Source organism: Mycobacterium sp. SMC-21 (genome assembly GCF_045310825.1).
Taxonomy (GTDB): Bacteria; Actinomycetota; Actinomycetes; order Mycobacteriales; family Mycobacteriaceae; genus Mycobacterium.
Genome location: NZ_JBJIAO010000010.1, coordinates 111135 through 167697, shown reverse-complemented (window position 1 = coordinate 167697; position 56563 = coordinate 111135). Strand labels below are relative to the sequence as shown.

The window sequence follows — 56563 nt, the reverse complement described above, 5'->3', positions numbered from 1 at the left end:
GAGAAGCGCCTGGGCCAGCAGCCGCAGGTCCACCGGTAGGTCGCCCAGAGCGTCTGCCCCGAAATCGGTGTGCGTCACTTGGGCCACACCTCCGGGTCAGGGCGAAAACGGACGGTCAGTTCACAGCCGCGCAACGACGCGCCGATGACGATGCAGCGGCGCAGGACTGATGCCAACGGGACCCGGCGCCGTGTGCCACCCGAGCCGATGATCAGGTCGTCGTCGACGCGGCCCAGCGTCAGAGACCCCGGGTCGATTTGCGGCAATTCTATCCGCAGCCGGTAGACGGCATCCAATCCTGAGCCCGATTCGCGGTCGACGATGGGGCGCGGCGGCGCGGGCGGCGCGGCGCCGTGCCGCAGCCGTGACGCCTCGAGCAGTTCCCCCAGCGCCTTCGGCCCGATGGGTTCGCCGGCCAGGTGCGGCACCAGCACCAGGCGCACATCACCGACGGCGGCATCCAGGTCGCTGAGCATGCTGCGCTGCTCGGCGATGCGCTCGGCGTACCAGTCGAAGGCGGGGTGCGCGGGCAGGTTCACGTACTCGTACGAATCGTCTTGGATCAGAACCTGATTCACGATCAGCTCCGAGACGTGCACGCCCATCAGGGTGAGCGACGCCAGCGTCCGCACCGCTTCGGCCACCACCACCCGTTCCGGGGTGAGCACCAGGTGCGCGGTGACGTCCGGCTGGTCGAGCAACTCCCCCAGCGCCTCGGTGGCGGCGGCGAGTCGCTCGACGAGCGTGACCATGGCGACGGTCTTGGCGTCGGCCAGACCGACCGACAGGCGCCGGTGCCGCGGCCAGGCCTTCTCCAGGTACAGGGCGAACGCGGCGGGCAGCGTCAGCATCCGCATCGCGTCGGCCGTCGAGGCGCAGTCGACGATCACGTGGTCCCAGTTGCCCGACGCCGCCAGCTCGGCGACCTCGTGCAGACCCAGCACCTCCTGAATCCCGGGTAGCGCCGAAAGTTCCTCCGGTGCAACGTCTCCCACATCGGAGTCCGGGAACCGGGCGACCAGCACCGCGGCCACCTCACGCCACCTGGCCTCGAGCAGCGCCAGGGTGTCGAGCGCCAGGGCATCGAGCACGACGCCGGCGCCGTCGTCGACGGGCACCTGCGTGGGCGTCCGGAGTCCGGTCGGCGGGACGTCCGCGCCGAGCACGTCACCCGTGGAGTGGGCCTGGTCCGTCGACACGATGAGGACCCGCTGCCCGGCGCGGGCATCACGCACCGCGGTGGCCGTGGCCACCGTCGACTTGCCTACTCCACCCTTACCGACGAACAGACTGATCCTGGCACGCCCAGCAGGGTCCGCGTCACTCAGACTCGACTCGCTTCTTGAGGTCCTTGAGCGCCGTGTCGGTCAGGCGGCGCTCTGCCTTGCGTTTGAGCAATCCGATCATCGGAATCATCAGATCGACCGACAGTTCGTAGGTCACCTCGGTGCCAGAACCCTTGGGCGACAACCGGTATGTGCCTTCGAGCGCCTTGAGCAGGGTGCTGGACACCAGGGACCAGCTCACCGACTTGCGGTCGGCGGGCCACTGGTACGTGAACACCATGGTGTCCTTGAGGACCGTGGCGTCGAGGACCATCCGGGCGGTCTTCGGGTAGCCGTCGGCGTAGACGTCCAGGACCTCGGTCTCCGGGTACTCGGCGACCCAGTCGGGATATGAGCCGATGTCGGCGATGACGTCCATCACGGTCGCCGGGTCGGCGTCGATGTAGATGGTCTGCGCAGTCTTGTCAGCCACGTGTCCACTTCCCGAGTTGACGATGCCGGCGCGGGCGTCGTGCGCCCGTCTGCCGAGTTCTCAATGTACCGCCAGCGCCCGGCCCTGGCCGGGCGATGCCGGGGCTCAGGCCAACCGGGATACGCCCACCGGGCGCGACCGCTCGAGATCGGTCTTGATCTCGAAAGCCATGTTCTTGCCGGCCACCCGGCGACGATGGTTGAGGTCCGCCAGGTTCAGCTCGGCCAGCGCGGCACCGGACACGCCCGTCGGCTCGGCGTGCAGGAAGTAGTGCAGCACGACGCCGTCCATGACGGTCTCCAGCCACACCTCCATGGTCCCGGTCAGTGCACCGGTGACGGTCCACCGCTGCCCCGCCGGACCGCGGTCTTCGACGACCGTCAGCTTGAGGTCCGGCCACCAGCGCCGCCAGCTGCTCTGGTTCGCCACGGCGGCACCGACAGCGGCTGGGTCGGCGCACACGAAGGTCTCGTCGGCGATCTGGATGCTGTTCATCCCGACCAGCTTCACATACGCCTCCACAGTGTGATGAAGCACCCGACTACGCTGAGCACGGCATTGCTGTCACGGCACTGCTGCCAGTACTGCTTTGCTCTGACCCGAAAGGCCACATCCGTGCGTGAGTTCAGCGTTCCCGCATCGTTCACCATCGGCGAATACGACAACGTCGTCGCCCCGGTGTACTCCCTCGAGCGCGATGACCCCAAACACGTAGCCATCCAGCGCCTGGTCGGAGACACCTGGACCGACGTCACCAGTGCCGACGTCGCCGCCCAGGTCCGGGCCACCGCCCTCGGCCTGATCGCCAAGGGCGTCAAGCCCGGCGACCGCGTGGTGCTGCTGTCGGCGACCCGCTACGAGTGGCCGATCATCGACTTCGCGATCCTGTCGATCGGCGCGGTGACGGTGCCCATCTACGAGACCTCCGCCGCCGATCAGATCCGGCACGTGCTGGCCGACTCCGGCGCCGTGCTGGCGTTCGCCGAGGCCGACGCCCACGCCGCCAAGATCGAGTCCATCCGGTCGGAGGTGCCCGCGCTCGGTGAGGTGCTGGTCATCGACGGCGGCGCCCTCGACCAGCTGGCCACCGCCGGCGCCGGCGTCGACCGCGCCGAGCTGGACGCCCGCCTGGCCGGCATCAAGTCGAGCGATCCGGCCACCCTGATCTACACCTCCGGCACCACGGGCCGCCCCAAGGGCTGCCAGCTGACCCACGCCAACCTCCTGTCGGAGCTGCGCGGCGTCAAGGCCTGCTTCCCCGACCTGCTCGCCAAGGGTCAGAAGCTGCTGGTGTTCCTGCCGCTGGCGCACGTGCTGGCCCGCGCCGTCGCGGTGGCCGGCTTCAGCAACCAGGTGACCCTCGGCTTCACCAGCGACATCAAGAACCTGGTGCCGATCCTCGGGGTGTTCAAGCCGACGCTCGTGGTGTCGGTGCCGCGCGTGTTCGAGAAGGTCTACAACACCGCCGAGCAGAACGCCCGCAACGACGGCAAGGGCAAGATCTTCCAGATCGCCGCGGACACGGCCATCGAATGGAGCAAGGCGCAGGACACCCCCGGCGGCCCGGGCCTGCTGCTCAACCTGAAGCACACGGTGTTCGACAAGCTGGTCTACGGCAAGCTCAAGGCCGCGCTCGGCGGCAACTGCGTCGGCGCCATCTCCGGCGGCGCCCCGCTCGGCGCCCGGCTGGGCCACTTCTACCGCGGCGTCGGCGTCACCATCTACGAGGGCTACGGCCTGACCGAGTCCAGCGCCGCCATCACCGTCAACCGGGTCGGCGAGTTGAAGGTCGGCACGGTCGGCAAGCTGGTGCCCGGCAACAGCATGCGGATCGCCGAGGACGGCGAGCTGTTGCTGTCCGGCGGCGTGGTGTTCAGCGGCTACTGGAACAACCCGACCGCCACCGACGAGGCGTTCACTGACGAGTGGTTCCACACCGGTGACCTCGGCGCCATCGACGACGACGGCTACCTGTCGATCGTCGGGCGCAAGAAGGAGATCATCGTGACCGCGGGCGGCAAGAACGTCGCCCCGGCCCCGCTGGAAGACGTCATGCGGGCGCACCCGCTGATCAGCCAGGCCATGTGCGTGGGTGACCAGGAGCCGTTCATCGCCGCCCTCATCACCATCGATCCCGAGGCGTTCGAGGGCTGGAAGCAGCGCAACAACAAGGACGCCGGCGCATCGGTGGGCGATCTGGCCGAGGACGCGGCGCTGGTCGCCGAGATCCAGAAGGCCGTCGACGACGCCAACCAGACGGTGTCGAAGGCCGAGGCCATCCGGAAGTTCCGGATTCTGCCGGTCGACTTCACCGAGGACACCGGCGAGCTGACGCCGACGCTGAAGGTCAAACGCAAGGTCGTCGCCGAGAAGTTCGCGGCCGAGATCGCGGCGCTCTACAGCTGAGCAGCGCTACAAGAGCGCTACAACAGCTCGGATAGCCGCTCGCCCTTGAGCTTCCACTGCCAGTTGTCGACGACGAACTGACGGCCGGCGGCGCCCATCGCGGCGGCCAGGTCGGGGTTGGCCAGGACGTCGGTGATGGCCGCGGCGATGTCTTCGACGTCGCGGCCGTCGACCACATGGCCGGTCTTGCCTTCCACGACGGTTTCCGGTGCGCCGCCGGAGTCACCGGCGACCACCGGCACGCCGCACGCCGAGGCCTCGAGGAAGACGATGCCCAGGCCTTCGACATCGAGCCCGTTGCCCCGGGTCCGGCACGGCATGGCGAAGACGTCGGCCATCGCGTGGTGGGCCGGCAACTCGTCGCCGGGCACGCCGCCGGTGAACACCACGTGGTCGGTGACGTCGTAGCGGCGCGCGAGCTTCTGCAGATCGTCGCGGTACGGCCCGTTGCCGACGATGACCAGCGCGGCACCGTCGATCCGTTGCCGGATGACGGGCAGCGCCCGGATCAGCATGTCCTGTCCCTTGCGCGGCACCAGACGGGACAGGCAGACGATCACCGGCCGCTGCCCCAGCCCGTACCGGGCCCGCAGCTCGGCGCGGGCCACCTCATCGGGGACGAAGCGGTCGACGTCGACGCCGGGTGACAGGTATTCCAGCGCCGCGTCCGGCCCGAACGCCGCGGCGAACCGGTTCCGCGTGTAGTGGCTGACGAAGGTCACCACGTCGGTGTTGTTTCCGATGTGCCGCAACGCGTTTCGCGCGACGGGCAGCATCGACCACCCCACCTCGTGCCCGTGCGTGCTGGCCACCACCCGGGTCGCCCCGGCATCGCGGGCCAGCGGCGCCAGCAGCGCCAGCGGCGCGGCCGCACCGAACCACACGGTGTCGATGTCGTGCTCGGCGATGAGGCGGCGCATCCGCAGCGCGACGGTCGGCTCGGGCACCATCAACGTCGTCGGGTGGCGGACCACCTCGTACCCGGCGGCCGCGGCGGCCTTGTCGTATTCCGGCGCGCCCTTCCATTTCGGGGCGTACACCGTCAGCTCGTGCGACCCGCGGACGAGCAGCTCGCCGACCAGACTCTCCAGATACGACTGGATGCCACCGCGGCGGGGCGGAAAATCGTTGGTCAACAGCAGCACCCGAGACATCGCGGTCAGGCTATCGCGTCAGCCCCGGGCCGCGAGCCACCGCTGCCACGCAGCGGTCAACGCGTCGCGATCCGTGCCGAGGGTGGCGGTCAGCGCGGTGTCGAGGTCGGGATGCCCGGCGCCGCACGCCGCCAGATACAGCCGGCGCAGGACCGGATCGCCGAACTGCGCGCCGACGAACCGGGCGAACCACCAGGCGCGGTCGTAGGCCAGCGACAGCGCCGGTCCGGCCACCTGGAAGTCGGCGTTGGTGGGCAGCACCGCCATGCCGGCCGGCGCCGGTCGCGGGGTGCGCGGGCGGCTGACGTAGTCGGCGACGCCCTCGGTCAGGCACCAGGGCGCGTCGGCTGCCGTGACGGGCCGGGAGGCGTAGTGAAAAAGCTCGTGGCGCAACACGATTCGCAGCGCGCCGGGCCCCATCGCGGCGGCGCCGGGCGCGAACACGATGCGGTCGACGGTGGTGGCCGCGGCGAATTCTTCCTTCCCGCCGGCCAGTGCCCGGAACTCCTCGTCGGTGCCGGTGGTCACGATGGTGATCTGACGGCGCCAGTCGGCACCCCAGAATGCGGTGACCGCGGCGGCCGCGCCGTCGAGTTCGGCGGTGATGCGCCCCGGCAGCGTCGACCCGGGATCGAGGACCAGCAGTTCAGCGGTCCGGCCATCGGCCAGCCGGATGGTGGTCGGCGCCGTCGGCATCGGTGGCGCCGTCGGTGGCACGGACGGTGGTGCGGCGGCCGGCACGTCAGCCGCATGGCCGCGGCTCAGCACGAATGCGGCCGCAGCCGACTCTGCGGCGAGAAGGCCGAGAACTACGCGACGGGAGACGCTCAGTAGCGACGCACGTTGTAGATCGGCGCGTTGTCGACCGGCGCCACCCGCACGGGCACACCGAACGTCGAGGCGTGGACCATCATGCCGTCGCCGATGTAGATGCCCACGTGCGAGGCGTCGGAGTAGTAGCTCACGACGTCACCGGGCTGCATCTGGTCGCGCGACACCGGCTGTCCGCCGGCGGCCTGCGCGTAGCTCGAGTGCGGCAGCGAGATGCCGGCCTGCTGGAACGCCCACATCACGAGACCTGAGCAGTCGAACTGGCCGGGACCCGCGGCACCCCAGACATAGGGGTCGCCGATGCGGGTCAGCGCGGCCTGCACCGCGATGGCGCCGGCAGCAGTGCCGCTGCCATCCGACGGGGCGGGCAGACCCTCGACGGGCGGGTTGGGGCCGGCGGCGTTGATGGACGGATCCTGGCCCGGGGCCGGCGGCACCGCGTCCGGGTTCGGCGGGAGGCCGTCCGGGGCCGGGGCGGGCGGCGCAGCGGCCGGAGCCGGCGGAAGGGCGGCCAGCGCCTGCCGCTGGCTCGGCGTCAGCGCGGTGTAGCGGGACTTGACGATGGCGATCTGCACCTGCAGCTTGCTTTGCTTCGACTGCAGATCCGCACGCACGGCGGCAGCCTGCTCGGCCGCGGTCTTGGCTTCGGACGCCAGCTTGGCCGAGTCGGCCTCGGCCTTGGTGGCGGAGTCGGAGGCGCTGTGGAAGTTGGCCATCTGCACGGCCATCTCGCCGGCCATCACGCGCTGGACCGAGAGCTGGTCGATCAGCCCCTGCGGGGAATCGGCGGTGAGGATGGCGTCGATGCCGTCGGTGCGGCCACCCATGTACTGCGCTGCAGCAATCTTGTCGACCGAGTCCTGGTAGGTAGCCAGGTCGTTCTTGGCGACCTCCGCGGCGGCGGCCGCAGCCTCGTGCTTGCTGTCGGCGGCCTTGGCAGCAGCCAGCTTCTTGTCCAGATCGAGCTGCGCGGCGTGCATGGCCTCAGTGGTCTGCTCAGCCTGGCGCGAGAGCTCGTTGAGCTTTGCTACGGCGTCGTCCGCCGGATCGGCCTGGACGTTGCCCGCAAAGGCACTACCAAGTATGGTGAGCCCCGCGATCGCACCGGCTACTGGTCGTTTAAGACCGCAAATGGTGCGGTGCGTGCGGTGGAGACTCAAGATTTCGCGTCCTTCAACTGCGGGTTCGAGCCGCTTCGAACTCAGTGAGGTCTCGAATAGGTTACGAAACGGCATCGGCGTTGTCCAACGGGAATGGCCAATCTATCAGCCCGTCCCCCGATCCCGTTAACCAGCATCACAATGTGAGGGTCGTCACGCTACGCCCGTAGTGCTTGACTTTGTCTCGTTTTGAGTACCCACCCCTCCCTTGGGTCGGCCGATCGGAACCAACCGCAGCCGCGGCGCCATGCCGGCATCGGCGAGCACCTCGAGCGCGCGGCGCTCGTCGTCCAGCAGTGTCTCGGGCACGCCCAGCAAAACACTGACCACGCAGTCACCGCAGCCGGGACCGCGCACCGCGCAGTCGTCGCAGTCGATCTTGACCGGCCCGTTGTCGAACTTCATCTCTGACTCCTTCATCGGTTGAGGCGCACGCTAGCGACGTCCACCGACAAAAAAGTGCGGGTGATCAGCAACCGGATAACGGAATGACATCGATGGGATTTCTTGTCGGTGCCGGCCCCTACTGTCACGTCATGGGCTCCGGCAGCGCCACCGACCAGTTGGCTTTCGACCTCGACGAGGCGTTGCTGCGCGACACCACATTCGTGGTGGTCGACCTGGAGACCACCGGTGGCCGCGCCCGGGCGGACGACACCGGAGGCGGCTGGGACGCCATCACCGAGATCGGCGCGGTCAAGGTGCGCGGCGGCGAGATCATCGGCGAACTGGCCACCCTGATCGACCCGGGTCGCGCCATCCCGCCGCAGATCGTGCAGCTGACCGGCATCACCACGGCCATGGTCTGCGACGCCCCGCGCATCGAATCGGTGCTGCCCACATTCCTGGAGTTCTGCCGCGGCGCGGTCCTGGTCGCCCACAACGCGGGCTTCGACATCGGATTCCTGCGGGCCGCGGCCGAGCGGGCGCAGCTGCCCTGGCCCAACCCGCCGGTGTTGTGCACCGTCAAGCTGGCCCGCCGGGTCCTCACGCGCGACGAGGCGCCGAGTGTTCGGCTCTCGGAGCTGGCCCGGTTGTTCCGCGCCACCACCACACCCACACACCGCGCCCTCGACGACGCCCGCGCCACCGTCGACGTCCTGCACGGACTGCTCGAGCGCATCGGCAATCAGGGCGTGCACACCGTGGCCGAGCTGCGCGGCTATCTCCCGGACGTCACCAGGGCACAGCGCCGCAACCGCAAGCTCGCCGACGCACTGCCCAACTCCCCCGGCGTCTATCTGTTCCGCGGACCGTCCGAGGAGGTGCTGTACGTGGGCACCGCGGTCGATCTGCGCCGCCGGGTGCGGCAGTACTTCACCGGCGCCGACCCCCGCGCCCGTATGAAAGAGATGGCGTCCCTTGCCATTCGCGTCGACCACGTCGAGTGCGCGCACGAGCTGGAGGCCGGGGTGCGCGAACTGCGGCTGCTCGCCGCGCACGCGCCGCCCTACAACCGGCGTTCGAAGGCACCGCACAAGTGGTGGTGGGCGGTGCTCACCGACGAGGCCTTCCCCCGGTTCAGCGTGGTGCGCGCACCGCGACACGACCGGGCGGTCGGCCCGTTCCGGGCCCATGCCGACGCCGTCGACGCCGCGCTGCTGCTGGCGCGCTTCACGGGCGTGCGGACCTGTACGACGCGGCTGGCGCGCGCCGCCCAACACGGCCCGCAGTGTCCGGAGCGGGAACTGTCGCCATGTCCGGCGCCCCGCGGCATCACCGCCGGCGCCTACGCCGAATTCGCCGACCGGGCCGCGGAAAACATTGCCGGCGTTGACGATTCCGCGCTCTGCGCGGCAGTGAAACACATCGACGAGCTGGCGGCCGAGGGCCGTTTCGAGAGCGCGGCGCGGCTCCGGGACCACGCCGCAACCGTCATCGACGGACTGTGGCGCGGCCAGCGCCTGCGCGCCCTGACGGCGCTCCCCGAACTCGTGGCCGCCCGGCCCGACGGCGCCGGCGGCTGGCATCTCGTCGTGGTCCGGTACGGCCAGTTGGCAGCCGCAGGCAATGCGCCGCGGCGAGTCCCCCCGATGCCCGTCGTCGACGCGATATCCGCTGCGGCACAGGTGATCCTGACATCGGAGCGGCCACTGGGCGGCGCGCCCGTCGAGGAGGTCGCACTGATCGTGCGCTGGCTCGCCGCGCCCGGTGTGCGCATCGTGCGCACCGATTCCGGCGCCGGGCCGGAGGTCGGCTACTGCTCGCCGATCACCGCCGCGGGCCGGTGGGCCGAGTGGGCCGCCACCGCCCGGTCGGCCCGGGCGGCAGCGCAGCAGGCAGAGCGGTCAGACCTTCTGGGTGAACCGAGCCCACCGCGCGAGCAGCTGCTCGGCCGCACCCGAATCGATCGCCTCGGTGGCTCGGGCCAGGCCCCGCTCCCACGCCGGCACCCACTGGGCGTCGCTGGATAGCCCGGCATGAGCCACCATGGCCCCTGCGGCGTTGAGCACCACGGCATCCCGGACCGGACCCTTCTGGCCCGCGAACACCGCCCGCACCGACTCCGCGTTGGCCTTGGCGTCACCGCCGCGCAACTCGCTCAGGTCGGCCCGCGCGAAACCGAATGCCTTCGGGTCCAACGTCAGCCGCTCGACGGTGCCCGCCTGCACCCGCCAGATGGTGCTCGTCGTCGTGGTGGTCAGCTCGTCGAGCCCGTCGTCGCCGTGCACGACCAGGACGCTGGAGCCGCGCGCGGCGAACACGCCGGCCATCACCTCGGCCAGCTCTGCCCACGCGCAGCCGATCAGGCCGGCGCGCGGCATGGCCGGATTCGTCAGCGGCCCCAGGAGATTGAAGACCGTCGGCACCCCGATCTCCCGGCGTACGGACGACGCGTGCCGGTACGACTGATGGAACTGCGGGGCGAAGGCGAAGCCGATCCCCACCTCGGCGACCGAGCGGGCCACGTCGCCCGGCGACAGGTCGATCCGGACGCCCAGCGCCTCCAGGGTGTCCGCACCGCCCGACAACGACGACGCCGCGCGGTTCCCGTGTTTGATCACCGGCACCCCGCACGCGGCGACGACGATCGACGCCATCGTGGAGAGGTTGACGGTGTTGGAGCCGTCCCCACCGGTCCCCACGATGTCGACCACATCGCTGCCGATCGCGGCGAGCGCGTCGGCGGGCACTTTTCGGGCGTGTCGCAACATCACATCGGCGAGCTCGGACACCTCCGCGGAGGTGGGTCGCTTCATCTTCATCGCAATGGCGAATGCAGCGATCTGCGCCGGCGTGGCGGTACCCGTCATGACCTGGTCCATTGCCCACCCCGCCTGACCCGCGGCAAGGTTCTGGCCGGTGGTCAGCCGGCCCAGGATCTGGGGCCACAACGGCCCGTCGGTGGTCGGTTCCTGATGAGGATCGGTGGTTGGCACGGACCCGATTATGGCCAATGTCGGCACCCGGGTGGAGTTCAACAACTACAAAGCGTCATACTTACCGCTGTGACGAGCGCTGTAGGTACCTCCGGAACCGCGATCACGTCGCGGGTGCATTCGCTGAACCGGCCGAATATGGTCAGTGTCGGCACCATTGTGTGGCTTTCCAGTGAGCTGATGTTCTTTGCTGGACTGTTCGCAATGTATTTCACCGCGCGCGCCCAGGCAGGCGGCGTATGGCCGCCTCCCCCCACGCACCTGAACCTGGCCGAGGCCGTTCCGGTGACGTTGGTGCTGATCGCGTCGTCGTTCACCTGCCAGATGGGCGTGTTCGCCGCCGAGCGCGGTGACGTCTTCGGCCTGCGCCGGTGGTACGTCATCACGTTGCTGATGGGCGCGTTCTTCGTCGGTGGCCAGGCGTTCGAGTACTTCATGCTCGTCGAAGAGGGCACCACGATTCCGAGCAGTGCCTACGGGTCTGTGTTCTACCTGGCGACCGGTTTCCACGGTCTGCACGTCATCGGTGGTCTGGTCGCATTCGTGTACCTGCTGGCCCGCACGAAGATGAGCAAGTTCACGCCGGCCCAGGCCACCGCTGCCATCGTCGTGTCCTACTACTGGCACTTCGTCGACATCGTGTGGATCGCCCTGTTCGCCACCATCTACTTCGTTCGCTGATCGGCTCGCCGATGCTTCCTATGAGAAGGGGTTCGATGACCAGCAAGTCCCGTCGCCGGCTACACCGGCGCCTCTCGGCAGCGATGCTGCTGCTGCTCGGACTTCTAGTCGCTGGTGGCCTGGCGGCCACCCTGACTCCGCGGCCTCAGGTCGCGAAGGCAGACGAGTCGCAGCTGGCTCTGCTGCGCACCGGCAAGCAGTTGTTCGAAACGTCGTGCGTCTCCTGCCACGGCGCCAACCTGCAGGGTGTGACCGACCGCGGCCCGAGCCTCATCGGTGTCGGCGACGCGGCCGTCTACTTCCAGGTGTCCACCGGCCGCATGCCCGCCATGCGCGGTGAGGCGCAGGCGCCCCGTAAGGACGCGGCGTTCGACGAGCACCAGATCGACGCCCTCGGTGCCTACATCCAGGCCAACGGCGGCGGACCTCAGGTCCCGCGTGACGCCAACGGTCAGATCAACCAGCACTCGTTCATCGGTGAGAACGTCGCCCGTGGTGGCGACCTGTTCCGTCTGAACTGCGCGTCGTGCCACAACTTCACCGGCAAGGGCGGCGCGCTGTCGTCGGGCAAGTACGCGCCTGACCTCGGCAAGGCCGCCGAAGTGCCGGCGCAGGTGTACACCGCCATGCTCACCGGCCCGCAGAACATGCCCAAGTTCTCGGATCGTCAGCTGACCCCGGAGGAGAAGCGCGACATCGTCGCCTACGTCCACGAGTCGGCGAACGCCCGCAGCCAGGGCGGCTACGGCCTCGGTGGCTTCGGCCCCGCGCCCGAGGGCATGGCGATGTGGATTATCGGGATGGTCGCCGTGATCGGCGCGGCTATGTGGATCGGAGCTCGCGCATGAGCGAGAACGTGAACATTCCCAGTGACGACGAACTGCGCGAGATGTCGCGCGAGGAGCTCGTCGAACTGGGCGGGAAGATCGACGGCGTCACGACCGTCTTCAAGGAGCCGCGCTGGCCCGTCGAGGGCACCAAGGCGGAGAAGCGCGCCGAGCGTCAGGTCGCGGCCTGGCTGCTGCTCGGCGGCCTGTCCGGCCTGGCCCTGCTGCTGGTGTTCCTGTTCTGGCCGTGGGAGTACAAGCCGTTCGAGTCCGAGGGCGAGTTCATCTACTCGCTGGCGACCCCGCTGTACGGCCTGACCTTCGGCCTGTCGATCCTGGCGATCGGCATCGGTGCGGTGCTCTTCCAGAAGAAGTTCATCCCCGAGGAAATCTCGATCCAGGACCGCCACGACGGCGCCTCCCCCGAGGTCCACCGCGCCACCGTCGCGGCCAACCTGACCGACGCGCTCGAGGGCTCGACCCTCAAGCGCCGCAAGCTGATCGGCCTGTCGCTCGGCGTCGGCCTGGGCGCGTTCGGCCTGGGCACCGCGGTCGCCTTCATCGGCGGTCTGATCAAGAACCCGTGGAAGCCGGTCGTCCCGACCGCCGAGGGCAAGAAGGCCGTCCTGTGGACGTCCGGCTGGACCCCGCGTTTCCACGGCGAGACCATCTACCTGGCTCGGGCCACCGGCCTGCCGGGCGAGTCCCCCTTCGTGAAGATGCGCCCCGAGGACATCGACGCGGGCGGCATGGAGACGGTGTTCCCGTGGCGTGAGTCCGACGGCGACGGCACCACCCTCGAGTCGCACGAGAAGCTGTCGGAGATCGCACTCGGTGTGCGCAACCCGGTGATGCTCATCCGCATCAAGCCCGAGGACCTGTCCCGCGTGGTCAAGCGCAAGGGCCAGGAGAGCTTCAACTTCGGTGACTTCTTCGCGTACACCAAGGTGTGCTCGCACCTGGGCTGCCCCTCGTCGCTGTACGAGCAGCAGACCTACCGCATCCTGTGCCCCTGCCATCAGTCGCAGTTCGACGCGCTGCACTTCGCGCGGCCGATCTTCGGTCCGGCGGCCCGCGCCCTGGCGCAGCTGCCGATCACGATTGACAAAGAGGGCTACCTGGTCGCCAACGGCGACTTCATCGAACCCGTCGGACCGGCATTCTGGGAGCGCAAATCATGAGTCCCAAGCTCGCTGACATCGCTGCCGCACAAGGCGATGCGATCGACTCGCGGTACCACCCGTCGGCCGCCGTACGCCGGCAGCTGAACAAGGTCTTCCCGACGCACTGGTCCTTCATGCTCGGTGAGATCGCGCTGTACAGCTTCCTCGTGCTGCTGCTCACCGGCGTGTACCTGACGCTGTTCTTCGACCCGTCGATGACCGAGGTCATCTACAACGGCGTCTACCAGCCGCTGCGTGGCGTCCAGATGTCGCGCGCCTACGAATCGGCCCTCGAAATCTCCTTCGAGGTCCGCGGTGGCCTGTTCGTCCGCCAGATTCACCACTGGGCCGCGCTGATGTTCGCCGCGTCGATCATGGTCCACCTGGCCCGCATCTTCTTCACCGGTGCGTTCCGCCGCCCGCGTGAGGCCAACTGGATGATCGGCTCGGTGCTGCTGATCCTCGCGATGTTCGAGGGCTACTTCGGCTACTCGCTGCCCGACGACCTGCTCTCGGGTATCGGTCTGCGCGCCGCGCTGTCGTCGATCACCCTGGGCATCCCGGTCATCGGCACCTGGATGCACTGGGCCCTGTTCGGTGGCGACTTCCCGGGCAACATCATCATCCCGCGGATGTACGCCCTGCACATCCTGCTGATCCCGGGCATCATCCTGGCCCTCATCGGCGCTCACGTGGCGCTGGTGTGGTTCCAGAAGCACACCCAGTTCCCCGGCCCCGGCCGCACCGAGAAGAACGTCGTCGGCGTGCGCGTCATGCCGGTGTTCGCGATCAAGGGTGGCGCGTTCTTCGCCATGGTCACCGGCATCCTGGGCATCATGGGTGGTCTGCTGCAGATCAACCCGATCTGGGAGCTGGGCCCCTACAAGCCCTCGCAGGTGTCCGCCGGTAGCCAGCCCGACTTCTACATGATGTGGACCGAAGGCCTGGCGCGTATCTGGCCGGCCTGGGAGTTCTACCCGTTCGGCCACACCATCCCGGCCGTCATGGGTGTCGCCGTGATCATGGGTCTGGTGTTCGGTCTGCTGATCGCCTGGCCGTTCCTGGAGAAGAAGTTCACCGGCGACGATGCGCACCACAACCTGCTGCAGCGTCCGCGTGACGTGCCGGTCCGCACCGCCATCGGTGCCATGGCCATCGCGTTCTACATGGTGCTGACCCTGGCCGCGATGAACGACATCATCGCGCTCAAGTTCGACATCTCCCTGAACGCCACCACCTGGATCGGCCGCATCGGCATGGTCGTCCTGCCCGCAGTGGTCTACTACCTGACCTACCGCTGGTGTGTCGGCCTGCAGCGCAGCGACCGCGCCGTCCTCGAGCACGGTATCGAGACCGGCATCATCAAGCGACTGCCGCACGGCGCCTACGTCGAACTGCACCAGCCCCTGGGACCGGTCGACGACCACGGCCACCCGATCCCGCTGGAGTACCAGGGTGCCGCACTGCCCAAGCGCATGAACAAGCTCGGCTCTGCCGGCTCGCCCGGTACCGGCAGCTTCCTGTTCGCCGACTCCGCCGTCGAGCAGGCTGCCCTGGCCGACGCCGAACACGCCGCCGAGCACAAGGCACTCACCGCCCTCAAGGAATACCAGGACGAGATTTCGCCCAACGGTTCCAACGGGCATCACTAGTTCGATCTACGGTTTCGGCCCGGTCTGGTTTTTCACCAGACCGGGCCGAAGTCGTTTTCGGGTCCACTCCCCTACCCCGGTGACCCACGCCTATCCGGTTGCCGCGAACGCCGCCTCGATCCAGTTGCTGAACTCGCACGCCAGGTGCCAGCGATGCTGTGCGATCAGGTACGGCGCGGTGAGCCAAGGGAATTCGACGCACAGCCGGGCATGGAAGCCGCCCGCTTCGTCGCGGAATTCATGCCGGACGCCGCCGATCGCCAAGCCGCCCTCGGTACGCGCGACCCCCGCCGCCTCGACGGGGAACGCGGGGTCACGGGGCGTCACGAGCGGTGACGTGTCGTCGTAGTCGACGAAGAACCGCGTCGCCAATGGACTTCCGCCGGTCGTCTCGATGACCTCCTGCCGGCCGTCCGGGGCGGTGTCGATGAGGAAGTGGTCGGGGTTGGCGGCGATCATGCTGCGCGCGTAGTCGGCTCGGCCGTCGTCGGTGAACCAGTCCACGAACGCGCGGGCGCTGCCGCCGGTCACGTACAGGTCGCACACACTCGTCGCACGACGTCCGAACGACAACCGCGTCGTACCACGGGCCACCACGCCGGCCGCCCGGATGTCACGCGCCAAGCGACAACGGATGTCGTCGGCGCCCAGAGCCAGTTTGGCGTCGGCGAAAGCTGTTCGCTGCCGGGCGATATCCCCGGCGGGCACCGGCAGACCGATCTTGCCGGCGGCCTTCGGCAGGCGCCTGGCCTCCCAGGCGAGCACCTCGTCGCGAGCTACCGCACGCCCCCCGATCACGGCGTCGATGGTGAGCGTCTGGTCCGGCATGCGAACACCTCCTACACTAAAAGCATCTGTAGTTGCTTTTATATGATGGAGTGCGATGCCCAGTCAAGACTCCGCAGTCCCCCGGCCGCGACCAGGTGGCCGGTCCGCGCGTGTTGTTGCCGCCGTCCACGCGGCGACCCTCGAACTCCTGACCGAGATCGGGTACGACAACCTGCAACTGTCCGATGTGGCCAAGCGGGCGCAGGTGAACAAGACGACCGTCTACCGCCGGTGGCCGACGAAGGCCGCCCTGGTCGCCGACCTGCTGGCGCGCTTCACGGAGAGCAATGTCGCGACGCCGGACACCGGGTCACTGCAGGCAGACCTCGAGCAGCTGCTCTCGGACATCGTCACCGCACTGTCCGACCGGGCCATCCGCGCCGTCCTCTACGCCGCGCTGACGGGCGCCGACGACAGCGACGACGTGCGAACCACGCAGACCAGGTTCTGGGAGGAACGCTTCCGGCGCAGCGGCGCTGTCGTCGACCGCGCGATCACCCGCGGCGAAATCCCGCCGGGCACCGACCCGCGCGCGGTGCTGGAGATGGCTGCGGGTCCGGTCTATTTCCGCGCACTCTTCACCGCGGACGCGATCACGCCCGACCACCTGAGTGAGACCGCGCGGCGCACCATCCGTGCGTTCGCGGAACGCTAAGCCGCGCGGGCGTCCTCGGCCGACGCCTCCAACACGGCGTGCAGGCTGCGCAGGCAGTACCACGGAATGGCCACCATGGCAGCCGTGATGATCAGGGCCAGGCCGTACAGGATCCAGGCCAACTCGTCGTGGCGGTCGGCCAGCATGTACGCGCCCAGGAAGACGAACAGTGTCGCGCCACCCATGGCCGCGGCGATCCCGAGCGTGCAGCGCAGCCACAGCTGATCCACCGCCGCCACCGGAAAGCCCAGCATGCTCGTCGCCGGCGACGCCGAGTAGCGGCGCACGACCGGATCGTCGAAGGAGCGCAGGGCACTCTGCGGGAGCTCACCGGCGGGACGACGGTCGTCGGCCTCGGACGGCCCGCCGCCGAGCAGCGGCAGCGGCGCTGCCCCACCGCGACGGGCGCGCAACAACAGCGGAATGGCGCCCACGATCACCGCCGCGGATACCGCGATGACCGAGTACAGCAGCCACGGCGTGTGCGACGACCCGGCACCCGACGGGTGCCGGGTGCCGAGGTCGACCATCGCGACGACGGCGGCCACGCCGGCGCCCAGGGCCGCGAGCCACACGGCCACCGAGCCGCCGAGCAGAAGACGGTCCAACTGGTCGGGGCTACCGCCGGTCACTCGCGACCGGGTTGAAGTCTCAGCGTTGTACGGCATTTAACAGCTCGTCTGCCAATCATCGTTGGTCTGCGAGGCCAGTGTCTGGCCGTCGCTCGTCACAATCGAACAGTTCAGGTGGCTCAACCGCAGCAGGCTGGAGGCCTGCACCGAGCCCACGTCGGACATCGAGATCGGTGTCAGAGTGATCATCCACGGGATGTAGACGTTCTGCTGGGTGCGCTGGCGTCCCGCGGCGTCGGTGTACGTCACCGAAATGCGGTCCAGCGGCGCTTTCGTGCCCCAAATCCGGTACGTGACATAGCGCGGCCCGGTCGGCGGCGCGGACGTCGTCGCCGGCGGCGCGGCCGCGGCGGAGCTGGGCGGCGGAGGCGGCGGCTCTTCCGACGGCGGAGGTGGCGGCGGCTGCGTCACGGTCACCGTCGACGGGGGCGGCGGAGGTGGTGGCGGCGGGGGCGCCTCGGTTGTCGTGGGCGGAGGCGGCGGCGTGGTCGTGGTGGTGAACTCGTCCTGGAACGGCGGCGCCGAGGTGGTGCTGGTCGACGGCGTCGCCACATTCTCGGAATCGGTGTTGCGGGTCACCAGGATGGCGACGGACGCCACCAGCGAGATGGCCGCGATGATCGCCACGACGCCGACAACCCACGGCCACCGCGGCGGCGGGGTGTCGTCGGCTTCGGACTTGGCCTCGTAGCTGTCGTAGTCGTACAGCGCGGGCTCCGGCGGCACGTACGGCGCGATGGTGAAGTGCTCGGACTCGGGCGCAGAGTAGGCCTGCGAATAGATCTCGGTTTCGCCGGTGCCTTCACCGACTCCCGATGACTCCCGGGCCGCATCATCCGAGCCCGGGGAATGTGACCCGCTCACGTACGCCTATCCCTCTCGACCACTGTGTCGCTGTAGCTGGTGAACGCCGCTTGCGGCGACAGTCCAGCCTTTGGCAGACATTACCCAACATGGGCCCGGCATGGCCGTACCGGACGGTGCCAGAGGACCATCTGACATACGGTTGTGACCTGACCGCAGAGCGATCAGGTCACAGGGGCCGTAGGTGTCTAGTGCTTCTCGGGACCGGTGTAGTACTCGAAAACCAGGCCGGCGACGGTGGCCAGCACGAAGCAGACGCCGGCGACGATCAGCCAGGGCAGCCACAGGCCGATACCGACCGCGGTGGTCGAGGCCGACAGGGCGATCAGCAGCGGCCACCAGCTGTGCGGGCTGAAGAAGCCCAGCTCGCCGGCACCGTCGGAGACCTCGGCGTCTTCGTAGTCCTCGGGCCGGGTGTCGAGGCGACGGGCCACGAACCGGAAGAACGTGCCGATGATCAGCGACAGACCGGTGGTCAGCACCAGCGCGGTGGTGCCGGCCCACTCGATGCCACCGTTGGCGTACAGCGCGGTCAGCGCGCCGTAGCCGACGGTCGCCAAGGCGAAGAAGGCAGTCAGAATCTCGAAAAGTCGGGCTTCGATATGCATGGCGTATCCCCTACTTGCTCGCCTGAGCCGGCGAACCGACCTGCTCGCCGCGGCGAGAGTCGAACGGATGGGTCGTCTGGGCCACCGGCGGCAGGCCGATCGACACCAGGGCGTCGGCGTTGGTCGCCTTCGGGTGGTCGATGCGGTACTGCAGGTAAGCCTTGAACTGCTCCGGCTCCACGACGCGCACCTCGAAGTTCATCATCGAGTGGTACGTGCCGCACATCTCGGTGCAGCGGCCCACGAACGGACCGGTCTTCTCGATCTCGCTGACCTGGAAGATGTTGTCCGAGTGGTTGGCCTCGGGGTTCGGGATGACGTCCCGCTTGAACAGGAACTCCGGCACCCAGAAGCCGTGGATGACGTCAGCCGAGGCGATCTGGAACTCGATGCGCTTGCCCTTCGGCAGGACCAGGATCGGAATCTCGGTGCTGGTGCCGATGGTCTCGACCTTGTCGAAGTTCAGGTAGCTGCGGTCCTCGGGGTTCTCGCCGCGGATCGCGCCGACCTTCTCCTCGCCGTGCTCGTCCTTGCCCTCGGGCTTGGACTTCATGGCTTCCTTACGGGCCGCGTCGGCGCCGTCGTAAGAGAAGGTGTTGTCCTTGAAGGCGACCTTCTGGTAGCCGAACTTCCAGTTCCACTGGAACGCGGTGACGTCGATGGTGACCTCAGCGGGCTTGCTGTGGTCCATCATCTTCTCCTGCACCACGACGGTGAAGTAGAAGAGCACCGAGATGATGAGGAACGGCACGACGGTCAGCACCAGTTCCAGCGGCATGTTGTAGCCGAACTGGCGCGGCAGCTCGGTGTCCGTCTTCTTCTTGCGGTGGAACGCCATCGCCCAGAAGATCAGCGCCCAAACGATGGCGCCGACGACGAACGAAGCGATAACCGACCACACCCAGAGGTCACGGTTTGCGTGCGCTTCTGGCGTGATGCCGGTCGGCCAACCCAGGCCGAAGACTTCTTGCCAGCTGCATCCGCTGAGCAGCAGCGTCGACGCGCCGAGAATGGCGGACAACGCCACCAAACGGAGCCCGCGAGCGGTCACGTTGAGGCCCTCCTAGGAGTCGGTCAAGCCGGTCGAATACTACGCAGCGTAGACCACGCCCGCAGCGCCGAGCGAAGCGACCGGCCAATCGGCAACGTCGGTTCTGAGTTCACCTGCCTGAACAGGCATACTGGCGCCGTGTGCGGACTGCTGGCCTACCTGGCCGACCCTGTTGCCGACCATTCCACTGACCTGGTGAACGCGGTCTCGGATGCCACGCATCCGATGCGCCACCGGGGTCCGGACGAGTCGGGCGCCTGGGCCGACGACAGCGATCCGAGCGACGGTCATCACACCGTCGTGTTCGGCTTCAACCGACTGTCGATCATCGACATCGCGCACAGCCACCAGCCGCTGCGCTGGGGTCCGCCCGAGGCGCCGAATCGCTACGCGCTGGTGTTCAACGGCGAGATCTACAACTACCTCGAGCTGCGCGAGGAACTGCGCGCCGAGTTCGGTGCCGAGTTCGCCACCGAGGGCGACAGCGAGGCGATCGTCGCTGCCTACCACTACTGGGGCACCGCGGCGCTGAACCGCTTGCGCGGGATGTTCGCCTTCGCGCTGTGGGACACCGAGACCCGCGAGTTGTTCTGCGCGCGGGACCCGTTCGGTATCAAACCGCTGTATCTGGCGACGGGCCCGGGCGGCACCATCGTGGGCAGCGAGAAGAAGTGCATTCTCGACCTGGCGGCCCGTGCCGGCGTCGACCTGAGCATCGACGAACGTGCCGTCCAGCACTACACGGTGCTGCAGTACGTGCCCGAACCCGAGACCCTGCAGCGCGGGATCCGGCGGCTGGAGTCGGGCAGCTATGCCCGGATTCGCCCGGGCCAGCAGCCCGAGGTGACGCGCTACTTCAAGCCGAAGTTCGCCGCTGTGCCATTTGTCACAGGGCAGGAGCAGGCCCGGTACGACGAGATCACCGCCGTCCTGGAGGATTCCGTCGCCAAGCACATGCGGGCCGACGTCACCGTCGGCGCGTTCCTGTCCGGCGGCATCGACTCGACCGCGATCGCCGCGCTGGCGATGCGGCACAACCCCAAGCTGATCACCTTCACGACGGGCTTTGAGCGCGAAGGCTTTTCGGAGGTCGACGTCGCCGTCGCCTCCGCCGAGGCCATCGGGGCGCGGCACGTGACCAAGGTCGTCAGCCAGGCCGAGTTCGTCGCGGCGCTGCCCGAGATCGTCTGGTACCTGGACGAGCCGGTGGCCGACCCGGCGCTGGTGCCCTTGTTCTTCATCGCCCGCGAGGCCCGCAAGCACGTCAAGGTGGTGCTCTCCGGTGAGGGCGCCGACGAGCTGTTCGGCGGCTACACCATCTACCGGGAACCGTTGTCGCTCAAGGCCTTCGACCGTGTCCCGCGGGGACTGCGGCGCGGGCTCGGCAAGGCCTCGAAGTCACTGCCCGACGGCATGCGCGGCAAGAGCCTGCTGCACCGCGGGTCGCTGACGCTCGAGGAGCGCTACTACGGCAACGCCCGCAGCTTCTCCGACGAGCAACTGCAGGCAACCCTGGCGCAGTTCAACCCGGAGTGGACCCACACCGACGTGACGGCGCCGATCTACGCCGAGTCCGCGGGCTGGGACCCCGTGGCGCGCATGCAGCATCTGGACCTGTTCACCTGGCTGCGCGGCGACATCCTGGTCAAGGCCGACAAGATGACCATGGCCAATTCCCTGGAACTGCGGGTGCCGTTCCTGGATCCCGAGGTGTTCGCGGTCGCGTCCAAGCTGCCGTACGACCAGAAGATCACCCGCACCACGACCAAGTACGCACTGCGGCGGGCCCTCGAGCCCATCGTCCCGGCGCATGTGCTGCACCGCGCGAAGCTGGGGTTCCCGGTGCCGATCCGGCACTGGCTGCGCTCGGGCGAACTGCTGGAGTGGGCCTACGCGACGGTCGACGCGTCGCAGGCCGGGCATCTCATCGACCTCGACGCCGTCCGCCAGATGCTCGAGGAGCACCGGGGCGGCGTCAGCGATCACAGCCGCCGGCTGTGGACGGTGCTGATCTTCATGCTGTGGCACGCCATCTTCATCGAGGGCAGCGTCACGCCGCAGATCAGCGAGCCCGTCTACCCCGTCGAACTCTGACCACTACGCCGAAAGTGCGGGAAACGACCGCGAATTCGCACTGAATTCGGTCGTTTCCCGCACTTTCGGCGTAGTGCTTATGCGAGCGCTGCGGCGATCTCGTCGGCCGCTTCGGCGCCGAACGCGGCCGACAGCCGCGGCAGCGCAGTCGTCTTGTCCCAGGTCCACTCCTGCGGACCCGGGGCCTCGAGCACCAGGGTGGCCACGAGCGAGGCCAGCTGAGCGGCCCGCTCGAGGCTCAGGCCGGCGCCGCGGCCGGTGAGGAAGCCGGCGCGGAACGCGTCACCGATACCGGTCGGGTCGACCTTCTCGTTCTCGGGCACGACGTCGACGTGGACGAACGAGCCGTCACGGCCGACGATGTCGACGCCCTTCTCCCCCAGCGTGGTGACGCGCAGCTCGATCTGGCTCATCACCTCGGCCTCGGACCAGCCGGACTTCTGCAGCAGCAGGTCCCACTCGTAGTCGTTGGTGAACAGGTAGGCGGCGCCGTCGATGAGGCGACGGATCTCCTCGCCCGACAGGCGGGCCAGCTGCTGGCTGGGGTCCGCGGCGAACGACAGACCCAGCTTCCGGCATTCCTCGGTGTGCAGGAACATGGCCTCGGGGTCGTTGGCCCCGATGATCACGAGCTCGGGCTCACCCTGAGCGGCGACGAGATCGGCAAGCTTGATGTTGCGCGCCTCCGACATGGCACCCGGATAGAACGACGCCAGCTGCGCCATGTCCTCGTCGGTGGTGCAAACGAATCGTGCGGTGTAGGCGGAGTCGGACACCAGCACCTGCGAGCAGTCGACGCCGTGCGACGTCAGCCAGCCGCGGTAATCGTCGAAGTCCTTGCCCACCGCGCCGACCAGCGTCGGGCTACCGCCCAGGATGCCGATGGCGTAGGCGATGTTGCCGGCGACGCCGCCGCGGTGCACCACCAGGTCGTCGACCAAGAAGCTCAGCGACACCTTCTGCAGGTGTTCGGCCAGCAACTGCTCGGCGAATCGGCCGGGGAAGCGCATCAAATGGTCGGTCGCGATCGATCCGGTCACGGCAATGGTCATTCGGCGAGCTTACCCAGGCTGAGGTCCGGGCTGCCCTGCGCGGGTGCGCTAGCCTGTGGACAACATGGACGGCGCATATCCGTACCCGGAATCGATCCCCCCGCAGCCGGGTCCGGGGAACTCCACCTACGGTGCCCCTTACAGCGGCCCGCCGACGTCGTACCCGACGACTCTCCCACCGGCCGTGGAATACCCGTCGGGCGGCGGTAACAACACCAAGCGAATCCTGCTGGTCGTCGGCGCTGTGCTTGCGGTCGTCGCCGTCATCGGCGGCATCATCTTCGCGGTGCGCAGCACCAGCGATCGCGGCCTGACCGACGCCTCCGCCAAGTCCGCCATCCAGGGCTATCTCAACGCGCTGTTGCAGCAGGACAAGCAGACGGTGGCACGCCACGCCCTGTGCGGCCTGTATGACGGCATCAAGGATCACGCCACGGATTTCACGGTGGCGAATCTGGCCAGTGATGCGTTCCGCAAGCAGTTCGGTCAGGCGGATGTGACGTCGATCGACAAGATCGTGATGCTGTCACCGAATCAGGCGCAGGTGCTGTTCACCATGAAGGTGGCGCCGTCGGGCCGGCTGCCGCGCGGTTCGGGACCGAAGAACAACGAATTGCAGGCTGTCGCACAGCTGCTGGTGCAGCCGCGCGAGACCCTGGTCTGCTCGTACCTGCCGCGTCCGGCGGACTCCCTGTAGGAGACCGCCGGACCAGCACGGTCGGCTATCTCAGTTGAACGAATCGCCGCAGGCGCAGGAGCCGGTGGCGTTCGGGTTGTCGATGGTGAAGCCCTGCTTCTCGATGGTGTCGACGAAGTCGATGGTGGCGCCCTGGACGTACGGGGCACTCATCCGGTCGACGGTCAGGTTGACGCCGCCCACGTTGGTGGTGAGGTCACCATCGAGGGTGCGGTCATCGAAGAAGAGGTTGTAACGCAGGCCGGCGCAGCCGCCCGGTTGCACGGCGATACGCAGCGCGAGGTCGTCACGGCCTTCCTGGTCCAGCAGAGCCTTGGCCTTGGCGGCCGCCGCGTCCGACAAGATCACGCCGTGGGTCTCGGTCGAGGTACCGGTGCTGGTCGCGTCCTCAACAGTCATTGCATCTCCCTGGTGCATCGATTGCCTGGCACTATCCAGGCACCATCAACGGTACCTTGTCGGGCCGGTATTCCCGAGTTCAGCGGCTACGCCCGTAGCTAATCCGGTCAGCTGGTTGGCCGCATCGCTCATGGCCAGTTCCACCGACCCGGCGTGGTCGGTGATCGAATACGCGGCCGTCACCCCGGCGGCGGCCAGCGCGGACGGGTCCAGCGTCACCTGCCCGGCCAGCACCAGCACAGGCGTGCCGGCGGCCTGGCCCACCAGCGCGCTGATCACCTTGCCGTGCAGCGACTGGTCGTCGAACCGGCCCTCACCGGTGATGACGAGGTCGGCGGCAGCCAGGTCCGCGGCCAGCCCGGTGTGTGTGGCGATGACCGTCGCGCCCGACTCGCGCCGGCCGCCCAGCGCCAGCAGTGCCGCGCCGAGGCCGCCGGCAGCGCCGGCTCCCGGTTCGACGGCGACGTCCCGGCCGGCCACCGATTCGAGTTCGCGGGCCCACGCCGTGAGCCGCTGCTCCAGCAGCTCCACCGTGGCGGGATCGGCCCCCTTCTGCGGACCGAACACCGCGGCCGCACCCATCGGCCCCAAAAGTGGGTGTTCGACGTCGGAGGCGACGATGACCTCGACACCGGCCAGCCTCTGACATGCCGGCGTCAGCCCGCCCAATGCGGCGACGAGCCCCAGGCCGCCGTCGGTGCACGAACTGCCGCCGAGGCCCACGACCACCTTCTGCGCGCCCGCCGTCAGCGCCGCGTCGACAAGCTGGCCTACGCCGAAGCTGGTGGCATCCAGCGCGGTCCGCACCGTCGGCGGCCCGCCGAGCAGCGCCAATCCGCAGGCCTGCGCGCACTCGATGTAGGCGGTGTCCTGGTGCAGCACCCAGTGCGCGGTGACGTCGCGATCCAGCGGGCCGCGCACCGTCGCGGTCTGCAGCCCGCCCAGCCGCTCGGCCAGGACGTCGACGAAGCCCGGGCCGCCATCGGACTGCGGGGCGAGCACCAGCGTGTCGGCCGGCCGCGCGGCGGCCCAGCCCGCGGCGATCGCCGCCGCGGCCTCGACCGCGGTGAGGCTGTCGCCGTAACAGTCGGGGGCGACCAGAACTCTCATCGGAGCAGGTTAAGCCGCCCACAGCTCGGGTGCATGACGGCCGAGCCCGGCCACCGAAGTAACCTGACACCGTGAATCTGCTGGGCCGCAAGAAGGACAACGCCGACTCCGGAGACGAGAGCGGCAATGCTGACGACGTCGACGTGACCGTCGACTCGGGCGACGACGCCGGGGCCCGCACCACGGCGCCCAAGGGCCGCCCGACCCCCAAGCAGAGCGCGAACCGCAAGCGCGGCCCGGTCGCACCGGCGCCGATGACGACGGCCGAGGCGCGCAAGCGCCGCAAGGAACTGCGCAACTCGAAGACCAAGGAAGAGCGCAAGGCCGACCGAGTGGCCCGCCGCGCCGACATGGATGCGCGCCGCGCCAAGATGATGGCCGGCGACGAGGCCTACCTGCTGCCCCGCGACAAGGGTCCGGTCAAGCGCTACGTCCGCGATCTCGTCGATTCCCGGCGCAACGTGCTGGGGCTGTTCATGCCGTCGGCGCTGGTGCTGGTGTTCTTCATGATGGCGCTGCCGCCCGTGCAGACCCAGGGCCTGCTGTCGGTCGCGATGCTGGGTCTGATGGTGATCATGGCCATCGACGGTGTGCTGCTGAGCCGGCGCATCAACAAGCGGGTCGACGCGAAGTTCCCGGGCAACACCGAAAGCGGTTGGAAGCTGGGCTTCTACGCGTCCAGCCGGGCTTCGCAGCTGCGCCGGATGCGCGTGCCGAAGCCGCAGGTCAACCGCGGAGACAAGGTCGACTGAGCCCGGTGCGCACCCTGGTGCTCGGCGGCATCCGGTCGGGCAAGTCGCAGTGGGCCGAGGATTGGGTCGCCGGTGCGGCGGGTCCGGGCGGATCGGTGCGCTACGTCGCGACCGGTTCCGTCGCCGGTGACGCCGACTTCGCGGCCCGGGTTTCGGCACACCGGAACCGCCGGCCGGCACACTGGTCGACCGTCGAATCCGCCGATGTGGCAACGACTTTGCGTGGCTCGGCTGCCGCCACCATGGTCGACGACATCGGCGGCTGGCTGGTCGCCGCCATGGACCGGCGCGGCGCATGGGAAGGGGCTCGGTCCGGCGCCTCCCTTCGGACCGATATCGACGAATTGACCTCTGCGGTCCACGAATTCACCGCGCCACTGGCCCTGGTCAGCCCGGAGGTCGGCCTGACCGTCGTCCCCGCCACGGAGTCGGGCCGCCGGTTCGCCGACGAGCTGGGCGCGCTCAACCAGCGCCTGGCCGCCGTCTGCGACCGCGTGGTGCTGGTGGTGGCCGGCCAGCCTCTCACCGTCAAGGAGCCCCGATGAGCGATCCCCGCGCCCAGTTCCCCGACCTCACCAAACCGGACGCCGATGTGCGGGAGGCCGCCCTCGCGCGCCAGCTGACCCTGACCAAGCCGCCGGGCTCCCTGGGACGTCTCGAGGATCTGTCGGTCTGGGTGTCGGCGTGCCAAGGTGCCTGTCCGCCAAAGCAATTCGAGCGTGCTCGGGTCGTGGTGTTCGCCGGCGACCACGGCGTGACGGCGTCCGGCGTTTCGGCATTCCCGTCCGAGGTCACCGCGCAGATGGTGGCGAACTTCGACACCGGCGGCGCCGCCATCAACGTGCTGGCCGAGGTGGCCGGCGCGACCGTGCGCGTGGCCGACATCGCCGTCGACGGCGAGGCCCACTCCCCCGCGATCGGCGCCCACAAGGTGCGACGCAGCAGCGGCAACATCGCTGTCGAGGACGCGCTGTCGACCGAGGAGGCCATCGCGGCGATCGCGGCGGGCCGCACCATTGCCGATCAGGAGGTCGACGCCGGCGCCGACCTGCTCATCGCCGGCGACATGGGCATCGGAAACACCACTCCGGCAACGACTCTGGTCGCCGCCTTGACGGCGACCGAACCCGTCGCCGTGGTGGGCCGCGGCACCGGCGTCGACGACGAGGGCTGGGCCCGCAAGACGGCGGCCATCCGCGACGCGCTGTTCCGCGCGCGTCAGGTGAAGGCCGATCCCGTTGCGCTGCTTGCCGTTTGCGGCGGTGCGGATCTGGGCGCCATGGCGGGCTTCCTGGCCCAGGCCGCCCTGCGGCGCACCCCGGTGCTGCTCGACGGCATGGTGGTGACCGCCGCGGCGCTCGTCGCCGACCGGCTGGCCCCCGGCGCGAAGGCGTGGTGGCAGGCCGGCCACCTGTCGACCGAACCCGCGCATGCGGTGGCATTGCAGCGCCTGCAACTGACGCCGATCCTGGACCTCGGCATGCGCCTGGGCGAAGGCAGCGGCGCTGCGGTGGCGCTGCCCGTGCTGCGGGCCGCGGTCGCGACGCTGGCGTCGATGGCCACGTTCGGCGAGGCGAACGTCACCGACAAGCCCGCACACTGACTGTGATCGGTTCCCTCGCTTCGGCTTTCGCGTTCAGCACCGTCCTGCCGGTGCGCAGTGACCGGCCGTTCGGGCGGGGCACACTGACTGCGCTTCCAGCGGTCGGCATCGTTCTCGGTGGTATCGCCGCGGCCGTCGTTTGGGGCGCCGGGCAGGTGTACGTGACCGGCCCACTGGCCGGGCTGCTCGCGGTGGCGGTACTACTTCTACTGACCCGGGGCCTGCACATCGACGGGCTGTCCGACACCGTCGACGGCCTCGGCTGTTACGGACCGCCCGAGCGGGCGCTGGCCGTCATGCGCGGTGGCACCGCGGGCCCGTTCGGGGTGGCCGCGATCGTGGTGGCGATCGGCGCGCAGAGCATGACGTTCGCCGCGCTGAGCCCGGTGGCGGTCGTCGTCGCTGTCACCGCGGGCCGTGTCGCCGCGCTGGCGGCCTGCCGCACGTCGGTACCGGCCGCGCCGGGCAGCACGTTGGGCGCGATGGTCGCCGGCAGTCAGCCGGTGGGGGTGGTCGCGGCGTGGACGGTGGCGGTGGCCGCGGCGTCCGCGTGGGCGACGCCGCGGCTGTGGCAGGGTCCGGTGGCCGTGCTGGTCGCGCTGGGAATCACCGCACTACTGGTGGCGCACTGCGTCCGCCGGTTCGGTGGGATCACCGGCGACGTACTGGGTGCGGCCGTCGAAGTCACGACCACGTTGACTGCCCTCGGGCTGGCCGTCCACTAGCCGCCGAATGTGAAGAAGATCGCGAGATTTCTCGCGATCTTCTTCACGTTGGCCGTGATCAGCCCAGGCGGGTCATCCAGTTGTGGGTGTCGGCGAAGGTGCCGCGCTGAATGCCGGTCAGGGTGTCGCGCAGCGCCATGGTGACCTCACCGGGCTGGCCGTCGCCGATGGTGAACTCGCCGGCCGATTCGCCGTGCCCGTACTTCACATGCGCGACGGGCGTGATGACGGCGGCGGTACCGCAGGCGAACACCTCGGTGATCTCCCCCGCGGCGGCCTTCTTCTGCCACTCGTCGATGTCGATCTTGCGTTCCTCGACGGCGAAGCCGGCGTCAACCGCCAACTGCAGCAACGAGTCCCGCGTGATGCCGGGCAGGAGCGAGCCGGACAGCTCGGGGGTGACCAGTCGTGCCGAACCACCACTGCCGAACACGAAGAACAGGTTCATGCCACCCATTTCTTCGACGTACCGGCGCTCGATGGCGTCCAGCCAGACCACCTGGTCGCAGCCCATCTCGGCGGCCTGCGCCTGCGCCAGCAGCGACGCGGCGTAGTTGCCGCCGAACTTGGCCGCGCCGGTGCCGCCCGGGCTGGCCCGCACGTACTCGGTGGACAGGTAGACCGACACCGGCTTGATGCCGCCCTTGAAGTACGCGCCGGCGGGCGAACCGATCACCAGATAGCGGTACTCGTTGGCGGGGCGCACACCCAGGCCGGGCTCGGTGGCGATGATGAACGGGCGCAGGTACAGCGACGCCTCACCACCGGCGGCCGGCACCCATTCGTTGTCGACGGCGATCAGCTGGCGCAGTGACTCGACGAAGACGTCGCCGGGCAGCTCCGGGATGGCCAGGCGCCGGCACGACGACTGCAGCCGGGCGGCGTTGGCCTCCGGACGGAACGACACGATCGAGCCGTCATTCCAGCGGTACGCCTTCAGACCCTCGAAGACCTCCTGCGCGTAGTGCAGGACGATCGCCGACGGATCGAGCTCGATGGGCCCGTATTCGGTGACCCGTGCGTCGTGCCAGCCACGGTCGACGGTGTAGTCGATGGCCACCATGTGGTCGGTGTGGAACCGCCCGAATCCGGGGTCGGCCAGAACCTGAGCCCTTACCTCATCGCTCGCCGGGTTGCTCGCGCGCGAAACGGTGAATTCGAGGGGGCCATCGGTCATATGCCGATTGTATCGCCCGTGGCTAGCGCGTTTTCGCCGCGGCTAACGCGTCTTGGCCGCCACGAACGGCGGCGCCACGACCTCGCATTCGAGCGCCCGGCCGCGGACGTCGACGGTCACCCGCGCGCCGTCGGCGATGTCGGCCGCGGTGTCGAGCAGTGCCAGCGCGATGCCGACCTTGAGGCTCGGCGAGAAGGTGCCCGACGTGGTGATGCCCACCGGCTTGGCAGGTACCTCCCCCGTCGCTTCGCTCGCCCCGGCGTCCAACACTGTCAAACCGGCCCGCAGCACGCCACGTCCGACAGCCTTCAGGCCGCGCAGCGTCCGCTTCGGCCCGGCTTCCTTCTCCGCGAGCAGCGCGTCGCGGCCCCAGAAGGCGTCCTTCTTCCAGCCGATGGCCCAGCCGCAGCGGGCCTGCAGCGGCGAAATGTCCAGCGACAGTTCATGTCCGTGCAGCGGGTAGCCCATCTCGGTGCGCAGCGTGTCGCGCGAGCCCAGCCCGGCGAGTTCACCGCCGGCATCCTTGACCGCGGCGACGAGCGCGTCGAAGACCACGCCCGCGCGGTCCCACTCGGGCAGCAGTTCGTAGCCGTGCTCACCGGTGTAGCCGGTGCGGCACACCCGAACCGGGACGCCGTTGTACTCGGCGTCGGCGTAGCCCATGTAGTCCATGTCGGTCGGCAGCCCGAGCGCGGTGAGCACGTCGGTGGATTTCGGCCCCTGCACCGCGAGCACGGCGTAGGAGCGGTGCTCGTCGGTGATGGTCAGTTCGGGCGGGGCGACGCGCTGCAGCTCGGCGACGACGGCGGCGGTGTTGGCCGCGTTGGGCACCAGGAAGATCTCGTCGGCGGAGACGTAGTAGGCGATCAGATCGTCGATCACGCCGCCGGACTCGTTGCAGCACAACGTGTATTGCGCCTTGCCCGGACCGATGCGGCGCAGGTCGTTGGTGAAGGCGGAGTTGACGAACTCGGCGGCGCCGGGGCCACGCACGAGCGCCTTGCCGAGGTGGCTGACGTCGAAGAGCCCGACGGTCTCGCGGGTGGCGTTGTGCTCGGCCACGGTGCCGGCGTACGACACCGGCATCAACCAGCCCCCGAATTCGGCGAAACTCGCCCCGAGTTCGCGGTGACGGTCTTCCAGCGGGCCCTGCAACAGTTCGCTCACGGCCAGTCAGCCTAGTGCTTGCGCCTCGGATCGCAGTCGGTATGTGGCTGTGATCCGAGGCGTTATCGATGGTCAGATCGCCCCGCCGGTCCCCCGGTAGCTGGCAGACTCGTTTCGTGGTCGATTTCGACGCCCTGGAAGCCGCGGGCATCGCCGATGCCCGCCGGCGCGCACCGCTCATCGAGTATCTGGACGGCCTGGGCTTCACCGCGGAGCAGATGGTCACGGCCGAGCGCCAGGGGCGGTTGTTCGGCTTGGCCGGCGACGTCGTGCAGTGGTCGGGGCAGCCCAGCCACAGCCTGACCGCCGCCGCTGAGGCGCTCGGATTACCGCTGGCCGACGTCGAGCAGGCCTGGGCGGTGCTGGGCCTGACGGTCGCCGACCCGAACACACCGACGCTCACCGACAACGACATCGAGGCGCTGCGCACCTGGGCCGACCTGCGGACGGCGATCGGCGACGACGCCGCGACGGGCTTCCTCCGGGTGATCGGCGCCAGTGTGGCGCGGGTGGCCGAGGCGCTGGCGTCGATGAGCCGCGCCGGTCTGCCGGAACTCGACCTGGCCCACAGCCACGACGAACTCGTGACGGCGCAGGCCTACCGATCGGCGGCCGCCTTCATTCCGCGCATCGGCGGCATGATCGACTCCTTTCACCGCCACCACTTGTTCGCTGCCCGAACGTATTTCGATGCCGTCGCCCGCCGCGAGCCATTGACGGTGGACTGCGGTGTCGGGTTTGCCGACCTGTCCAATTTCACGCAGCTCACGCAACGGCTCACGCCGGCCGACCTGACCAGCCTGCTCAACGAGTTCAACGCCATCACGAACGACGTGGTGCACGCCGACGGCGGCCGGGTGGTCAAGTTCATCGGCGATGCGGTGATGTGGGTCAGTGCCACACCCGAGTCGCTGGCGCGGGTCGCCATGGACCTGGTGCACCATCCGCGGCCGAAGATGGCCCACATCAGCGTGCGGGCCGGTCTGAGTTTCGGCTCGGTGGTGGCCACCGGTGGTGATTACTTCGGCAATCCGGTGAATCTGGCGGCCCGCCTGGTGGCCGCAGCCGAGCCGGGGCAGATTCTGGTGGCCGCACCGTGGTACGACATGCCGGGCAAATGGCCGGTGGCGCCGCGGGAGCCTTTGGTACTCAAGGGCTTCAACGACCCGGTGACCGCGTTCGAGCTGTGCCCGGAGGCTGAGCGGGCGGCCCGGCAGGCGTGATGACTAGGGTGGGACCGGTGAGCAGCGCACCCGGTTACCAGTCCCCCGCCGTCACCGTCGCATCCGCCCTGCCGTCCGATCTGGACGCCGCGGTGCTGATCGTGCCGGTCATCACCGGCGAGAACGACGAGGCCACGGTTCTGGCCAACCCGTTCCTGGACGCCGAAGCCACCGGCGAGATCGAGGTGGCATTGAAGACCCTTGGCGCGAAGGGTTCGACCGAGCAGGTGACGCGCGTGCTCGTGCCGTCGCTGCCGGTGGCCAGCGTGCTGGCCGTCGGCCTCGGCAAGGACCGCGACGAGTGGCCGGCCGACGTCATCCGCCGCGCCGCCGGCGTGGCGGCCCGCGCCCTCAACGGCACCGAGACCGTCGTGACCACCCTGTCCGAAGTGGACGTGGCCGCTGCCGTCGAAGGCCTGATCCTCGGCGCCTACCGCTTCTCCGAATTCCGCAGCGCGAAGACCGCCCCGAAGGAGGCGGGCCTCACGGCGCTGACGGTGCTGTCCACCGCCGACGACGCCGAGACCGCAGCGGCCCGCGGCGTCGATGTCGCGACTGCCGTGGCGACGGCCCGCGACTTCGTCAACACCCCGCCGAGCCACCTGTACCCGGGCGAATTCGCCAAGCGCGCAAAGGCTTTGGGTAAGTCGGCGGGCCTCGAGGTCGAGGTGCTGGGCAAGAAGGAACTGGAGGACGCCGGATACGGCGGCATCGTGGGTGTCGGCAAGGGCTCGTCCCGCGGGCCGCGCCTGGTGCGGCTGACCTACCGTTCCGGCAAGAAGAACGCCAAGAAGGTGGCGCTGGTGGGCAAGGGCATCACCTTCGACACCGGCGGCATCTCGATCAAGCCGGCCGCCAACATGCACCACATGACCTCCGACATGGGCGGTGCCGCGGCCGTCATCGCGACCGTCGTGCTGGCGGCGCGTCAGAAGCTGGCGGTCGACGTCACCGCGACCGTCCCCATGGCCGAGAACATGCCGTCGTCGACGGCGCAGCGGCCCGGCGATGTCCTGACGCAGTACGGCGGCACCACCATCGAGGTGCTCAACACCGATGCCGAGGGCCGGCTCATCCTGGCCGACGCCATCGTCCGCGCCTGCGAGGACAACCCCGACTACCTCATCGAGACGTCGACGCTGACCGGCGCGCAACTGGTCGCGCTCGGCACGCGCACCCCCGGCGTGATGGGTAGCGACGAGTTCCGCGACCGGGTCGCGAAGCTGTCGCAGCAGGTCGGCGAGAACGCGTGGGCGATGCCACTGCCCGAGGAGTTGAAGGACGACCTGAAGTCGACGGTCGCCGACCTGGCGAATGTCAGCGGCGCGCGCAACGCGGGCATGCTGGTGGCCGGGGTGTACCTGCGCGAGTTCGTCGCCGACGGTGTGCAGTGGGCACACCTCGACGTCGCCGGCCCGGCGTACAACACCGGCGGCCCGTGGGGCTACACCGGCAAGGGTGGCACCGGCGTCCCGACCCGCACGATGTTCGCCGTGCTGGAGGACATCGCCGCCAACGGCTGACCACGCACACAACGACAGCTCGGCGGTAGCTGAGACGACGGCAGTTACCGAATTTTTCTACCGCCGAGCTTGTCCGAGGCGTACCGTTCCTGCATGAATAAGTACATTCAGCTGGCTGCCGTCACAGCCACTGTTATCGGCATGGAATTAGCCGGGATGAGCGGTGCCGCACAGGCGCTTGCCGATCCCGAAGACGAGGACATCATCGCCGACCAGTTGTGTCCCTTCCGGAATGTGATCGACCGGCTGGGCGGCGACGATCAGTGCGACCCCGGATACAACAACGGCGACAACAACGGCGGCGGGCTGTTCTACAACAACGGCATGCCGTGCGACAGCGTCGCGTTCCAGAACCCGGCCTGCAATCCCACGGTCAACGTGAACGTGAACCACGAGGGCGAAGTCACGCACAACGTCAACGTCAACGGTGAGCCGCCCCGATAGGCCGCCCTAGCCGGCTTTGCTGCCGACCTGAGCCAGTTGCAGCTCTGGCGTGGGCGCGGCGCCGGCGACATGCTCGGCGAGTTCGCGGGCGGCGGTGGCGAGCAGCTCCGGATGTGACATCGGCGACCAGTGTCCCGAGTCGATGTCCCGGCGCCACAACTGCGAGACCCATTGGGGCGTCTCGTCGTAGAGGTACGGGCGCACGAACTGGTCGCCGCGGTTGACGATCACCTGCACGGGCACCGTGACGTAGTGGTCGCGCCGGCCCGAGAACAGGGTGCGCCAGTAGTTGGCCGGGTACACCTTGAGGCTGTTCGCGGCGTCGGTCGCGAAGGTGTCCGAATGCCGAATCTGGTTGTCGGACATGCCATCCAGCCACTTCAGCAGGAGCGGAATGATGGTCGGCACGCTGGCGCGCACCAGCACTCGCGCCACGAGCGGGATCGAGAAGAAACCTTGGTATGTCAGCCGCAGGAACTGCGACACCGATTGCCGGAACCGCGCCGGCCGATACGGCCGCTTGAGACCCTCCATGATGAAGCGCCGGGTGTGGTCGGCGCTCGGCCCCGAGGTCGAGGTGAACGACGCGACGCGGTCCACCGACTCCGGTCGCGACAGGTACTCCCAGATACCGACCGAGCCCCAGTCGTGGGCCAGGACGTGGACCTTCCGACCGGGCGCCAAGGCGGCGATGACGGCCGCGAAGTCGTCGGCGTAGTGCGCCATGGTGTACGACGAAACCTTCTTGGGCACACCGGAATTGCGCGAGCCGCGGTTGTCGTAGCGGATCACCCGGTAGGTCTCGGCGAGGTGCGGCACCGTGGCGTCCCACATGTCGTGCGAGTCGGGCCAGCCGTGCACCAGCACCATCACCGGGCCCTCGGGGTTGCCCTCGTCGTAGGTCGCGATCCGCGTCCCGTCGGCACTGTCCACAAACTGCATCGCCACACCCGCCTGACCTCAAAGTATCCCGTACCGCCGGTACTGGTTCGATTGCGACAGTAGCCTGCTCAGCGAGGGTGTCAACACAGCGGGACAAAGTCCCGACCCGCCCCTCCTCGACTGCGCGAGCATGACAGGATGGGCCCTGTAGACATTCGAAGTGACGAGCGACTTTTCGAGGAGTCAACGTAATGGCCATCTCCGTCCAGATGCCCGCACTCGGTGAGAGCGTTACCGAGGGGACCGTCACTCGATGGCTCAAGCAGGAGGGCGACACCGTCGCGGTCGACGAGCCCCTGCTCGAGGTGTCCACCGACAAGGTCGACACCGAAATCCCGTCGCCGGCAGCCGGTGTCCTGACCAAGATCGTCGCGCAGGAAGACGACGTGGTCGAGATCGGCGGCGAGCTCGCCGTCATCGGTGAGGCCGGCGAGTCCCCGGCTCCGTCCGCCCCCGAGCCCGCCGCGGCACCCGAGCCGGAGCCCACCCCGGCTCCCGAGCCCGCCGCCGAAGCCCCGGCTCCGGCCGCCGAAACTCCCGCGCCGGCACCCGCATCGGCCCCCGCCCCGGCCGCCTCCGACGCGACCGACGCCACCTCGATCGTGATGCCGACGCTCGGCGAGTCCGTCACCGAGGGCACCGTGACCCGCTGGCTCAAGAAGGTCGGCGACTCCGTCGAGGTCGACGAGCCCCTGGTCGAGGTGTCCACCGACAAGGTCGACACCGAAATCCCATCGCCGATCGCCGGCGTGCTCCTGTCCATCACCGCCGACGAGGACGACGTCGTGTCCATCGGTGGCGAGCTCGCCAAGATCGGTGCCGCCGGTTCGGCCCCGGCCGCCGCCCCGGCCCCCGAGGCCCCGGCACCGGCACCCGCCCCCGAGCCTGCCGCCGCGCCGACGCCACCGCCGGCTCCCCCGGCTCCGGCCGCACCGACCCCGCCGCCGGCCCCCGCACCCGCTCCCGCCCCGGCCGCTCCGGCGCCCGCCGCTCCGGCTGCTGCGGCCCCGGCCGCGTCGTCGTCGGACGACGCCAGCCCGTACGTCACCCCGCTGGTGCGAAAGTTGGCTGCCGAGAACAACGTTGACCTCGCATCGGTGCAGGGCACCGGTGTCGGTGGTCGCATCCGCAAGCAGGACGTGCTCGCCGCGGCGGAGGCCGCCAAGGCCCCGGCCGCACCTGCCGCCGCTTCGTCCGCCCCGGCCCCCGCAGCTCCGGCGGCGAAGGCCCCGGCCGCCGCACCGGCTCCGGCCCTGGCGCACCTGCGTGGCACCACGCAGAAGGCCACCCGGATCCGGCAGATCACGGCCAAGAAGACGCGCGAGTCGCTGCAGACCACGGCGCAGCTGACGCAGACCCACGAGGTCGACATGACCCGCATCGTCTCGCTGCGGGCGCGCGCCAAGAACTCGTTCGCCGAGCGCGAGGGTGTGAACCTGACCTACCTGCCGTTCATCGCCCGCGCGGTGATCGACGCGTTGAAGATCCACCCGAACGTCAACGCCAGCTACAACGAGGAAACCAAGGAGATCACCTACTACGACGCCGAGCACCTCGGCTTCGCGGTGGACACCGAGCAGGGCCTGCTGTCGCCGGTCGTGCACAACGCCGGTGACCTGTCCCTCGGTGGCCTCGCGCGGGCGATCGTCGACATCGCCGACCGCGCCCGCTCGGGCAATCTGCGGCCCGACGAGCTGGCCGGTGGCACCTTCACGATCACCAACATCGGCAGCCAGGGCGCCCTGTTCGACACCCCGATCTTGGTCCCGCCGCAGGCGGCCATGCTCGGCACCGGCGCCATCGTCAAGCGGCCGCGCGTCGTCGTGGACGAGAGCGGCAACGAGTCGATCGGTGTCCGGTCGGTCTGCTACCTGCCGCTGACCTACGACCACCGCCTGATCGACGGCGCCGACGCCGGACGGTTCGTGACCACCATCAAACGTCGTCTCGAAGAGGGTGCGTTCGAGGCCGACCTGGGGCTGTAATCCCATGGCGCACGCGGTCATTGCCATCGCGGGCTCGTCGGGACTCATCGGTTCCGCACTGGTGTCGGCGCTGCGCGCGACCGACCACCGGGTGGTGCGCATCGTGCGCCGGCAGCCGGCCAACGCCGACGAGGTGTACTGGAACCCCGACGCCGGCGACTTCGACTGGCGCACGCTGCGTGACGTCGATGCCGTGGTCAACCTGTGCGGCGTGAGCATCGGGGCGCGCCGCTGGTCGGGAGCGTTCAAGCAGAGCCTGCGTGACAGCCGGATCGTCCCGACCGAGGTGCTGACCGACGCCGTCGTCGACGCCGGGGTGCCCGTGCTCATCAACGCCAGTGCCGTTGGCTTCTATGGCGATACGCGCGACCGCATCGCCGATGAGCGATCCCCCGCCGGCACCGGCTTCCTGGCCCGGCTCTGTCTGGACTGGGAGGCCGCCACCCGGCCGGCCGCCGACGCCGGCGTCCGCGTCGTGCTCGCGCGCACCGGCCTCGTGCTGGCACCGGCCGGCGGCATGCTGGCTCGGCTCCGCCCGGTCTTCGGGCTCGGCCTCGGTGCCCGGCTGGGCAGTGGGCGCCAGTACATGCCGTGGATCACGCTCGAGGACGAGGTGCGGGCCCTGCTGTTCGCGCTCAATCACGACGACCTGTCCGGCCCGCTGAATCTGACGGGCCCGGCGCCGGTGACCAATGGCGAGTTCACCGAGGCGCTGGGGCGGGCACTGCACCGCCCCACCCCGCTGCTGATGCCCGGTTTCGCGCTGCGGGCCGCGCTCGGCGAGTTCGCCGAGGAGGGACTGCTCGGCGGCCAGCGGGCCATCCCGGCCGCGCTCGAGGACGCCGGCTTCGAGTTCCACCAGCGGACCATCGGCGAGGCGCTGTCGTACGTCACCGCCCCCAACGCGGCCTGACTCCGGCAGGCGTAGCGTCAGTTCAGTGACGATCCGATCTGCCTGCGGCCCGATCGACGTGCGCCGCCTCGGCACCATCGACTACAACGACGCCTGGGAGCTGCAGCGCGAGCTCGCCGCCGCCCGCTCCGACGAGCGCGGCAACGACACGCTGCTGCTGCTCGAGCATCCGCCCGTCTACACCGCCGGCCGCCGCACCGAACCGCACGAGCGGCCGGTCGACGGCACCCCCGTCATCGACACCGACCGCGGCGGCAAGATCACCTGGCACGGCCCCGGGCAGCTGGTGGGCTACCCGATCATCGGCCTGGCACAGCCGCTCGACGTCGTGAGATTCGTTCGGCTGCTCGAGGATGCGCTGATGACGGTGTGCGGCGACCTGGGCCTGCAGACCATCCGGGTGGACGGCCGGTCCGGTGTCTGGCTGCCGGCCGACGACCTGCGGCCCGAACGCAAGATCGCCGCCATCGGCATCCGCGTCGCCCGCGGCACGACGCTGCACGGCTTCTCGCTGAACTGCAACTGCGACCTGACGGCGTTCGGCGGCATCGTCCCGTGCGGCATCGCCGATGCGGGCGTCACGTCGCTGACGAAGGAGTTGGGCCGCGAGATCACGCCCGAGGACGTCATCGACCGGGTGGCCGAGGCAGTGTGCGAGGTACTCGGCGCTCCGTCCGTCAAGGCGCTCGGCGCCGCGGCACTAACATCGACACCATGAGCGTTGATCCCGGTAACCACAAGCTGCTCCGCCTGGAGGTCCGCAACGCGGAGACGCCCATCGAGCGCAAGCCGCCGTGGATCAAGACCAAGCTCAAGATGGGCCCGGAGTACAAGGACCTCAAGAGCCTGGTCAAGCGCGAGGGCCTGCACACCGTCTGCGAAGAGGCCGGCTGCCCCAACATCTACGAATGCTGGGAGGACCGCGAGGCCACCTTCCTGATCGGTGGCGAGCAGTGCACCCGCCGCTGCGACTTCTGCCAGATCGACACCGGCAAGCCCGCCGACCTGGACCGGGACGAGCCGCGCCGGGTGGCCGAGAGCGTGCACACTATGGGCCTGCGGTACTCCACCATCACCGGCGTGGCCCGCGACGACCTGCCCGACGGCGGCGCCTGGCTGTACGCCGAGACCGTCCGCCAGATCCACGCGCTCAACCCGAACACCGGTGTCGAGCTGCTGGCGCCCGACTTCAACGGTGTGCCCGCACTGCTCGAAGAGGTCTTCGACTCACGTCCAGAAGTGTTCGCGCACAACGTCGAAACCGTGCCGCGCATCTTCAAGCGCATCCGCCCGGCGTTCCGCTACGAGCGCAGCCTCGGCGTCATCACCGCCGCCCGCGACTACGGCCTGGTGACCAAGAGCAACCTGATCCTGGGTATGGGTGAGACGCCCGAGGAGATCCGGGTGGCCCTGCAGGACCTGTACGACGCGGGCTGCGACATCGTCACCATCACGCAGTACCTGCGTCCGTCGCCGCGGCACCACCCCGTCGAGCGGTGGGTGCGACCGGAGGAATTCGTCGAGCACCAGCAGTTCGCCGAGGGTCTCGGGTTCGCCGGTGTCCTGGCCGGACCGCTGGTCCGGTCGTCCTACCGAGCCGGCAAGCTGTACGCCCAGGCTGCCCGGTTACGGCCACCGGTTTCCTGAATCTATCCTGGTGGCATGGCGAAGACCACCAATCCTGCCGCTGTGAAGGCCGCGAAGGCCGAGGCGAAGGCGGCGCGCAAGGCCGCTTCGAAGCAGCGCCGAGCCCAGCTCTGGCAGGCGTTCCAGATTCAGCGCAAAGAGGACAAGCGGCTGCTGCCGTACATGATCGGCGCGTTCGTCCTGATCGTGGGGCTCGCCGTCGCGATGGCCGCGTACTCCGGCGGCATCTTCAGCTGGATCACGCTGCCCATCCTGGGTGTGCTGCTCGGCGCGCTGGTCGCGTTCATCATCTTCGGCCGACGCGCGCAGAAGTCGGTCTACAGCAAGGCTGACGGCCAGACCGGCGCGGCGGCCTGGGCGCTGGACAACATGCGCGGCCAGTGGCGCGTCACGCAGGGCGTCGCCGCCACCGGCAGCTTCGATGCCGTGCACCGCGTGGTCGGCCGGCCGGGTGTGATCTTCGTCGGCGAGGGTTCGCCGCAGCGCCTGAAACCGCTTCTGGCGCAGGAGAAGAAGCGCACCGCACGACTGGTCGGCGAGGTGCCGATCTACACCATCGTGGTCGGCAACGAAGAGGACCAGGTGCCGCTGGCCAAGCTGGAACGGCACCTGACCAAGCTGCCCGCCAACATCACCACCAAGCAGATGGACGCCCTCGAGTCGCGCCTGGCCGCCCTCGGTACCAAGCTGGGCCCCGGCGGCCTGCCCAAGGGCCCGCTGCCCGCGGGCGCCAAGATGAAGGGCATGCAGCGCACCGCGCGTCGCAAGTAGCCCGCCGCCTGCGATTTGTGCACGATTTTCCGCGCTGACCGCGGAAAATCGTGCACAAATCGCTTCGGTCAGCGGCGCAGGACGGCGGTGTTGGTCAGCCGGTCCTGCAGCCCGCGGCCGTCGGCGTCGGTGAACAGCGCCGGCACGGCCAGCAACACCAGCAGCATGCGGACGAAGGCGCGGCCGAGGCCGACGTACTGGCTCCGGCCGACGGACACGACGCGCAATCCCAGTGCGAACTGGCCCGGCGTGAAGGTGAAGAGCCGCACCGACACCGTGCCGACGACGACCCAGGCGATCACCGCGGGTGTGCCGTGCCAGACGTATTGGTATTCGTATTCGCTCAATCCGCCGAACACCACACTCAGGGTGCCGAGGCCGTAGCAGATCAGCCAGTCCACCAACAACGCGGCGAAGCGGCGCCCGAATCGGGCGAGGGAACCCGGGCCGGTTTCCGGCAGGCCGAGGGCTTTACCCGGGTACGTGGAGTCATCAACGGGGCGCTGCGATTCGGGCCCGGACAGCCACGAACCGAGCCGGAATTCATCAGCACCTGCCATGGTGTCAGGATAGGCGTGCGCGCTCATGCAACCGAACCGCGCGGCGGGTGGCCCACGGTTCCAGGAACCACCGATCGCGTAACGTCCGCGAAACATACGGTTGATTGGCGTGCAACATCGTGTCCCTAGGTTCAACCGCGGGTAACACCAGTAAAGGAGATCACTTACGTGGCAGAAAAGACGTCTGACGACATTTTCAAGCTGATCAAGGACGAGAACGTCGAGTACGTCGACATCCGTTTCTGCGATCTGCCTGGTGTTGTCCAGCACTTCTCGATCCCGGCTTCGGCTTTCGACGAGAGCGTTTTCGAAGACGGCCTCGCGTTCGACGGTTCGTCCGTGCGCGGCTTCCAGTCCATCCACGAGTCCGACATGATGCTGCTGCCGGACGCCAACACCGCGCGCATCGACCCGTTCCGCGCCGCCAAGACGCTGAACCTGAACTTCTTCGTGCACGACCCGTTCACGCGTGAGGCCTACTCCCGTGACCCGCGCAACGTCGCACGCAAGGCCGAGAACTACCTGAAGAGCACCGGCATCGCCGACACCGCGTACTTCGGTGCCGAGGCCGAGTTCTACATCTTCGACTCCGTGGCCTTCGACTCGAAGATCAACGGCACGTTCTACGAAGTCGACTCCGAGTCGGGCTGGTGGAACAGCGGCGAGCCCTACGAGGCCGACGGCTCCCCCAACCGCGGCTACAAGGTCCGCCCCAAGGGTGGCTACTTCCCCGTCGCGCCGTACGACCACTATGTCGACCTGCGTGACGAGATGTCGACCAATCTGATCAACGCCGGGTTCACCCTGGAGCGCGGCCACCACGAGGTCGGCACCGCCGGCCAGGCCGAGATCAACTACAAGTTCGACACGCTGCTCGCCGCGGCCGATGACGTGCTGCTGTTCAAGTACATCATCAAGAACACCGCGTGGGCGAACGGCAAGACCGTCACCTTCATGCCGAAGCCGCTGTTCGGTGACAACGGCTCGGGCATGCACGCCCACCAGTCGCTGTGGAAGGACGGCAAGCCGCTGTTCCACGACGAGTCCGGCTACGCGGGCCTGTCCGACATGGCGCGCCACTACATCGGCGGCATCCTGCACCACGCCCCGTCGCTGCTGGCGTTCACCAACCCGACGGTGAACTCCTACAAGCGTCTGGTGCCGGGCTACGAGGCCCCGATCAACCTGGTGTACAGCCAGCGCAACCGCTCGGCGTGTGTGCGTATCCCGATCACCGGCAACAACCCGAAGGCCAAGCGCCTCGAGTTCCGTTGCCCGGACAGCTCGGGCAACCCGTACCTGGCCTTCTCGGCGATGCTCATGGCCGGTATCGACGGCATCAAGAAGAAGATCGAGCCGCTGGCCCCGGTCGACAAGGACCTCTACGAGCTGCCGCCGGACGAGGCCGCCAACATCCCGCAGGCCCCGACCTCGCTGGCCAGCGTCATCGACAAGCTCGAGGAAGACCACGACTACCTCACCGAGGGTGGCGTGTTCACCGAGGACCTGATCGAGACCTGGATCTCGTACAAGCGCGAGAACGAGATCCTGCCGGTGCAGATTCGCCCTCACCCGTACGAGTTCTCGCTCTACTACGACTGCTGAGTCGCGAGCACACGAACTGCCCCTCTCCTCCGGGAGAGGGGCAGTTCTGTATCGGGGTGACGACGTCGGGGGTGCCCGCTTGCCCACCGCGAACAAGTACGGTAGCCTAACCATCGCGAGCGTCACTGCTCGCGGTGCTGACAACCTCACAGGTCAACGGAGAGATTCGTTGGCCTTTTTCGTTTCTCTCCAGCCCTATTCACAAGCGAGAGAATGAGGTTCGCCCATGTTCACGGTTTTCCTGTTGGTCAAGACCAACCCCGAGTGGCTCGGTTTCCCGGTCGCTAAACGGTTCGACGAACTCACGCTGCATCTGCAGCCGATCCTCGATCGCCACAAGGCGGTCAACTTCACGTGGTACGACACGGAGTTCTACACCGCCCGGGTCACCGATGTCTGGATGCTGACGGCCGCAGACCCGCACGAGTATGAGCTGGCGGTCGAAGAGCTGCGCGAAACACCGCTGTGGGACCGGTATTTCGCCATCGTCGAAATCCTGCCCGGAGTCGCGAATGCCTACGCGGACAACTACGGCCGGGCCGCTATCGGATGACCGGTAGCCGGGTTGCCTCTCCCTCCGGGGAGGGGCAGCCCGGTGGCTCAGCACCCGTCGCCGCGGCGCTGTGAGGCAAATCGCGAGAATTTGCTCCCATTCCGCAATCTCGCAGCACCTGGCGCGTCACAGGAACCTCATATGATGTCGCCATGGCTCAGACTGACATCGAATCCCGGCTCGACGCTGTAGCTCCCATCGTGCTCTCCGTGTTCCGGATGGTCATCGGCTTCCTGTTCACGCTCCACGGCGCCACCACGCTGTTCAAGTGGCCCGTCGACACCAATCCCGGCATGGCCGCACCGGATTTCGGTAGTTTTCCGGGCTGGTACGCCGGCGCCATCGAGCTGATCGTCGGCATCCTGGTGTTCACCGGTCTGGCCACCCGCATCGCGGCCTTCATCGGTTCCGGCGAAATGGCTTTCGCCTACTTCATGGCGCACCAGCCGAAGGGCCTGCTGCCCATCGCCAATGGCGGCGAGCCGGCGGTGCTCTACTGCTTCGCGCTGTTCCTGCTGGTGTTCACCGGCGGTGGCGCCATCGCGCTGGACGCGCTGCGCAAACGCTAGTTACAGGCCCCGGTCCACGCGAAACCGCTTGAGTCCGTCGATCTTCTCGGCCAGCGTGGCCGTCGGACCGCTGTAGAACATCCACGGCATCGTGACGTTGCCGGTGATGCCGGCCCGCGCGGCGCGCTCGAAATGCTCCGGCAGATAGGCGTCGGCAAGCGGTGTCAGGATCTCGTAACCCTCGAGCGGTAAACCGTTTTCGACCCGCAGTTCGCGCACCCGCGTCGCCGCGGCGATGGCCTGGTCGGTGGTGATCAAGTCGCCGATCCAGCCGTCGTTGCGCGCAGCCCGGCGCAGGGCGATCTCACTGAGCCCGCCGACGTAGATGGGCACCGGCGGCGGCGTCGGCTCCATCTCGAGCCGCGGCACCTGGTAGAACTCGCCGTCGAACGATGTCCAGCCCGGTTGCCACAGCTGCCGGATCAGCTCCAGTATCTCGTCGGTGCGCTTGCCGCGGCGCTCGAAAGCCTGCCCCATCAAGGCGAATTCGTCGGCACACCAGCCCACACCGACACCGAACTCCACGCGGCCACCGGACAGACAGGCCGCGGTCCCGACCGACTTCGCGACCGAGAACGGGTCACGCATCCCCGGGATGTACACCGTCGTCACGAATTTCACGCGGCTGGTCACCTGCGACAGGGCACCGACGAGCACCCACGGGTCCGGCCAGTGCGTGAACGGCTGCCAGCGCCGCTGCCCGTCGGGTGTGTACGGGTAGGGCGTGCTCAGCGTCTCCAGGTTCACCACGTGGTCCGGGATGGCGATGCCGTCGTAGCCGAGATCATCTGCGGCCCGGGCGATCTCGGTCACCTCGCTGATGTCGAGGAATGCCAGGGAGACGTAGAACCTCACTCGCGCGCCCAGGAGGGCCTGATGAAGATGCCGTCGGCCTCCACGCTGACACCGTCGACATCGGACAGCGTGCCGCGGGCGAACGTCTTGACGCCGTCGACACGGTCGATCCAGGCCTCGGCCCGCACCGGCCCCTGCTTGGTCCCCCGCACGTACCGCAACGTGATGGTCCCCGTGAAATGGGGCTTGGTCAGCCCGTCACTGGCCGCCTCCCCGAGAATGTGGTCGAGCACCAGGGCGCAGATGCCACCGTGCACCAGGCCGGGCGGCCCTTCGTAGGGCAGGCCCAGTTCGAACTCGGCCCAGCACCGGCCGTCCCCTTGCCCGCCCTCGTGGTGGATCTCCATCGGCGGGGCAATCGCATTGCGCACGCCCACAGCCGGATTCGTGTAGGCCAGCGGCCGTCCGGTGTCCGCGTTCCGTAGCGTCGAGGTGCTGTTGTGCTGCACCGCCACGAGCCGGTCGGTGACCGATTCGATCGCCGCCTGCGCCTCGGCGATGGTGGCCTCGTCGACACCGGTCCGGATGCCGGCGTCGATCAGCCTGCGCACCGCATCGGTGAACGGTCGGTACACCGCCAGCTGACGCTCGTATTCCGCATCGCTGATCACGTCGAACGGAAAATCACTCACGCTGCCTACTCCCCAAACACCTTGCGCACCACGGTTTTGGCACGACGGGTCACGCGCAGATAGTTGTCCAGGAAGGCGCCGCCGTCGCCGCTCGGCCACCCGGCCGCCACCGCGACCGCGTTGAGCTGACGGCCCGGACCGGGCAGTTGGTCGGTCGGCTTGCCGCGCACCAGCACCAGGGCGTTGCGCGCGCGGGTCGCGGTCAGCCAGGCCTGCCGCAGGATGTCCGCCTCGTCGCCCTCGATCAGCTGGGCCGCCTCGATGGCGTCCAGCGTCTGCAGCGTCGAGGTGTTGTGCAACGTGGGAACCTGGTGCGCATAACGCAATTGGAGCAACTGCACGGTCCATTCCACGTCGGCCAGGCCACCGCGGCCCAGCTTGGTGTGGGTGTTCGGGTCGGCGCCGCGGGGCAACCGCTCGGCGTCGACGCGGGCCTTGATGCGCCGGATTTCGCGCACCGCGTCCGCCGAGACGCCACCGGGCGGGTACCGGGTCTTGTCGGCCATCAGCAGGAATCGTTCACCCAGTTCCAGGTCCCCCGCCACGCGGTGGGCCCGCAGCAGGGCCTGAATCTCCCACGGCTGCGCCCACTGTGCGTAGTACGACTCGTAGGACGCCAACGTCCGCACCAGTGAGCCGTTGCGGCCTTCCGGCCGCAGCCCGGCGTCGACCTCCAGCGGCGGGTCGCTGCTGGGCTGCCCCAACAACGTCCGCACCTGTTCGGCGACCCCGATCGCCCAGCGCACCGCGGCGGACTCGTCCGCCCCGGCCGCGCCCTCGACGGGTTCGCACACGAACATCACGTCGGCGTCCGACCCGTAGCCCAGTTCGCCGCCGCCGAGCCGGCCCATGCCGATGACGGCGATGCGCGCCGGCGGGCCGGCGGGTCCCGAGCGTGCCCGGATCACCGCATCGAGCGCGGCCTCCAGCACCGCGACCCACACCGAGGTCAGCGCCTTGCAGACGTCGACCACCGGCAGCAGCCCCAGCAGGTCGGCCGACGCCACGCGCGCCAGTTCGCGACGGCGCAGGGTGCGTGCCGCGGCGATGGCGCGGACCGGGTCGGCGTGCCGGCCGGCCGAGGCGACCAGCGCGCGGAACACCGCATCCGGTTCCACTTCAAGCAGTTTCGGCCCCTGCGGACCGTCGGCGTACTGCTGCAGGACTTCCGGCGCCCGCATCAGCAGCTCCGGCACATAGGCCGACGTGCCCAGCACCCGCATCAGCCGCTTGGCGACGGCACCCTCGTCACGCAGGGTGGACAGGAACCAGCGCTGGTCCCCCAGTTCCTCACTGATCCGCCGGTACGCCAGCAGGCCCGCGTCCGGATCCGGGGTGTCCGACAGCCAGTCCAGCAGCGTCGGCAGCAGCACCTGCTGCACCGTGCCGCGGCGACCGCTGGCGCTCGTCAGCGCGGCGAGGTGCGTCAGGGCGCTCTGCGGGCCTTCGTAACCCAGTGCGGCCAACTGTCTTTCGGCCGCGGCGGTGGTCAGGCTCGGGCCGAACTGGTTTCCCACTTCGAGCAGCGGCTGATAGAAGAGCTTGGCGTGCAGGCGGGACACCCGCATGTTCTGCCGCTTCAGGTCCTCGCGCAGGACGCCGAGCGCGTCGTGCTGACCGTCGGGCCGGATGTGCGCCGCGCGCGCCAGCCAGCGCCACGCCTCGTCGTCGCCGTCCTCGGGCAGCAGGTGGGTGCGCTTGAGTCGCTGTAGTTGCAGCCGGTGCTCAAGCAGCCGCAGGAACTCATAGGACGCAGTGAGATTCGCGGTGTCGTCGCGGCCGATGTAACCGCCGGAGCCGAGCGCCGCCAATGCGTCGACCGTCGAGGCGACGTGCAGCGAATCGTCATTGCGGCCGTGCACGAGCTGCAACAGCTGCACCGCGAACTCGACGTCCCGCAGGCCACCCTTGCCCAGTTTCAGCTCGCGGGTACGCACCCCGGCGGGCACGAGATCCTCGACGCGGCGCCGCATGGCCTGCACGTCGGGCACGAAATCCTCACGGTCACAAGCAGTCCAGACCATCGGCATCAGCGCGTCGATGTACTGCTCGCCCAGCTCGGCGTCACCGACGGCCGCGCGGGCCTTCAAAAGCGCCTGGAATTCCCAGGTTTTGGCCCAGCGCTGGTAATACGCGACGTGCGACTCCAGGGTGCGGACCAGCTGGCCGGCCTTGCCCTCGGGCCGCAGCGCCGCGTCGACCTCGAAGAAGGTCTCGCCGGCGAACCGCATCATCTCGCCGGCCACCCGGGTGGTCACCGAGTCCGCCGTCTCCGCCACGAAGATGACGTCGACGTCGCTGACGTAATTCAGTTCGCGCGCACCGCATTTGCCCATTGCGATGACCGCGAGCCGGGGACCGGGCTCGTCGCCGCACACCGTGCGGGTCGCCACGACCAGTGCCGCCGCGAGCGCCGCGTCGGCCAGGTCGGACAGGTGCTCCCCCACGGTGACATACGGCAGCACCGGCTCGTTCTCGACCGTCGGCGCGACGTCCAGCGCCGCCAGCACCAGGATGCGGTCCCGGTAGTAGGTCTGCAGCACCGCGGAAGCCGTTGGGGTACCGGCGACTTCGGATGCCAGCCGCTCGAAGTCCTCGAGCAGCTCGGCGCGCGACGGCAACGTGATGTCACCGTGCAGCAGTCGCCACGAAGCGGGGTGTGCCACCAGGTGATCACCCAGGGCCAGCGACGACCCCAGCACGGCGAACAGCCGGCCCCGCAGGGCCGTGTCGGTCACCAGCAGCGAGCTGAGCTCGGCCCAGTCACCCTCGAGGGCGTCGGCGATGCGCACCATGGCGCGCAGGGCGCTGTCGGCGTCAGGGGCGCGCGACAGCGACCACAACAATGGGACGTGCGCGTCGGTGTTCCAGCCGAGCCGGTCGAGGTCCGCCCGCGCCGTGGGCGCCACCAACCCGAGGCGCCCGACGCTGGGCTGTGTGGGGCGCTGCGTCGCGGGGTTGGGCACCACCCGACGTTAGCGCACCATCACGGCGTCACAGCGACAGGTATTCCTTGAGTTCGAACGGTGTCACGTGGCTGCGGTAGGTCTCCCACTCGCTGCGCTTGTTCCGCAGGAAGTAGTCGAAGACGTGCTCCCCCAAGGCCTCGGCGACGAGTTCAGACTTCTCCATCTCGGCCAGCGCCACACCGAGGCTGCTCGGCAGCTCCTTGTAGCCCATCGCGCGACGCTCCTCGGGCGTCAGGTTCCAGACGTTGTCCTCGGCCTGCGGCCCCAGTTCGTAGCCCTTCTCGATGCCACGCAGGCCGGCGGCCAGCAGCACCGCGAACGCCAGGTACGGGTTGCATGCCGAGTCGGGGCTGCGCACCTCGATACGGCGCGACGAGGCCTTGCGCGGCGTGTACATCGGGACCCGCACCAGGGCGGAGCGGTTGGCCGCACCCCACGACGCGGCGGTCGGGGCCTCGCCGCCGTGCACCAGACGCTTGTAGGAGTTCACCCACTGGTTGGTGACGGCGCTGATCTCGCTGGCGTGCGTCAGGATGCCGGCGATGAAGGACTTCGCGACGTCCGACAGCTGCAGCGGATCGTCGGCGCTGTGGAAGGCGTTGGTCTCGCCCTCGAACAGGCTCATGTGGGTGTGCATCGCCGAGCCCGGGTACTGGCTGAACGGCTTGGGCATGAACGTGGCCCGCACGCCCTCGTTGATCGCGACTTCCTTGACCAGGTACCGGAAGGTCATGACGTTGTCGGCCATCGACAGGGCGTCGGCGTACCGCAGGTCGATCTCCTGCTGGCCGGGTGCGCCCTCGTGGTGGCTGAACTCCACGGAGATGCCCATGGACTCGAGCGCCTCGATGGCGTGCCGGCGGAAGTTGGGGGCCGAGTCGTGGATGGCCTGGTCGAAGTAGCCGTTGTTGTCGGCCGGGACCGGCACCGAGCCGTCGTTGGGGCCGGGCTCCAGCAGGAAGAACTCAATTTCCGGGTGCACGTAGCAGGAGAAGCCCAGATCGCTGGCCTTGGCCAGTTGCCGGCGCAGCACGTGCCGCGAGTCGGCCCACGACGGCGAGCCGTCGGGCATGGTGATGTCGCAGAACATGCGGGCCGAGTAGTGCTTGCCGGTGCTCTTGGTGGTCCACGGCAGCACCTGGAACGTGGACGGATCCGGGCGGGCCACCATGTCGGCCTCGGAGACGCGGGCGAAGCCCTCGATGGCGGATCCGTCGAAGCCGATGCCCTCTTCGAAGGCGCCTTCCAGCTCGGCCGGCGCGATCGCCACGGACTTGAGGTATCCGAGCACGTCGGTGAACCACAACCGGACAAAGCGAATGTCGCGTTCTTCCAGCGTGCGCAGCACGAATTCCTTCTGGCGATCCATGTCCGCAGCGTAGGCAGCAGCTGTTAAATCCGTGTTACCAAGTGGACTCTGTTCGGCATGTTTCACAGGTGAGACGCTCTGCTCAGCACCGCAATCCCGCCGCCGGCAGCACGGACTGCGTCAGGAACGCCACCACGGCCGTGTCGACGCACCGGTTGCCGTTGAACACGACGGTGTGCTGCGTGCCCTCGAAGCTGATCAGTGAGGCGCCGAGTTCGCTTGCCAGGTTTCACACCGGCTTGATACGGCGTGGCCGGGTCGTGCGTGGTGGACACGACGACGACCTTGCCCGGGCCGGGCGACGCCGGCGTGTGGGGGCGGGACGTCGCGGGCACCGGCCACATGGCGCAGACGTCGCGCGGCGCGTAGCCGGTGTACTGGCCGTAGCTCATGAACGGCGCCAGCTGGCGCGCGCGCTGGTCGGCGGCGGCCCAGGTCGCGGGATCGGTCGGGAACGGCGCGTCGACGCACCGGATCGCGGTGAACGCGTCCTGCAGGGGCGCGTAGTGCCCGTTCTGATCACGGTGCTGATAATCGTCGGCCAGCAGCAGCAGATCGCCGGCGTCGCCGCCGCGCTGCAGTCCGATCAGCCCACTGGTCAGAAACTTCCAGTACTTCTTCGTATAGAGCGCGTTGATGGTGCCGGTGATCGCGTCGGAGTAGCTCAGGCCCCGTGGATCGGACGTCAGGCCCGGGCGCACGGCGAGCGGATTGACCAACTGCTGGTACCGCGCCACGAACTGCGTCGGGTCGTTGCCCAGCGGGCAGCCGACGGACTGCGCGCAGTCCGTCGCATAGTCGTTGAAAGCCGTTTGGAATCCGGCCAATTGGAGCAGGTTCTCGGTGACGGGATCGGCATTGGGGTCGACGGCGCCGTCGAGCACCATGGCGCGCACCCGGTCCGGGAACCGTTCGGCGTAGGCCGCACCCAGCTCGGTGCCGTAGGAGAAGCCCAGATAGTTGATCTGCGTCTCACCGAGCGCGGCGCGCACCACGTCCATATCCCTTGCCGCCGAGGCGGTTCCGACATTGGCCAGGAAGCTGCTGCCCATCTGCTGCAGGCAGTCCTGCGCCGTGCGGCGGCTGACGGCCTCGATGTGCGCCACCCCGGCCGGGCTGTAGTCGACCATGGGGTCGCGGCGGTTGGCGTCGAATTCGGCGTCGCTGCGGCACCGCAGTTGCGGCGTCGAATGCCCCACGCCGCGCGGGTCGAAGCCGACGAGATCGAAGCTGCGGCCGATCTCGGTGTCGGACAGGACGGCGCCCATGCCCGCGACGGTGTTGACGGCCGACGCTCCCGGACCACCGGGGTTGACGAGCAGCACGCCGAGGCGCGGGCCCGAGGCCGGGACCCGGATGACGGCCAGCTTCGCTTGTGGCCCTTGCGGATCCGCGTAGTCGACGGGGACGCTGATGTTGGCGCACCGCGCTGTCGGCAGGTCCGTGGTGTCACCGATGACGGGTTCGCAGCTGCCCCAGGCCGGCGCCTGTTCGTAGTAGGACTGCAGCGATTCGGGGGCCGCGTGCGCGACCGATCCCGGCGCGGCGCTGATGGCCACCAGCAATCCGACGACCCCTACCGCACACCGTCGTCCACGACCACCCGCCCGCCACATGGCACACATGGTCGCACGGCGCGCAGCCCAGCCGAAGCCTGGTTCCGGAGGGAGACAACCCGGCAATCAGACGGTGACCGAACAGTTATCTCCCGGCAGCACCGGACTTTTCGCGAATCAGCATTTCGCGCCCGCCTCGGGCACGGTCCCGTTGACCAGATAGCCGGCCGCGTGTTCGTCGACGCAGCTGTTGCCCTGGAACACCACGGTGTGCTGCGTGCCGTCGAACGTCAGCAAGCTGCCACCGAGCTCCTTGGCCAGGTCCACGCCGGCCTGGTACGGCGTCGCGGGGTCGTGGACCGTCGAGACCACCAGCGTCGGCGCCAGGCCCTTGACCGAAATCTCGTGCGGTTTCGACGTCGGCGGCACGGGCCAGAACGCGCAGGTGCCGAGCGGCGCGTCGCCGGTGAACTGGCCGTAGCTCATGAACGGCGCCACCTCGCGGGTGCGCTTGTCCTCGGCAATCACCTTGGCGCGGTCGGTGATCGGCGGTTCGTCGACACAGTTGACCGCCACCCGGGCGTCGGTCGAGTTGTCGTAGTGGCCGTCGGCATCGCGACCCATGTAGGCGTCGGCGAGCCGCAGCATGATGTCGCCGTGGCCGCCCGCCAGCTCGGTGAGGCCTGCGGTGAGGTCCTTCCACATCGCCGGTGAGTACAGCGGCAGGATGGTGCCGACCAACGCGTCGCTGTAGCTCAGACCGCGCGGATCCTTTGTGGGAGCAGGCTTTTGGACCAGCGGGTCGACCAGACTGTGATAGACGTCGTTGACCTTGGCCGGGTCGGTGCCCAGCGGGCAGTCCGGGTTGGTGGCACAGTCGGCGGCGTAGTTGTTGAACGCGGTCTGGAACGCGGCGGCCTGGTTGATGTCGGCTTCGATCGGATCGGCGTTGGGGTCGACGGCGCCGTCGAGGATCATCGAGCGCACCTTGTCGGGGTAATCCTCGGCGTATTGGGCGCCGATCCGGGTGCCGTACGAGTAACCGAGGTAGGTCAGCTTGTCGTCGCCGAGCGCGGCCCGGATGGCATCCAAATCCTTGGCGACGTTGGCGGTTCCGACGTTCTCGAGGAACTCCTTGCCCATCTTGTCGACGCAGCGCTGCACGAACGCCTTGGTCTCGGATTCGATGTGCGCGACACCGGCCGGCGAGTAGTCGACCTGCGGGTCGGCGCGCTGCCGGTCGTTGTCGGCGTCGGAGTTGCACCACACGGCGGGTTTGGAGGACCCGACGCCGCGGGGGTCGAAGCCGACGAGGTCGAAGCGCTGCCGCACCGAGTCGGGAATGTTGTTGAGCAACGACACCGCGGCGCTGACGCCGGACTCCCCCGGACCGCCGGGGTTGATCACGAGCGAACCGATCTTGTCGCCGGTCGCCTTGATCCGCAGCAGCGCCAACTGGGCGACGTCGCCGTCGGGCTTGCTGTAGTCGACGGGCACCGACAGCATCGCGCACTCGGCGCCCTTGGGGATGCGCGACTGCGAGTCCGGGGACGTGGTCTGGCACGGCGACCACTGCAGGGGCGCGCCCGGCTTCGGCACCGCGCGGGTGGCGCGTCCGTCGATCACCTGGCTGCAGCCTGTCGCCAGCACGAGCACCATTGCTGCGGCGAGACTCCCCCGTCTGAGGTTCATGGTCGACCATGGTGCCATGTGCGCTGGTCTGACCTGATGAGGGCGTTGCCGCGCGCCCTCAGACGGTGGCGGCGGCAACCAGTTCGTCCAGCGCGGCGGCGAACTCGTCAGCCATGTCCCACAGGTCCGGAACCAGTTCCGGGCACGAGATCAGGCCGACGTCGAGCGTGCCGTTGAGCGACATCACGGTGATGTTGAGCCCAGAGCCGTGGAACAGCGGACCCAGCGGGTACATCGCCTTGACCTCGGCGCCGAGCATGTACAGCGGATCCTGCGGCCCGGGCACGTTCGAGACGACGAGGTTGTGCACGGGCTTGGCCTCCGCGAGGCCCGTCGACGCGAACACCCGCATCGCGGCCCCGAACACCGACGGCGCGGCGAACTGCGACCAGTCCTGCAGCAACGTCGCGCTGATGGCCGAACTGTGTTGTTTGGCAACGGTGCTCGAGTCGGCGATGGCCCGCAGGCGCTCGGCCGGGTCCTCGATGGTGGTCTCGAGTTTGGCGAACATGCCCGACACCTGGTTGCGGCCCGGGCGGTCGGATTTGTCGCGCACCGACACCGGGCACATCGCCACGAGGGTCGACTCCGGCAGCGCGTCGCGCTCGGCGAGGTAGCGCCGCAGCGCGCCCGACACCAACGCCAGCACGACGTCGTTGACCTTGACGTGGAAGTGGTTCTTGACGGTCTTGATGTCCGCCAGGTCCAGCTGGGCGAAGGCCACGTTGCGGTGCGCGGTGACGTTGACGTTGAAGGCCGTCTTGGGTGCGGCGAACGGTGCCGCCATCGTGAGTCCCTTGGTTGCCCGGCGGACGGTGTCGATGACGGTCGTCGCCGTCGAGGGCAATACATTGGCCAGCTTCAGCGGCCGGGTGAAGTACTTGACCGCGCCGCCCACCGCGATCTCGAGTTCGGACGCCGTGCCGGCGGCCGCCACGGGCTCTGGCGCCGGCGCGTCCGGCTCCAGCGTGCACAGTTGCGACATCAGGTTGGCGCCGGTGACGCCGTCGATGCCGGCGTGGTGCATCTTGGTCATCACCGCCAGCCGCCCGCCGTCGTGGGCGTCGGTGCCGGCGATGTTCTCGATCACCCACATCTCCCACAGCGGGCGGCTGCGGTCCAGCTGCAGCGCGGCGATGTGGCCGCAGATCTCGGACAGCTCGACGCGCCCGCCCGGGCCCGGCAGCCCGATCCGGTGCACGTGCCGGTCGATGTCGAAATCCGGGTCCTCGACCCACACGGGGTGGTCGAGGTTGAGCGGTGAGTCGGCCAGCTTCTCGCGGAACTGCGGCATGGCCGCGATGCGCTCGCTGAGCATCTGCCGCATCTTGTCGAAGGTGTAGCCGCCCGGAATGGTCGCGGCGTCGAGTTCCAGCACCGCGCACACGTGCAGCGGCTGCTGGGCGGTCTCCAGATAGAGGAAGCTGGCGTCGAGTCCGCTGAGCCGTTGGTATCCGGGCATGGGCGTGATCGTAGGCGGCTCAGCTGACCCGATGTGAGGCATTCCACTTCATGTGTCGTTCACCTTGGGGGTGCGGTGGTGGCAGACTTGACGGCGTCAAACGTCCCGGGGACCCGATATGGGCCTCGAGGTTCGTACCGACCAACACATTTGAGGACGACGATGTCTGATCAGGTTTACGGCGCTGCCCCGGAGTCTGTCTGTAAGACCCCGCGAACCAAGATTCGTACCCACCACCTGGCGAAATGGAAGGCCGAAGGCCACAAGTGGGCGATGCTCACGGCCTACGACTACTCCTCTGCCCGCATTTTCGACGACGCCGAGATTCCCGTCCTGCTCGTCGGCGACTCAGCGGCCAACGTGGTCTACGGCTACGACACCACCCTGCCCATCACCATCGACGAGCTGATCCCCCTGGCCCGCGCGGTCGTCAAGGGTGCCCCGCACGCGCTGGTGGTCGCCGACCTGCCGTTCGGCAGCTATGAGGAAAGCCCCCGGCAGGCGCTCGCGACGGCGACCCGGTTCATGAAGGAGACCGGCGCCCACGCGGTCAAGCTGGAGGGCGGTGAGCGGATGGTCGAGCAGATCGCCGCACTGACCCAGGCCGGCATCCCCGTCGTGGCCCACATCGGTTTCACGCCGCAGAGCGTCAATGGGCTCGGCGGGTTCCGGGTCCAGGGCCGCGGTGAAGCCGGCGACCAGACCATCCACGACGCCATCGCCGTCGCCGAGGCCGGCGCCATCGCCGTCGTCCTCGAGATGGTGCCGGCCGAGCTGGCCACCCAGATCACCGGCAAGCTGACCATCCCGACCGTCGGCATCGGCGCCGGCGCCAACTGCGACGCGCAGGTGCTGGTGTGGCAGGACATGGCGGGCATGACGGCAGGCAAGACCGCCAAGTTCGTCAAGCGCTTCGGCGATGTCGGTGCCGAATTGGGCCGTGCCGCACGGCAATACGCCGCCGAGGTGGCTTCCAGCGTGTTCCCCGCCGAGGAACACTCCTACTGAGTACGACTGTGAGGGCTGTGCAGGCAATTCCGCGAAAATGCCTGCACAGCCCTCACACTCGTCGTCAAGAGAATTCCGGCTTGCGCTTGCCGACGAAGGCGCCGACGCCCTCTTTGCCGTCCGGTGACCCGGCGCACTTGGCGATCAGCCGGCCCTCGCGTTCCAGCTGGGTCTCGTAGTCTGCGCCGTAGGTCGTCAGCAGCAGCTGCTTGACGGCGGCGTTCGAGCCGCGCGCCTGCGTGGCGACGTCGGCGGCCAGGGCGTCGAGCGCGGCGGGCAGCTCGGCGTCGGGCACGACGCGCGTGACCAGACCCCAGTCGGCGGCCTCGGCCGCGGTGAGCACGCGGTTGGTGATCATGAGTTCCTGGGTGCGGCGCAGCCCGATCAGCCGCGGCAGGACGTACGACGATCCGCCGTCGGGGCTCAGACCGGCCTTGGTGTACGCCATGGTGAACGACGCGGACTCGGCGGCGAGCACCAGATCGCCCGAGACACCCAGCGGGAAGCCCGCACCGGCGGCGACGCCGTTGACGGCGGTGATCAGCACGGCATCCATGCGGGCGAACGTCGACATGGCGCGGTGCAGGTCGTCGGCGATGCCCTTGACGAACGCTCCCGGATCCGCGGCGGCGGCCATCGCCTTGAGGTCGCCACCGGCGCAGAAGAATCGGCCGGCACCGGTCAGGGTCACGACCTTCACCGCGGCGGTGTCGCACAGCGCGGCAGCGGCCGCGAGGTCGCGCGTGAGCGCGTCGTTCATGCCGTTGGCCGCCTCGGGCCGGTCGAGCACGATATTCACGATGGCACCGGACTGGGCGAACTTCAGGGTCTCGAATTCGGTCATGGGTCAAGACGTTATCGGCAGCCGGTCACGCACAGCGATATGGCAGGCTGATGGCAGCGTTGGTACTGCCCGTCCCGGGTCGCAAATGAAGGTGAACATGGCCGCTGGCAAGCGTAAACCGTCCCGCCACACCGAGATTGAACGCAAGTTCGCGGTGGTCGACAGCACGGTGTCCCCGTCGTTCGACGGATTGTCCGCCGTCGGCAGGGTCGAGCAACTGCCCGTCGCGCATCTCGACGCGGTGTACTTCGACACCCCGGATCATGATCTGGCGGCACACAAGATCACCCTGCGCCGGCGCACCGGCGGCACCGACGCGGGCTGGCACCTCAAGCTGCCCGCCGGCGCCGACGCGCGCACCGAGGTTCGGCTGCCGATCACCGCGGCCCGCGAGAGCGTGCCCGACGAACTGCGCGACATCGTGCTGGCCATCGTGCGCGACCGCACGCTGCAGCCCGTCGCCCGCATCGAGACCGAGCGCACCGTCTCGATGCTGTACGCGCCCGACGACACCGAGCTGGCCGAATTCTGCGATGACCGGGTTACCGCCACGGCGGGCGACTCGCTGCAGACCTGGCGCGAGTGGGAGCTGGAGCTGGTCGGCGACGGCGCGGAGGGCGCCGAGTCGGGCCCCGAGCTGCTCGACCGGCTGGCCAACCGGCTCTTCGACGCGGGCGCCAAGCCCGCCGGGCACGGGTCCAAGCTCGCCAAGGTCCTCGCCGCGGCGCGGGGCGCGGATGCGCCACCGCCATCGCCCGAGCCGACGGACAAGGTGCACCGCGCCATCGCGGCGCACGTGTCCGAACTGATCGACTGGGACCGCGCGGTGCGCGCCGACACCTTCGATTCCGTGCACCAGATGCGCGTCACCATCCGCAAGATCCGCAGCCTGCTGCAGGAGAGCGGCAATCTGGGCGACCGCGAGTGGGTGCTCGAGGAGCTCAAGCTGCTGGCCGCCGTGCTGGGCACGGCGCGCGACGCGGAGGTACTCGCCCAGCGGTACGACGATGCGTTG

General features: G+C 68.8%; 53 protein-coding genes and 2 pseudogenes (2 of these 55 only partly in view). 26 read left to right on the top strand and 29 right to left on the bottom strand.

Annotated elements, in window-relative coordinates:
* The 4 genes from ACJH6H_RS13270 to ACJH6H_RS13255 all read right to left on the bottom strand — a co-directional run.
* Nucleotides 1-78: the 5' end (the start) of a hypothetical protein gene (locus tag ACJH6H_RS13270; RefSeq protein ID WP_212812089.1), read on the bottom strand. Its footprint begins 333 nt before the window's first position; only the first 78 of its 411 coding nucleotides appear in the window; the start codon lies at nucleotides 76-78; its stop codon lies beyond the left edge, outside the window.
* Nucleotides 75-1328: an ArsA family ATPase gene (locus tag ACJH6H_RS13265; RefSeq protein WP_212814876.1), complete on the bottom strand. Its 1254-nt coding sequence runs from the start codon at nucleotides 1326-1328 to the stop codon at nucleotides 75-77. The genes ACJH6H_RS13270 and ACJH6H_RS13265 overlap by 4 nt, the downstream gene beginning before the upstream one ends.
* On the bottom strand, nucleotides 1321-1758 hold the full coding sequence (locus tag ACJH6H_RS13260; protein WP_020103587.1) for an SRPBCC family protein: 438 nt from the start codon (nucleotides 1756-1758) through the stop codon (nucleotides 1321-1323). Before ACJH6H_RS13260 ends, ACJH6H_RS13265 begins: the two co-directional genes overlap by 8 nt.
* Nucleotides 1759-1863: 105 nt before the next feature.
* Entirely contained in the window at nucleotides 1864-2253 is a 390-nt protein-coding gene (locus ACJH6H_RS13255) for a polyketide cyclase / dehydrase and lipid transport (protein ID WP_212814877.1), read from the bottom strand.
* 120 nt (nucleotides 2254-2373) lie between these two features.
* Here ACJH6H_RS13255 and ACJH6H_RS13250 point away from each other — a divergent pair, with 120 nt between their 5' ends.
* The gene (locus ACJH6H_RS13250; protein WP_212812091.1) at nucleotides 2374-4164 is read left to right on the top strand and encodes a long-chain fatty acid--CoA ligase; all 1791 of its coding nucleotides are present in this window, start codon (nucleotides 2374-2376) and stop codon (nucleotides 4162-4164) included.
* Nucleotides 4165-4181: 17 nt separating this feature from the next.
* Here ACJH6H_RS13250 and ACJH6H_RS13245 read toward each other — a convergent pair whose 3' ends face one another.
* The 4 genes from ACJH6H_RS13245 to ACJH6H_RS13230 form a co-directional block, all read right to left on the bottom strand.
* Nucleotides 4182-5318, bottom strand: a complete 1137-nt coding sequence (locus ACJH6H_RS13245; protein WP_212812092.1) for a glycosyltransferase family 4 protein — start codon at nucleotides 5316-5318, stop codon at nucleotides 4182-4184.
* Nucleotides 5319-5336: 18 nt separating this feature from the next.
* Nucleotides 5337-6014, bottom strand: a complete 678-nt coding sequence (locus tag ACJH6H_RS13240) for a peptidase (RefSeq protein ID WP_244872599.1) — start codon at nucleotides 6012-6014, stop codon at nucleotides 5337-5339.
* 131 nt (nucleotides 6015-6145) lie between these two features.
* Nucleotides 6146-7309, bottom strand: coding sequence for a peptidoglycan hydrolase RipC (ripC, locus tag ACJH6H_RS13235; protein WP_244872600.1), 1164 nt, complete (start codon nucleotides 7307-7309; stop codon nucleotides 6146-6148).
* A 153-nt stretch (nucleotides 7310-7462) separates the two neighbouring features.
* On the bottom strand, nucleotides 7463-7729 hold the full coding sequence (locus tag ACJH6H_RS13230; protein ID WP_244872601.1) for a hypothetical protein: 267 nt from the start codon (nucleotides 7727-7729) through the stop codon (nucleotides 7463-7465).
* 68 nt (nucleotides 7730-7797) lie between these two features.
* Here ACJH6H_RS13230 and ACJH6H_RS13225 point away from each other — a divergent pair.
* Nucleotides 7798-9660, top strand: a pseudogene (locus ACJH6H_RS13225) (DEDD exonuclease domain-containing protein); the annotation flags it as partial.
* Here the strand turns inward: ACJH6H_RS13225 and trpD are convergent.
* Nucleotides 9598-10707, bottom strand: coding sequence for an anthranilate phosphoribosyltransferase (gene trpD / locus ACJH6H_RS13220; protein ID WP_406775021.1), 1110 nt, complete (start codon nucleotides 10705-10707; stop codon nucleotides 9598-9600). The pseudogene ACJH6H_RS13225 and the gene trpD sit on opposite strands and share 63 nt — an antisense overlap.
* A 51-nt stretch (nucleotides 10708-10758) precedes the next feature.
* Here trpD and ACJH6H_RS13215 point away from each other — a divergent pair, with 51 nt between their 5' ends.
* The 4 genes from ACJH6H_RS13215 to ACJH6H_RS13200 are packed head-to-tail and all read left to right on the top strand — an operon-like array spanning nucleotide 10759 to nucleotide 15012.
* Nucleotides 10759-11370, top strand: coding sequence for a heme-copper oxidase subunit III (locus ACJH6H_RS13215; protein ID WP_064985843.1), 612 nt, complete (start codon nucleotides 10759-10761; stop codon nucleotides 11368-11370).
* A gap of 11 nt (nucleotides 11371-11381) precedes the next feature.
* Nucleotides 11382-12218, top strand: a complete 837-nt coding sequence (locus ACJH6H_RS13210) for a cytochrome c (RefSeq protein WP_346414655.1) — start codon at nucleotides 11382-11384, stop codon at nucleotides 12216-12218.
* The gene (locus ACJH6H_RS13205) at nucleotides 12215-13378 is read left to right on the top strand and encodes a ubiquinol-cytochrome c reductase iron-sulfur subunit (protein WP_064985845.1); all 1164 of its coding nucleotides are present in this window, start codon (nucleotides 12215-12217) and stop codon (nucleotides 13376-13378) included. Before ACJH6H_RS13210 ends, ACJH6H_RS13205 begins: the two co-directional genes overlap by 4 nt.
* A complete protein-coding gene (locus tag ACJH6H_RS13200; protein ID WP_212812097.1) occupies nucleotides 13375-15012 on the top strand; it encodes a cytochrome bc complex cytochrome b subunit in 1638 nt (545 codons plus the stop codon). The genes ACJH6H_RS13205 and ACJH6H_RS13200 overlap by 4 nt, the downstream gene beginning before the upstream one ends.
* 90 nt (nucleotides 15013-15102) lie before the next feature.
* Here ACJH6H_RS13200 and ACJH6H_RS13195 read toward each other — a convergent pair whose 3' ends face one another.
* On the bottom strand, nucleotides 15103-15840 hold the full coding sequence (locus ACJH6H_RS13195; protein WP_212812098.1) for a hypothetical protein: 738 nt from the start codon (nucleotides 15838-15840) through the stop codon (nucleotides 15103-15105).
* A gap of 55 nt (nucleotides 15841-15895) precedes the next feature.
* Here ACJH6H_RS13195 and ACJH6H_RS13190 point away from each other — a divergent pair, with 55 nt between their 5' ends.
* Nucleotides 15896-16495, top strand: coding sequence for a TetR/AcrR family transcriptional regulator (locus ACJH6H_RS13190; RefSeq protein WP_212812099.1), 600 nt, complete (start codon nucleotides 15896-15898; stop codon nucleotides 16493-16495).
* Here the strand turns inward: ACJH6H_RS13190 and ACJH6H_RS13185 are convergent.
* The 4 genes from ACJH6H_RS13185 to ACJH6H_RS13170 all read right to left on the bottom strand — a co-directional run bounded on the left by ACJH6H_RS13185 (nucleotide 16492) and on the right by ACJH6H_RS13170 (nucleotide 19650).
* On the bottom strand, nucleotides 16492-17127 hold the full coding sequence (locus ACJH6H_RS13185; RefSeq protein ID WP_244872602.1) for a DUF2561 family protein: 636 nt from the start codon (nucleotides 17125-17127) through the stop codon (nucleotides 16492-16494). The two genes, ACJH6H_RS13190 and ACJH6H_RS13185, sit on opposite strands and share 4 nt — an antisense overlap.
* Nucleotides 17128-17163: 36 nt before the next feature.
* Nucleotides 17164-17991, bottom strand: a complete 828-nt coding sequence (locus tag ACJH6H_RS13180; RefSeq protein ID WP_212812101.1) for a hypothetical protein — start codon at nucleotides 17989-17991, stop codon at nucleotides 17164-17166.
* Nucleotides 17992-18179: 188 nt separating this feature from the next.
* Entirely contained in the window at nucleotides 18180-18599 is a 420-nt protein-coding gene (locus ACJH6H_RS13175) for a cytochrome c oxidase subunit 4 (protein WP_020103569.1), read from the bottom strand.
* Nucleotides 18600-18609: 10 nt separating this feature from the next.
* A complete protein-coding gene (locus ACJH6H_RS13170; RefSeq protein ID WP_212812102.1) occupies nucleotides 18610-19650 on the bottom strand; it encodes a cytochrome c oxidase subunit II in 1041 nt (346 codons plus the stop codon).
* Between the two features lie 138 nt (nucleotides 19651-19788).
* On the opposite strand from ACJH6H_RS13170, the gene asnB reads away from it, so the two are divergent.
* Entirely contained in the window at nucleotides 19789-21744 is a 1956-nt protein-coding gene (gene asnB, locus ACJH6H_RS13165) for an asparagine synthase (glutamine-hydrolyzing) (RefSeq protein ID WP_212812103.1), read from the top strand.
* 77 nt (nucleotides 21745-21821) lie between these two features.
* On the opposite strand, the gene ACJH6H_RS13160 is transcribed toward asnB, so the two are convergent.
* A complete protein-coding gene (locus tag ACJH6H_RS13160; protein ID WP_212812104.1) occupies nucleotides 21822-22796 on the bottom strand; it encodes a carbohydrate kinase family protein in 975 nt (324 codons plus the stop codon).
* A gap of 64 nt (nucleotides 22797-22860) precedes the next feature.
* Here ACJH6H_RS13160 and ACJH6H_RS13155 point away from each other — a divergent pair, with 64 nt between their 5' ends.
* Nucleotides 22861-23493 (top strand): hypothetical protein, encoded by a 633-nt coding sequence (locus ACJH6H_RS13155; RefSeq protein ID WP_212812105.1) that lies wholly within the window; start codon nucleotides 22861-22863, stop codon nucleotides 23491-23493.
* 30 nt (nucleotides 23494-23523) lie between these two features.
* Here the strand turns inward: ACJH6H_RS13155 and ACJH6H_RS13150 are convergent, their stop codons facing one another.
* Nucleotides 23524-23892, bottom strand: coding sequence for an iron-sulfur cluster assembly accessory protein (locus tag ACJH6H_RS13150; protein WP_020103564.1), 369 nt, complete (start codon nucleotides 23890-23892; stop codon nucleotides 23524-23526).
* Between the two features lie 45 nt (nucleotides 23893-23937).
* A complete protein-coding gene (locus ACJH6H_RS13145; protein WP_318985177.1) occupies nucleotides 23938-25002 on the bottom strand; it encodes a glycerate kinase in 1065 nt (354 codons plus the stop codon).
* Between the two features lie 71 nt (nucleotides 25003-25073).
* Here ACJH6H_RS13145 and ACJH6H_RS13140 point away from each other — a divergent pair, with 71 nt between their 5' ends.
* From ACJH6H_RS13140 to ACJH6H_RS13125, 4 genes are read left to right on the top strand one after another with little or no spacing between them, the layout of a single operon-like run.
* Nucleotides 25074-25754: a DUF3043 domain-containing protein gene (locus tag ACJH6H_RS13140; protein ID WP_212812107.1), complete on the top strand. Its 681-nt coding sequence runs from the start codon at nucleotides 25074-25076 to the stop codon at nucleotides 25752-25754.
* A gap of 5 nt (nucleotides 25755-25759) precedes the next feature.
* Nucleotides 25760-26299 carry a bifunctional adenosylcobinamide kinase/adenosylcobinamide-phosphate guanylyltransferase gene (locus ACJH6H_RS13135; protein ID WP_212812108.1) on the top strand — a complete coding sequence of 180 codons (540 nt, stop codon included), beginning with the start codon at nucleotides 25760-25762 and terminating at the stop codon, nucleotides 26297-26299.
* Entirely contained in the window at nucleotides 26296-27357 is a 1062-nt protein-coding gene (gene cobT / locus ACJH6H_RS13130; RefSeq protein ID WP_212812109.1) for a nicotinate-nucleotide--dimethylbenzimidazole phosphoribosyltransferase, read from the top strand. The genes ACJH6H_RS13135 and cobT overlap by 4 nt, the downstream gene beginning before the upstream one ends.
* Nucleotides 27358-27359: 2 nt before the next feature.
* Nucleotides 27360-28082 (top strand): adenosylcobinamide-GDP ribazoletransferase, encoded by a 723-nt coding sequence (locus ACJH6H_RS13125; RefSeq protein ID WP_212812110.1) that lies wholly within the window; start codon nucleotides 27360-27362, stop codon nucleotides 28080-28082.
* 58 nt (nucleotides 28083-28140) lie between these two features.
* On the opposite strand, the gene ACJH6H_RS13120 is transcribed toward ACJH6H_RS13125, so the two are convergent.
* Both ACJH6H_RS13120 and gcvT read right to left on the bottom strand, forming a co-directional pair.
* Nucleotides 28141-29259 (bottom strand): branched-chain amino acid aminotransferase, encoded by a 1119-nt coding sequence (locus tag ACJH6H_RS13120; RefSeq protein WP_020103558.1) that lies wholly within the window; start codon nucleotides 29257-29259, stop codon nucleotides 28141-28143.
* A 42-nt stretch (nucleotides 29260-29301) separates the two neighbouring features.
* Complete coding sequence (gene gcvT / locus ACJH6H_RS13115) at nucleotides 29302-30426, bottom strand: glycine cleavage system aminomethyltransferase GcvT (protein WP_212812111.1); 1125 nt, start codon at nucleotides 30424-30426, stop codon at nucleotides 29302-29304.
* 68 nt (nucleotides 30427-30494) lie between these two features.
* Here gcvT and ACJH6H_RS13110 point away from each other — a divergent pair, with 68 nt between their 5' ends.
* The 3 genes from ACJH6H_RS13110 (at nucleotide 30495) to ACJH6H_RS13100 (ending at nucleotide 33616) form a co-directional block, all read left to right on the top strand.
* Complete coding sequence (locus tag ACJH6H_RS13110; RefSeq protein WP_212812112.1) at nucleotides 30495-31649, top strand: adenylate/guanylate cyclase domain-containing protein; 1155 nt, start codon at nucleotides 30495-30497, stop codon at nucleotides 31647-31649.
* Nucleotides 31649-33172 (top strand): leucyl aminopeptidase, encoded by a 1524-nt coding sequence (locus ACJH6H_RS13105; RefSeq protein WP_371824532.1) that lies wholly within the window; start codon nucleotides 31649-31651, stop codon nucleotides 33170-33172. Before ACJH6H_RS13110 ends, ACJH6H_RS13105 begins: the two co-directional genes overlap by 1 nt.
* 93 nt (nucleotides 33173-33265) lie before the next feature.
* Nucleotides 33266-33616: a hypothetical protein gene (locus ACJH6H_RS13100; RefSeq protein ID WP_212812114.1), complete on the top strand. Its 351-nt coding sequence runs from the start codon at nucleotides 33266-33268 to the stop codon at nucleotides 33614-33616.
* A gap of 6 nt (nucleotides 33617-33622) precedes the next feature.
* Here ACJH6H_RS13100 and ACJH6H_RS13095 read toward each other — a convergent pair whose 3' ends face one another.
* The gene (locus tag ACJH6H_RS13095) at nucleotides 33623-34558 is read right to left on the bottom strand and encodes an alpha/beta fold hydrolase (RefSeq protein WP_406775017.1); all 936 of its coding nucleotides are present in this window, start codon (nucleotides 34556-34558) and stop codon (nucleotides 33623-33625) included.
* Between the two features lie 191 nt (nucleotides 34559-34749).
* On the opposite strand from ACJH6H_RS13095, the gene sucB reads away from it, so the two are divergent.
* Genes sucB through ACJH6H_RS13070 form a run of 5 tightly spaced genes read left to right on the top strand, consistent with a single transcriptional unit; the run spans nucleotide 34750 to nucleotide 39874 of the window.
* Nucleotides 34750-36543, top strand: a complete 1794-nt coding sequence (sucB, locus tag ACJH6H_RS13090) for a 2-oxoglutarate dehydrogenase, E2 component, dihydrolipoamide succinyltransferase (RefSeq protein ID WP_346414659.1) — start codon at nucleotides 34750-34752, stop codon at nucleotides 36541-36543.
* Between the two features lie 4 nt (nucleotides 36544-36547).
* Nucleotides 36548-37456, top strand: a complete 909-nt coding sequence (locus ACJH6H_RS13085; RefSeq protein WP_212812116.1) for a TIGR01777 family oxidoreductase — start codon at nucleotides 36548-36550, stop codon at nucleotides 37454-37456.
* Nucleotides 37457-37481: 25 nt separating this feature from the next.
* Nucleotides 37482-38174, top strand: a complete 693-nt coding sequence (lipB, locus tag ACJH6H_RS13080) for a lipoyl(octanoyl) transferase LipB (protein WP_212812117.1) — start codon at nucleotides 37482-37484, stop codon at nucleotides 38172-38174.
* The gene (gene lipA, locus ACJH6H_RS13075) at nucleotides 38171-39103 is read left to right on the top strand and encodes a lipoyl synthase (protein WP_406775016.1); all 933 of its coding nucleotides are present in this window, start codon (nucleotides 38171-38173) and stop codon (nucleotides 39101-39103) included. Before lipB ends, lipA begins: the two co-directional genes overlap by 4 nt.
* 15 nt (nucleotides 39104-39118) lie before the next feature.
* Nucleotides 39119-39874 carry a DUF4191 domain-containing protein gene (locus ACJH6H_RS13070; protein ID WP_212812118.1) on the top strand — a complete coding sequence of 252 codons (756 nt, stop codon included), beginning with the start codon at nucleotides 39119-39121 and terminating at the stop codon, nucleotides 39872-39874.
* Between the two features lie 68 nt (nucleotides 39875-39942).
* On the opposite strand, the gene ACJH6H_RS13065 is transcribed toward ACJH6H_RS13070, so the two are convergent.
* A complete protein-coding gene (locus tag ACJH6H_RS13065; protein ID WP_212812119.1) occupies nucleotides 39943-40434 on the bottom strand; it encodes an RDD family protein in 492 nt (163 codons plus the stop codon).
* A 168-nt stretch (nucleotides 40435-40602) separates the two neighbouring features.
* Here ACJH6H_RS13065 and glnA (ACJH6H_RS13060) point away from each other — a divergent pair, with 168 nt between their 5' ends.
* The 3 genes from glnA (ACJH6H_RS13060) to ACJH6H_RS13050 all read left to right on the top strand — a co-directional run bounded on the left by glnA (ACJH6H_RS13060) (nucleotide 40603) and on the right by ACJH6H_RS13050 (nucleotide 43161).
* A complete protein-coding gene (glnA, locus tag ACJH6H_RS13060; RefSeq protein ID WP_073698180.1) occupies nucleotides 40603-42039 on the top strand; it encodes a type I glutamate--ammonia ligase in 1437 nt (478 codons plus the stop codon).
* Between the two features lie 226 nt (nucleotides 42040-42265).
* On the top strand, nucleotides 42266-42592 hold the full coding sequence (locus tag ACJH6H_RS13055; RefSeq protein ID WP_346414660.1) for a darcynin family protein: 327 nt from the start codon (nucleotides 42266-42268) through the stop codon (nucleotides 42590-42592).
* Between the two features lie 152 nt (nucleotides 42593-42744).
* The gene (locus ACJH6H_RS13050) at nucleotides 42745-43161 is read left to right on the top strand and encodes a DoxX family protein (RefSeq protein ID WP_346414661.1); all 417 of its coding nucleotides are present in this window, start codon (nucleotides 42745-42747) and stop codon (nucleotides 43159-43161) included.
* Here the strand turns inward: ACJH6H_RS13050 and ACJH6H_RS13045 are convergent, their stop codons facing one another.
* The 7 genes and pseudogenes from ACJH6H_RS13045 to ACJH6H_RS13015 form a co-directional block, all read right to left on the bottom strand.
* Nucleotides 43162-44016 carry a TIGR03619 family F420-dependent LLM class oxidoreductase gene (locus ACJH6H_RS13045; protein WP_346414662.1) on the bottom strand — a complete coding sequence of 285 codons (855 nt, stop codon included), beginning with the start codon at nucleotides 44014-44016 and terminating at the stop codon, nucleotides 43162-43164.
* Nucleotides 44013-44648, bottom strand: coding sequence for a PaaI family thioesterase (locus ACJH6H_RS13040; RefSeq protein ID WP_346414663.1), 636 nt, complete (start codon nucleotides 44646-44648; stop codon nucleotides 44013-44015). The genes ACJH6H_RS13045 and ACJH6H_RS13040 overlap by 4 nt, the downstream gene beginning before the upstream one ends.
* 5 nt (nucleotides 44649-44653) lie before the next feature.
* Entirely contained in the window at nucleotides 44654-47614 is a 2961-nt protein-coding gene (locus tag ACJH6H_RS13035) for a bifunctional [glutamine synthetase] adenylyltransferase/[glutamine synthetase]-adenylyl-L-tyrosine phosphorylase (protein WP_406775015.1), read from the bottom strand.
* A gap of 28 nt (nucleotides 47615-47642) precedes the next feature.
* On the bottom strand, nucleotides 47643-48986 hold the full coding sequence (gene glnA / locus ACJH6H_RS13030; protein WP_406775014.1) for a type I glutamate--ammonia ligase: 1344 nt from the start codon (nucleotides 48984-48986) through the stop codon (nucleotides 47643-47645).
* 82 nt (nucleotides 48987-49068) lie between these two features.
* Nucleotides 49069-50611 (bottom strand): annotated as a pseudogene (locus ACJH6H_RS13025) (alpha/beta hydrolase).
* Between the two features lie 108 nt (nucleotides 50612-50719).
* Complete coding sequence (locus ACJH6H_RS13020) at nucleotides 50720-52234, bottom strand: alpha/beta hydrolase (protein ID WP_318985206.1); 1515 nt, start codon at nucleotides 52232-52234, stop codon at nucleotides 50720-50722.
* A 58-nt stretch (nucleotides 52235-52292) separates the two neighbouring features.
* Entirely contained in the window at nucleotides 52293-53696 is a 1404-nt protein-coding gene (locus ACJH6H_RS13015) for a WS/DGAT/MGAT family O-acyltransferase (RefSeq protein ID WP_406775013.1), read from the bottom strand.
* A 162-nt stretch (nucleotides 53697-53858) separates the two neighbouring features.
* On the opposite strand from ACJH6H_RS13015, the gene panB reads away from it, so the two are divergent.
* A complete protein-coding gene (gene panB, locus ACJH6H_RS13010) occupies nucleotides 53859-54704 on the top strand; it encodes a 3-methyl-2-oxobutanoate hydroxymethyltransferase (protein ID WP_020104426.1) in 846 nt (281 codons plus the stop codon).
* Nucleotides 54705-54768: 64 nt separating this feature from the next.
* On the opposite strand, the gene ACJH6H_RS13005 is transcribed toward panB, so the two are convergent.
* On the bottom strand, nucleotides 54769-55548 hold the full coding sequence (locus tag ACJH6H_RS13005; protein WP_406775012.1) for an enoyl-CoA hydratase/isomerase family protein: 780 nt from the start codon (nucleotides 55546-55548) through the stop codon (nucleotides 54769-54771).
* 97 nt (nucleotides 55549-55645) lie between these two features.
* Here ACJH6H_RS13005 and ACJH6H_RS13000 point away from each other — a divergent pair, with 97 nt between their 5' ends.
* On the top strand, nucleotides 55646-56563 hold the 5' portion of the coding sequence (locus tag ACJH6H_RS13000; protein WP_406775011.1) for a CHAD domain-containing protein. The gene runs 588 nt beyond the window's last position; the window shows 918 of its 1506 coding nt (coding positions 1-918); it begins with the start codon at nucleotides 55646-55648; its stop codon lies off the right edge, out of view.

Bases quoted from the DNA above. Each gene is read 5' to 3' on its own strand.
- ACJH6H_RS13015 (WP_406775013.1), bottom strand. From the start codon at position 53,696: ATGCCCGGATACCAACGGCTCAGCGGACTCGACGCCAGCTTCCTCTAT.
- ACJH6H_RS13100 (WP_212812114.1), top strand. From the start codon at position 33,266: ATGAATAAGTACATTCAGCTGGCTGCCGTCACAGCCACTGTTATCGGC.
- ACJH6H_RS13195 (WP_212812098.1), bottom strand. From the start codon at position 15,840: ATGCCGGACCAGACGCTCACCATCGACGCCGTGATCGGGGGGCGTGCG.
- ACJH6H_RS13105 (WP_371824532.1), top strand. From the start codon at position 31,649: ATGACTAGGGTGGGACCGGTGAGCAGCGCACCCGGTTACCAGTCCCCC.
- ACJH6H_RS13145 (WP_318985177.1), bottom strand. From the start codon at position 25,002: ATGAGAGTTCTGGTCGCCCCCGACTGTTACGGCGACAGCCTCACCGCG.
- cobT (WP_212812109.1), top strand. From the start codon at position 26,296: ATGAGCGATCCCCGCGCCCAGTTCCCCGACCTCACCAAACCGGACGCC.
- ACJH6H_RS13245 (WP_212812092.1), bottom strand. From the start codon at position 5,318: ATGTCTCGGGTGCTGCTGTTGACCAACGATTTTCCGCCCCGCCGCGGT.
- ACJH6H_RS13155 (WP_212812105.1), top strand. From the start codon at position 22,861: ATGGACGGCGCATATCCGTACCCGGAATCGATCCCCCCGCAGCCGGGT.
- panB (WP_020104426.1), top strand. From the start codon at position 53,859: ATGTCTGATCAGGTTTACGGCGCTGCCCCGGAGTCTGTCTGTAAGACC.
- ACJH6H_RS13150 (WP_020103564.1), bottom strand. From the start codon at position 23,892: ATGACTGTTGAGGACGCGACCAGCACCGGTACCTCGACCGAGACCCAC.
- ACJH6H_RS13120 (WP_020103558.1), bottom strand. From the start codon at position 29,259: ATGACCGATGGCCCCCTCGAATTCACCGTTTCGCGCGCGAGCAACCCG.
- ACJH6H_RS13190 (WP_212812099.1), top strand. From the start codon at position 15,896: ATGCCCAGTCAAGACTCCGCAGTCCCCCGGCCGCGACCAGGTGGCCGG.
- ACJH6H_RS13055 (WP_346414660.1), top strand. From the start codon at position 42,266: ATGTTCACGGTTTTCCTGTTGGTCAAGACCAACCCCGAGTGGCTCGGT.
- ACJH6H_RS13085 (WP_212812116.1), top strand. From the start codon at position 36,548: ATGGCGCACGCGGTCATTGCCATCGCGGGCTCGTCGGGACTCATCGGT.
- ACJH6H_RS13020 (WP_318985206.1), bottom strand. From the start codon at position 52,234: ATGAACCTCAGACGGGGGAGTCTCGCCGCAGCAATGGTGCTCGTGCTG.
- ACJH6H_RS13110 (WP_212812112.1), top strand. From the start codon at position 30,495: ATGGTCAGATCGCCCCGCCGGTCCCCCGGTAGCTGGCAGACTCGTTTC.
- ACJH6H_RS13050 (WP_346414661.1), top strand. From the start codon at position 42,745: ATGGCTCAGACTGACATCGAATCCCGGCTCGACGCTGTAGCTCCCATC.
- lipA (WP_406775016.1), top strand. From the start codon at position 38,171: ATGAGCGTTGATCCCGGTAACCACAAGCTGCTCCGCCTGGAGGTCCGC.
- ACJH6H_RS13240 (WP_244872599.1), bottom strand. From the start codon at position 6,014: ATGCCGACGGCGCCGACCACCATCCGGCTGGCCGATGGCCGGACCGCT.
- ACJH6H_RS13005 (WP_406775012.1), bottom strand. From the start codon at position 55,548: ATGACCGAATTCGAGACCCTGAAGTTCGCCCAGTCCGGTGCCATCGTG.
- ACJH6H_RS13210 (WP_346414655.1), top strand. From the start codon at position 11,382: ATGCTTCCTATGAGAAGGGGTTCGATGACCAGCAAGTCCCGTCGCCGG.
- ACJH6H_RS13255 (WP_212814877.1), bottom strand. From the start codon at position 2,253: ATGAACAGCATCCAGATCGCCGACGAGACCTTCGTGTGCGCCGACCCA.
- ACJH6H_RS13160 (WP_212812104.1), bottom strand. From the start codon at position 22,796: ATGACCATTGCCGTGACCGGATCGATCGCGACCGACCATTTGATGCGC.
- ACJH6H_RS13070 (WP_212812118.1), top strand. From the start codon at position 39,119: ATGGCGAAGACCACCAATCCTGCCGCTGTGAAGGCCGCGAAGGCCGAG.
- sucB (WP_346414659.1), top strand. From the start codon at position 34,750: ATGGCCATCTCCGTCCAGATGCCCGCACTCGGTGAGAGCGTTACCGAG.
- ACJH6H_RS13065 (WP_212812119.1), bottom strand. From the start codon at position 40,434: ATGGCAGGTGCTGATGAATTCCGGCTCGGTTCGTGGCTGTCCGGGCCC.
- ACJH6H_RS13175 (WP_020103569.1), bottom strand. From the start codon at position 18,599: ATGCATATCGAAGCCCGACTTTTCGAGATTCTGACTGCCTTCTTCGCC.
- ACJH6H_RS13205 (WP_064985845.1), top strand. From the start codon at position 12,215: ATGAGCGAGAACGTGAACATTCCCAGTGACGACGAACTGCGCGAGATG.
- glnA (WP_406775014.1), bottom strand. From the start codon at position 48,986: ATGGATCGCCAGAAGGAATTCGTGCTGCGCACGCTGGAAGAACGCGAC.
- ACJH6H_RS13095 (WP_406775017.1), bottom strand. From the start codon at position 34,558: ATGCAGTTTGTGGACAGTGCCGACGGGACGCGGATCGCGACCTACGAC.
- ACJH6H_RS13200 (WP_212812097.1), top strand. From the start codon at position 13,375: ATGAGTCCCAAGCTCGCTGACATCGCTGCCGCACAAGGCGATGCGATC.
- ACJH6H_RS13230 (WP_244872601.1), bottom strand. From the start codon at position 7,729: ATGAAGGAGTCAGAGATGAAGTTCGACAACGGGCCGGTCAAGATCGAC.